Below are 48,884 nucleotides of genomic sequence, written 5' to 3' on the forward strand. Positions count from 1 at the left end.
GACCTTATCGGTGAAGAAGTTGCCAGCGTTCCAGCTAAGGACATCATTGGATTCTCGGCTCCGGTTGTTGAAGGTCACGTTGCCTCCATTCGTTCCATCAAGTTGCCTAGTGGCAAGTACGCCTTGGTTCTTGGAGCAAGAACTCACTTCTATGAAGGTCACGGTGTTCGAAGAGTCGTGCACGGAGTAAGAACCGCAGCTGCTACAGGTGCCAAGACAATGATTTTGACTAACGGTTGCGGCGGAATCAAGGAAACCTGGAAGCCAGGAACACCGGTATTGATTAGCGATCACATCAACCTAACTGCCTCAAGCCCACTCGAGGGGCCAACATTTATTGACCTAACCGATCTTTACTCCAAGAGATTGCGCGAACTAGCAAGAACAGTTGATGCGAGCTTGGACGAGGGTGTTTACGCGCAGTTCACAGGACCGCACTATGAAACACCCGCTGAAGTTCAAATGGTAAAACACATGGGTGGTCACTTAGTTGGTATGTCCACAGCCCTCGAAGCAATTGCAGCTCGTCAAGCTGGAATGGAAATTCTGGGATTCTCACTAATGACCAATCTTGCAGCTGGAATTCAGAAGACTCCCCTATCTCACGCAGAAGTTCTTGAAGCCGGAAGAGAAGCAGAGCCAAGAATTAGCGCTCTGCTTGCAGCAATAATCAAAAAGATATGACCCAGCTAGAAACCCTGATCCAACAAGCACGCAGCTGGATTGCTCAAGATCCCGATGCGGAAACTGTTGCCGAGCTAGAAAAGCTGATATCCGAATCTGATGAGGCTGGGCTATTAGACCGCTTTGGCCAGCGAATTGGCTTTGGAACTGCGGGGCTTAGAGGTTTACTGGGTGCTGGCCCAAACCGGATGAACAGAGTTTTAGTGGCTCAAGCCGCCGCTGGTATCTCGAAGTACCTCAAAGAAAACTTCGATGACCCGAGCGTAGTAATCGGTTACGACGCAAGAAAAAACTCAGACGTTTTTGCCAAGGATTCCGCTCAGATTTTTGCAGGATTTGGAATTCGGGCTTTCTTGTTCCCAGAACTTGCCGCAACCCCACTGGTCGCCTACGCGGTAAGAAATCTAGGGGCATCGGCTGGGGTAATGGTCACCGCCTCACACAACCCGCCGGGTGATAACGGATACAAGGTCTACGACTTCAGCGGATCACAGATTATCTCTCCGGTGGATTTGGAAATTGCAAAACACATCGATGAATTTGCCAAGTCTGGCTCTGTTGCAGCCCTTACGCGTTCTGAATCATTTGTCAAAGTGCCAACAAGCGTTAGATCCGGCTACTTACAGTCCGTAAGCGGACTTTTGAATAAGCACTCAACAAGAAAAGACATCAAGATTGTTTACTCAGCTATGCATGGCGTTGGAGCTAGCTTTATACAGGAGATTTTTAAGCTTTCGGGTTTAGCCGAGCCAGCACAGGTTCTTTCGCAGCAGCAGCCTGATGGCAAGTTTCCAACTGTTTCGTTTCCCAACCCAGAAGAGCCTGGCGCGATGGATCAATCCTTAGCTACGGCAGAAAAACAGCAAGCTGACCTAGTTTTAGTAAATGATCCAGACGCCGATCGTTTAGCCGTTGCATTCAAAAAAGCTGATGGTGGCTACCAGCAGCTAACGGGAGATCAGCTCGGCTTAATTCTCGGCGAAGAAATGGCTTCACGTGCTTCTCGTGAGGGTAGAGCGGGCTCACTAGCTTGCTCGATTGTTTCTAGCTCCGCGTTGAGTAAAGTTGCGGAGCATTACGGTTTTGGTTTCGAGCGGACCCTCACTGGATTCAAATGGGTAAGCCGGGTTCCTAACCTAATCTTTGGTTACGAAGAAGCACTTGGATACTGCGTTGACTGGGGTCAGGTTAGAGACAAAGACGGCCTATCAGCAGCGCTGATTGTTGCCGACATCACCTCCGCGCTGGCGAGTCAGGGCTACACCCTTGGAGACCAGCTGGAGAAACTGATGCAGCGCTACGGTTACTTCGCAACAGGACAGATATCCATGCGAGTAACTGACTTGAATGTGATCGCCGACCTGATGAAAAAACTTCGAACCAATCCCCCGGCGCAAATAGCTGGAGTAGATGCAGTTTTTGAGGATATGAACCAAGGCTCTGATTCGCTGCCTGCAACAGATGCGCTTAGGTTCACGCTGCAAGACGGCAGAACTGTGATTGTTAGACCGTCAGGCACTGAACCGAAGCTCAAGTGCTACTTGCAGGCAGTTTCAGATAACGAAGCGCAGTCCAATGTACTTCTTGCTGATTTAGAAGTAGCTATGAGGAAAGTACTGAACTAGCCCTTTGGGTTAGCTCTGAATTCCTTCACACTTTGTGGAATTGGAAGATTTTGTGATTCCTCGTCAGATGCAATGGGTTCACCCGCAACTAGATGAAGTGGAATAACACCAGACCAAACTCCGGTTCCACTTCCCTCATCGTCGTGAGGCATACCTGTTCGGATCTTCACCGAAGCCTCGGCAAGGGATATTGAGATCAGAGTGGTGGCTGCCAATTCCTTGGTGGTAGATTTTCTGACCTCAAGAGTTCTGCCTGGCACTAAGCCATCGCTTACTTTTTCAAGAAGTTCATTCTTGTCATCTCCGGTGACTTCCTCAGCGGTTCCAAGGATTACTACCGAGCGATAGTTCATGCTCGAATCAAAAGTTGTTCGCGCAAGAACTAGACCATCGAGTTTTGTAACCGTGATGCAAGTTGGTGCACCTTTAGCCAGCTCTCGCATGAACCTGGCTCCAGAAGAACCATGGATGAGGATTCGGTCACCTTCGCGGACGAATGCGTAAGGCAAAACAAAGGGCTGCCCGCTTTCCACATAACCGATGTGGCACAAAATAGTCGAGTCCAAAATCTCATACATCGCATCGCGATCTGAAACAGAGCGCTGCTTGAGACGGTTTATCTCAGTTCTTTGGCTTTCACCGGGATTTGGAAGTGACATTCAACGAGCCTATACCTCTAGTGCATTGCCAAAAAAGTCCCGCTAAGCCTTAGCGAAACCCTCGCTAATCATGTCGATAAGTTCTTCGCGGTCATCAAGTGCTTGGAATGATGCCTCGGCAGCATTTAGCTGGAACTGCTCCAGATCAGCCAAAGAGTAACCAAAAGTACTCATCAGAAGCTCAAGCTCACGAGTGAGTGTGGTTCTAGACATAAGGCGGTTATCGGTGTTGACCGTGACCTTGAAGCCAAGTTCATACAAAATATCGAACGGGTGATCTGACATCGTTTCTCCAAGCATCGAGATAGCGCCGGTTTGCAGGTTCGATGAAGGTGAAAGCTCCAATGCAATTCCTCGATCGTGCACCCATTCGGCAACCTCTCCAAGCACAACTACATCGGTGTCACCTTCTGCGCGAGAGAACATAACATCCTCAATCAGCCTGACACCGTGACCTAGTCGAAGCGCCCTGCCGGAAACAATCGCATCCCGGATACTTGCAACTCCATCGCCTTCTCCAGCGTGAACGGTGATTGGAAATAGTTGCTCCGCAAGGTATTCGAATGCGGCTTTGTGATTTACCGGAAGGAATCCTTTTTCGGGTCCCGCGATGTCAAATCCAACAACGCCGTTGTCGCGGTGACGAACAGCTAACTCCGCAATTTCCATACCGCGATTGTTTTGGCGCATGGCGGTTACAAGCTGTCCGGTTCTAATGAATCCTCCGGCTGCTTCAACTTCAGACATGCCCTGCTCAAGACCATCTTGAACGGCCTCGACTGTTTCATCTAGAGTTAGGCCCTTTGATAGGTGCTGCTCTGGAGCCCAGCGAACTTCACCGTAAATCACACCATCGTCATGCAAATCAAGAACAAACTCTTTTGCCACACGCGAAAGACCTTCGGCGGTTTGCATGACAGCGGTTGTGTGATCAAAAGTTTCTAGGTAGCGCTCTAGTGAACCCGAGTCAGCGGATTCGAAGAACCAATTTCCAAGTTCAGTTGCATCCGTTGCTGGAAGTTTGTGGCCAATCGTGTCTGCCAAATCAATCATGGTCTGTGGTCTTAGGCCACCATCTAGGTGATCATGTAAAGAGATTTTAGGCAGCGCCTTGATGTTTGTGGCCATTGTGGTTATTCCTTGTCAAAGCAACTAGTTAGATATTCGATCAAGTATCAGCTTGCGCGTCACTTGAGCTTGAGCCTCAATTTTATAAGCTTTCGCGATGGTGTCGGCGGCCCGGGCAAAGCGGCCCGGTTCATCGGTATGCAGGGTGTATAGCGGAGCGCCTTTTTTGACTGTGTCGCCAAGTTGAGCATGCAAGGTAACTCCGGCTCCAAACTGAACCGGGTCTTCCTTTCTGGCCCTACCGGCGCCAAGCCTCCAGGAAGCAAGACCAACAGCTAGTGCATCTAGCTCGGAAATAACTCCGTCAGATTCAGCCACCACGGTTTGAGTTTCTTTGGCTACTGGCAACTTGGCGTCTGGATCTCCGCCTTGTGCGCTAATCATCGCGCGCCACTTATCCATCGCGCGACCATCTTTCAAAGCGGCTGCAACATCAACACCTTTTACTCCCGCAAGACTAAGCATCTCGGTAGCCAGAGCAACTGTTATTTCGATAACGTCGGCTGGTCCCCCGCCAGCCAGCACATCAACAGACTCTTCAACTTCAAGTGCGTTGCCTACTTTTAGGCCAAGCGGTGTTGACATGTCAGTTAGTAGCGCTGAGGTTTTCACACCAGCATCTTTTCCGAGCTGAACTAGAACCTCTGCGAGCTCCCTTGCTCTCGCAAAATCTTTCATGAATGCGCCGGAGCCAACCTTCACATCCAAAACAAGAGACCCTGTTCCTTCGGCGATTTTTTTACTCATGATTGAAGAAGCGATAAGTGGAATTGCCTCCACTGTTCCGGTCACATCGCGAAGCGCATAAAGCTTTTTATCTGCAGGAGCTAAGCCCGATCCGGCGGCGCAGATAACTGCACCGACTTCGGCTAACTGCTTCGTCATTTCCTCATTGGATAAGTTTGCTCTCCAGCCAGGGATTGATTCGAGCTTGTCTAGAGTTCCGCCGGTGTGACCTAGTCCTCGACCGGATAGTTGTGGAACTGCAACGCCGAATACCGCAACTAGTGGCGCAAGCGGCAAAGTGATCTTGTCACCAACTCCACCGGTTGAGTGCTTATCGGTTGTTGGAACACCAAGGGATTCAAAATTTAGCCTTTCACCGGATGCAATCATGGCCATCGTTAGATCTTTGATCTCACGACCGTTCATGCCATTTAGCAAGATGGCCATAGCCATAGCTGACATTTGCTCGTCGGCGACAACGCCTGCGGTGTAATTCTCGATTAGCCAATCAATAGCTTCTTTAGAAAGTTCCTGCTTTTCTCGTTTGGAAATAATCAGGTCAACAGCATCAAAAGTGCTCAAGCTCTAGCGTCCAGATCTCTAGGACCAAAGGCGTCTGGAATGACTTCGTCAATTGTCTTGATACCGGAAACAGTTTCTAGCAACATTCCTGGTGCCGAGTGTTCGTAAAGCAGCTGACGACATCTGCCACATGGCATCAAGATGTTGTTGTGCTTGTCGACGCAGTAGAAGGCAACTAGCCTGCCTCCGCCAGTTCTGAAAAGATCGCTAACCATGGAGCACTCCGCACATAAGGTCACACCATACGAAGCGTTCTCGATATTGCAGCCCGAAACGATTCGACCGTCTTCGGTTAGCGCTGCAACTCCAACAGCAAACTTTGAATAAGGCACGTAGGCATTCTGCATGGCTGCAATGGCTTCTTTGCGAAGTAGCTCCCAGTCGATTTGCATCTTCTAACCCTTCACATAAGGAATACCGTCAGCGGCGGGAGGTCTAGATCGACCAACGAATCCGACTACGGCAATCAGTGTTACAAGATAAGGAACCATGGTGATGAAGTTAGTCGGAATTCCTGGGCTAACTTGGTTAGCCCAGATTCTCAAAATAATAGAGAAGCCAAATAGGAGCGCTGCTGCTGTGGCATATCCTGGGTGCCAGCGTCCCAAGATAACAACGGCCAAAGCGATAAATCCTAATCCGCCGGACATTTCACGCCCGAATGATCCTGAGCTACCAACGGTTAGCGCTGCTCCTCCAAGACCGGCCAAAAGCCCGCCAAGGGTTACCCACCAAAATCTAGTCCGAGAGACGTTAATGCCAACTGTGTCTGCAGCTAAAGGGTTCTCTCCCACGGCTCTGGCGCGCAGACCCAATTTGGTCTTGAAAAGCACAAACCACAAAACGATAACTATCGCGATTGCAAGAAACACTGTGATTCGGTTCTGAAACAGAACTGGTCCGATAACGGGAATATCTCCGAGAAACGGAACGTGAATAATCGGAAGAGTACCTGGGCTATTGGTCGCGGACTCATCCTCAGTTACCCACTGCTGGTAAAGGAAGTTTGTTATTCCAATCGCCAGAACGTTTAGAACCACACCGACAATGATTTGCTGGGCCAAAAAGCGCACTGCAAATACTGCCAGCACTGCTGAAAAGAGGGCTGCCGTAACCATAGCGGAGACAATGCCGATTATTTGATTTTCAGTCAGGGTGCTGACCACGGATGCAACAAAAGCCCCAGTTAGCAGCTGACCCTCAATTGCAATGTTCACAACTCCGACTCGCTCACTCATCACTCCGGCCATTGCGCCAAGAATGATTGGGACTGCCAAGACCAAGGCTGATCCCAATATGAAAGCCACTGGAACCACAGAACCTGCGGCAAGCCAGCCCAGAAGTGCTACCAGCGCAATAGCGCCATAGAGCAGTGAAAACCAAATCGATGCTCGTATGTTTCTAGTAACCTGCCATGCAACGAATGCTGTTATGGCAAGCAGGATAATTCCTGCCGCAGTTCCCAAGAGACTGGAAGAGATATCGATGTAAGGCAGCTGAACTGCCTCTCTTACTCCAGTCAGTTCAAATGAAACAATTTCAGATTTACCGAGGATTCCAAAGAAAATAAAAATCACTGCGGCTATGGAGCCCATGACAGTTGGTGTCTTCCAAGATTCGCGAACTTCTTTTTTAGTCTCAGTGGCCATTATTTTCCTCCTCGACTAAAAAACTTAGATCGTAAGGCACTCAGAATCGTCGTAGTCTGCGGTGGCGGAAGACGGAAGATTGCCCTAATCAAAGGCGGGGCAGCAATAAACAAAACAATTGCTCCTTGGACAATGCCGAGCACGTCAGGAGAAATTCCTTCGATCTGAATAGCCGATGATCCGGCTTTGAAGGCACCGAACAATAATCCGGCCAGTAACACACCGGACGCTGTTGATCCACCAAGGAGCGCAACAGTTATGGCATCAAAACCAATACCTGCGTGGGTAGTTGGTGTAACACCACCGGTTGAAGATAAAGCTTGATTAGCGGCGGCTATTCCAACAAAGGCAGCCGATAGACCGAGGGCAAGAATATAAGTTCCCTCGACGTTGATGCCTGAGGTTTTTGCAGCCGATGCATTGAATCCAACTGCTCGGAGCCTAAACCCAATTGTTGATCGCTCCATCAGCCACCAGTAAACAACTACGGCCACAATGGACAAGACAAATCCTAGGTTGAGCGCAAAATTCTCGCCGAGTAGTCCAGGAAGTTTTGCAGTTTCGAAAGCAGGATCAGACTTGGTGTGCCCACCAGCTGTGGCACCTTGCAGCAAGTTGTTATCCAACAGTAAAAAGTTGAAAAAGCTAATGATTATGTAGTTCAACATAATCGTGGTGATTACTTCATTAGCCCCTGTGCGCGCTCTAAGAAAACCTACAAACGCACCCACTATCGCCGAACCAACTATCGCAGCAGCTATTGCAACGATGAAGTGAATAACCGGCGGGAGCTCTAGTCGAGTTGCAACGAAGGTTGCCCAGATTAGACCAGAAACTAGCTGACCGGTACCACCAATGTTGAATAGTCCCACTCGGAAACCAAGACCGATACCAAGTCCAGCCGCGATCAGTGGACCGGCGAGCCTTAGCGTTTCGGTTAGCGGTCTAATGGCACCGTCAAAAGTTGCAGCGCTGGCGTTGTAAATTGAACCCTTAAATAACGCCCCGTAACCTGCGCCAACAACGTCTCCTGCTGCACGCAAGCTAGCTAATGGGTCTGCGAAGAAATAGCCAATGCTCTGGAGAAATTCTTTATTGGAAATAATCATGAAGAACGCGCCAACGGCAAACCCGAGAATCACAGACAGTACGGTTCGCGTAATCCCGCCAGAAAGAATCTCTTTTAGTGCAGCATTCCAGTTGATTGGTTCTTTTTTCACAGTCGTACTCATGCCGCTACACCCGCCATCATTTGGCCAAGCTTTGTTCTATCGGTATTGGCGGCAACAATGCCCACAATTTTGCCTCGATACATCACTGCAATTCGATCGGCAAGCGCCAAAACTTCATCCAGTTCGGTAGAGATAAGAAGCACAGCTTTACCGCTATTTCTTTCTTCAACCAGGCGTTCGTGAATGAATTCTACAGAGCCAACATCAACTCCGCGAGTTGGCTGAGAAACAACCAGCAACTCCACTTCCCTAGAAAGCTCCCTGGCAAGAACAACCTTTTGTTGGTTTCCTCCGGAAAGTTTTCCGGCAGCGCTCTGTGCAGATGTTGTCCTAACATCAAATTCTTTGACTAGTTCATCAGCTATCCGATTTCTGGTAGCGAATGCAATTCCCAATCCCTTTGCAAATGGCTTAGTGAATGAGCCATTTAGCATTAGGTTTTCCGCGATGGAAAACTCTGAGATGAGTCCGTTTTTTTGACGATCTTCTGGGACGTAGCCGACACCTTTTTCAAGAATTGTTCTAACCGACTTTCCGCGAACGCTTGATCCTGAAATTGAAATATCACCAGTGTCAGAGTGCAGAGTTCTAAGGCCCAATATCGCCTCGGCGAGTTCTGTTTGGCCGTTTCCCTGGACGCCCGCGATAGCGAGTATCTCGCCAGCCCGAACTTCAAAACTTACGTGATCGACCGCCCGCTGTTCGCGATCATCCAGAACTGACAGGTCTTGAACATTCAGCACCACTTTGCCAGGCGCGGCAGACTTTTTTTCGACAGTAAGTCCAACATCGCGCCCAACCATCATGCTGGCAAGCTCTTTTGTTTCAGCGGTTGGTTTGGCCTCGCCAACAACCCGGCCCTGGCGAATAACGGTTATCTTGTCGGCCACCGCTTTTACTTCTCGAAGTTTGTGAGTGATGAAGACTATAGACGTTCCCGATTTGGCAAGGCCGCGCATGATTTCCATAAGCTCGTCAGTTTCCTGCGGAGTCAAAACGGCTGTCGGTTCATCAAGCACTAATACTTTTGCGTCGCGAGCCAAAGACTTAATGATTTCAACTCTCTGCTGAACACCTACGGGCAAATCTTCAACCAAAGCGTCAGGGTCAACATCAAATCCAAAGCGGTCTGATATTTTCCGAACCAGCGCCCTTGCGGCGTCAAGGTCTAGAACCCCAAGCTTGTTGGTTGGCTCGTGACCTAGTGCAACATTTTCAGCCACAGTGAAAACTGGGATGAGCATAAAGTGTTGGTGGACCATGCCGATTCCCGCCGCCATTGCGTCTCCGGGGCCTGAGAATTTTGCGACCTTGCCATCCAGGAGGATCTGACCTTCATCTGCTTGATACAGGCCATAGAGCACATTCATAAGGGTTGATTTGCCAGCTCCGTTTTCACCGAGCAAGCTGTGAATTTCTCCAGACTCAACCACCAAGTCAATTGAGTCGTTAGCTACGAGGGCACCAAAGCGCTTGGTGATTCCCTTTAGCTCTAGTCTCATCCAGCACTCCTATGTGCAAATTGTTTTGGTCAGACTTTATTCTGCCACATAAAAAATTGAAGACCGGATGCCCCAAAAGGAGCATCCGGTCTTCAATAGTTATTTAGCTACTAGCCCTTTGGCTTGTAGGTGCCGTCAATGATTCCAGCCTCTAGTTCGACTAGCTTGGCTGCTAGGCCCGAGCTAACCTTTGAAGCGAAGTCACTGAATGCAGTGATTGCAACACCCTTGTTAGCAAGAGTTCCAACGTATGGAGTTGCATCGAATGCAGCACCCTCAACAAGGCTCTTGATTACGTCGAATGTGGCAATTGCCATTCTCTTCTCAATAGATGTGAAGATGTATGGCGCTAGATCTGGGTTACCAGCAGCGATGTCAACGTCAACACCCAACATAACTGCGTCTGGGTTCAACTCATCAATTGCGGACTGAGCAGCAGTGAACTGGTTTCCACCAACTGGCAATAGAACATCTGCACCAGCCTGTAGCTGAGTCTTAGCAATTGCTAGACCTTCTGGGTTGTTTGGAGCGAATCCACCCATGAAGTCTCCGCCGTCTGGGTTAGCTGGATCCCAACCAAGAACAGTAACTTCGGTGTCGTTGTCGGTACCCCACTGCATTGCACCGTAGTAGTAACCGGTCATGAAGTCAGTAACTGAAGGGAAAGGAAGTCCTCCGTAGGTACCAATTGTCTTGGATGTTGAGTAGTCAGCCGAAGCGTAACCTGCTAGGAAGCCTGCCTCAGCAGTTTCGAATAGCAATGGCTTTACGTTGGTGCTCTCAGAACCTGAGTCAACCAAAGCAAAGTTTAGGTCTGGGTTTTCAGCAGAGATCTTGGTGATTGCATCTCCAAGAGCAAATCCAACACCAATGATGATGTCGCAACCTGCGTCAACGCTTGCCTGTAGGTTTGGCTCGAAGTCTTCAGGTGTTGCAGACTCAAGAGCATTGATTGTTACTCCTAGGTCAGCTTCTGCCTGGAGTAGACCTGTGTAAACAGCTTCGTTGAAGGACTTGTCATTCCAGTTTCCTTCGTCAGAAACTGCACATGCAAGAAAATCAACTGCTGCTGCATCTGTAGTTTCTTCTGGTGCAGCTGCGCAACCAGAAAGTACTAGTGCTGAAACAGCAGCTAGCGTAAGTGCCTTAGCAGCACTTGAGCGTGAAAATAGCTTCACTTAGTTCCTCCTATTTGGGTACGAGCCGTGGCGTTCACAACTCGCGGTATGGGACAAGAATAACTGGCAAACAGGCGGTAAATATCCGCAACGCCGAGGCTATATCGTTTCGAGATGAAATTGATACAAATAGAGAGCTTTTAGAGAATCTCGTCATGGCCGGTTGCCTTTAAAGAGTCAACCAAAGCTTTAACCTTTTGGGCGTTTGCCTTATTGGTAACCAAAAGCGCATCCGGGGTGTCCACAATAATTACGTCCTCGAGCCCAATGATCGCAATCATGCGATTGGTCTCGCTGACCAAAATTCCACTCGAGTCATCAGATAAAACCCTCGCTGCGCCCAAGACGGCAAGGTTGTTTTTCCTGCCCTGAGATTGCAATTCGGCGATAGCCGCAAAGTCCCCAACATCATGCCAACTGAACTTTCCAGGGATCAAACCAACGAGTCCTGCCTCGGCGGCTGGTTCGGCAATCGAGTAATCGATTGCGACCTTTTTGAGTCCCGGCCATAGCTTGGCAATAGTGGCATCTTTTTTGTCGGTGTCCCAGGCAGCAGCTAGTTCCAGAATTGCGGCATGAAGCTCAGGCTCGCTCTTGGCAAGCTGACGCAACAATAATGCGGCTGGGGCAATGAACATTCCAGCGTTCCAGAGATACTTGCCTGACTCTACGTATTTTTTGGCTCTTTCAAACTTTGGCTTCTCGACGAATTTTTCGACCTCTAGTGCCGAAGGTGCACCAGCCATCTTGATTGGGTCACCTGATTTGATGTATCCAAAGCCAACCGATGGTTCTGTTGGGGTTATACCTATTACTACGATTCGATCGTGGGCAGCAAGCTCAATGGCCTGGTTCACGGCATCTTGGAATGCCTTGCTGTCTGTGATTACGTGATCAGCGGCGAAGGCTCCGATGATTACATCCGGCTCTCTTTTGGCCAAAATAGCTGCCGCGAGCGCGATGGCTACTGTTGAGTCCTTGGGGCTGGCTTCAATCACTAGGTTCTTAGGGTCAAGCTCTGGAATCTGAGTCATCACGGCCTGCTCGTGAGCCTCGCCTGTGACAATCATGGTTCTGGCAGCTGAGGCTAAAGGTGCTATTCGGTCCCAAGTGTCTTGCAAGAGAGTCTGGCCTGAGCCGGTTAGGTCGTGAAGGAATTTAGGAGCGGAAGCTCTGGAAAGTGGCCAAAGTCTAGATCCAACTCCCCCGGCAGGAATAACTGCGTGGAAGCGATCTTTAGGCTTTCTTGGATTTGCCATAACAAGAAAAACCCTAGCCCACCTTGGGCGCATGAGCATAGCCAAGAATGTTTCGGGGTTAGAATTTAACCCAAAGCCAATCTCGTCTCCAAGGAGCAATACTTGCCAACAATGCCTGCAGGCACTCTATACCGCGGAAAAGTGGGTATGTGGTCCTGGGTGCTGCACCGTATTACCGGTGTTGCCATCTTCTTCTTCCTTTTGGTGCACGTTCTAGATACCGCTTTGGTAAGAGTGGCCCCGGAGGCCTACAACGTAGTAATCGCCACATATCAGACACCTCTTATTGGGGTCGCTGAGCTTGGTTTGGTAGCGGCGATTTTGTACCACGGCTTCAACGGAATTCGAATTGCTCTCATTGACTTCTGGAGCAAGGGTGCCAAGTACCAGAACGTGATGTTCTGGGTTGTCGTTGGCGTCGCGTTTGTCTTGTTTGCAGCTTTTGCCCCCCGTCACTTGATGCACGTATTCGGTTAGGAGGAGATTATGTCAGTAGTTATCGAGATTCCGAATTCTCCTAGGTCCAAAAAACAAGCCAACTGGGAAAAGTATGGCTGGATTTACATGCGTGTTTCTGGCGTTGCCCTAATTGTTCTTATCTTGGTTCACTTGATCTCGAACCTGGTTGTTCCAGAAGGTGGCATCAAAGCAATCAACTTTGCTTTCGTTGCTGGTAAATGGGCCGACCCGTTCTGGCAGTGGTGGGATCTATCAATGCTCTGGCTTGCCATGATCCACGGAACCAACGGCATGAGAACCATCGTCAACGATTACACCGAAAGAGAAGGTGTCCGAAAGACCCTGGTGTTTACTCTTTGGGGTGTTTGTGCCGCGTTAGTTACATTGGGCACTTTAGTTATCTTCACTTTCGACCCATGCCCTATCGGCGCTTCACTAGAGGCGCTGCCATCGTTCTGCCCAGCTCAGTAAGGATTTAGTAATTGCCCGCTAGCGAAACCGCAACAAAGACTCACTTTCACAAGCACGACGTAGTAATCGTTGGAGCTGGTGGCGCAGGAATGCGCGCTGCCATTGAAGCCGGTCCTCACGCTAGCACCGCGGTTATCTCAAAACTTTTCCCTACTCGCTCACACACCGGTGCAGCTCAAGGTGGAATGGCAGCAGCACTTGCCAACGTTGAAGAAGACAGCTGGGAGTGGCACACCTTTGACACCGTAAAAGGTGGCGACTACCTGGTCGATCAAGACGCAGCAGAGATTCTTGCCAAAGAATCGGTTCAGGCAGTTATTGATTTAGAGAACATGGGGCTGCCATTTAATAGAACCCCAGACGGCAAAATCGACCAGCGACGCTTTGGTGGTCACACCAGAGATCACGGAAAAGCCCCGGTTAGAAGATCTTGCTACGCAGCTGACCGCACCGGTCACATGATTTTGCAGACCCTGTACCAAAACTGCGTAAAGCTCGGCATTGAGTTTTTCAACGAGTTCTATGTTCTTGACCTAGTTATGAACGAGGTTGACGGCGTTGAGCGTCCAGCAGCTGTTGTGGCCTACGAGCTAGCTACTGGGGATCTGCACGTGTTCCAGGGTAAGTCGATTGTTTTTGCTACCGGTGGTTTCGGAAAGATCTTCAAGACAACTTCTAATGCTCACACCCTCACTGGTGACGGCGTTGGAATCATATGGCGTAAGGGTCTTCCACTAGAAGACATGGAGTTCTACCAGTTCCACCCAACCGGTCTCGCGGGTCTTGGTATTTTGCTTTCCGAGGCAGCTCGCGGTGAAGGTGCAATCTTGAGAAACGCTTCGGGTGAAAGATTCATGGAGCGTTACGCGCCGACTATTAAGGACCTTGCCCCTCGAGACATGGTCGCAAGAGCTATGGCTAACGAGGTTCGCGAGGGAAGAGGCGCGGGTCCCAACAAGGATTACGTGCTTTTGGACCTAACTCACTTGCCGCCAGAAGTTATCGACGCCAAGCTTCCAGACATTACTGAGTTTGCAAGAACTTATCTAGGTGTTGAGCCTTACACCGAACCGGTTCCAGTTTTCCCAACTGCGCATTACGCTATGGGTGGAATTCCAACCAACGTCAAAACCGAGGTGCTTCGCGACAACGACACTGTGGTGCCAGGTCTTTACGCCGCTGGTGAGTGTGCGTGCGTTTCGGTGCATGGAGCTAACCGACTTGGTACCAACTCGCTGCTGGACATTAACGTTTTCGGTAAGCGCGCTGGAATTTATGCGGTTGAGTACGCCAAGGATGCTGACTTTGTTCCAGTTCCTGAAAATGCGACAGCTCAGGTTGAGATCTTGCTTTCTGTAACAAGAAACTCAACCGGTACCGAGAAGATTGCGGTTCTGAGGAAAGAATTGCAGGAAACCATGGACAAAAACGCCCAGGTTTACCGCACTGAAGATTCTCTCAATGAGGCCCTAGACAAGATAACTGAGCTCAGAAAGCGCTACGAAAACATCGCAGTTCAAGACCGCGGACAGAGATTCAACACTGACCTGCTGGAAGCAATCGAACTAGGTTTCTTGTTCGATCTTGCTGAGGTATTGGTTATGACAGCTCGCGAGCGCCGGGAAAGCCGCGGGGGTCATTTCCGTGAGGATTACGAGACCAGAAACGATGAAGATTTCATGGTTCACTCCATGGCATACAAAACCAAGATTGTTCCAACCAAGCCTGGGGAAGACATCCGGGTTGACTGGAAACCTGTTGTTGTTACCAACTACCCAGCTATGGAGCGTAAGTACTAATGGTCGAGAGCGTTAAAGAAATTGCAGAGATTCCGTCATTCACGGTAACTCTCATGGTTCGCCGCTTTGACCCGGAGACCAGCGAAGAAGCTAAGTGGGTTGACTACGACGTACTTATGTATGGAACCGATCGTGTTCTAGACGCCCTGCACAAGATCAAATGGGAAATAGATGGCTCATTGACTTTCCGTAGATCTTGTGCCCACGGTGTTTGTGGCTCGGATGCCATGCGAATCAACGGTAGAAACCGCTTGGCTTGCAAGACGCTAATCAAGGATCTAGACATTTCTCAGCCGATTTACATTGAGCCAATCAAGGGTCTTGCAGTTGAGAAGGACTTGATTGTCAACATGGAGCCTTTCTACAAGGCCTACCGTGACATCAATCCATTCTTGATTGCTGGAGCCAATCCAGAAAAAGAAAGACTGCAGTCTCCTGAGCAGCGCGCACGCTACGACGACACCACCAAGTGCATTTTGTGTGCCGCCTGTACAACCAGTTGCCCGGTTTTCTGGACCGACGGTCAGTACTTTGGTCCGGCGGCTATCGTCAACGCCCACCGATTCATCTTTGATTCCCGCGATGAAGGTGCCGAGCTAAGGCTCGACATCTTGAACGATAAAGAAGGTGTCTGGCGCTGCCGCACTACTTTTAATTGCACCGAAGCTTGCCCCCGAGGAATTCAGGTGACAAAAGCTATTGCCGAGGTTAAGCAGGCAATTCTGAAGGGTAGACCGTAATGGTTTCCCGTCGCGCAGTGATCGCCTCCGCCGTTGGAGTATCTGCGGTAACTGCTTTGGCGGCTTGCGCTCCGCAGACAACCCGAGAGCCAGGCGCAACTGAATCTGAGTCTCCGGCTGAAAATGCAACGGCTGCGGTAGAGGTCTGCAAGACAACAGATATTCCTGTGGGATCTGGAAAGAAGTTTGATGTTTCTGGAACACCTATTTTGATTACTCACCCCTCGCAGGATGTCTTCCGCGGCTTTAGCGCAGTTTGCTCACACGCAGGATTTGTAATGAGTAGTGTTTCAAATTCGGAGATTGTCTGCGACAACCACGGCGCCGTTTATAACGCGGATGATGGATCCGTCATCAAAGGCCCTGCCCAGCGAGCCTTAGGAAAGATAACTGTCGAAGTTCAAGGTGACGCAGTCTTAGTGAGCTTTTAGTGCCCACCAAGAAACCATTTGAAGTTGCAACAATCAATGTAAACGGTGTGCGCGCAGCATTTCGTAACGGCATGGTTGATTGGCTCAAAAAATCTACCGCCGATGTTCTAGCACTTCAGGAAGTTAGAGCAAGCAGAGCTGATCTTGATGAGCTTTTCGATGAGCACGGTGGCCTTGCTATTAATGGCGGTAAGTGGCACATCCTGCATGATGAAGCTTCTGCCAAGGGAAGAGCCGGTGTCGCTTTAGTCAGCAAAGTGCCAGCAATTGAATCCAAAGTGACTCTTGGCGCTAAGGACTTTGATTCAGCAGGGCGTTGGCTAGAAGGTGTTTTCAAAGTTGGTAGCAAGCAGGTCACGGTTGTAAGTTGTTACGTTCACTCCGGTGAAGTTGATACGCCTAAGCAAGTTGAAAAATACAAGTTTCTAGAAGCAATGCAAGCTCGCATGGCCAAGCTCACCAAAGAGCAAGCATTGGCTTTGGTAGTTGGAGATCTAAACGTTGGTCACACTGAGTTGGATATCAAGAACTGGAAAGGCAACATTAAAAACGCTGGCTTCTTGCCTCAAGAGCGTGCCTACTTCGACACCTTGATGGGCAAGCAGGGCTGGGTTGATATAGGTCGAGCTACCCACCCAAACAAACCTGGCCCATACACCTGGTGGTCCTATCGGGGAAAGGCATTTGACACCGATGCCGGCTGGAGAATTGACTACCACCTAGCAACACCAGCTCTAGCGAAGATGTCTGGAAAGTACAAAGTACACAGGGCTCCAAGTTATGACGCGCGTTGGACTGACCATTCTCCGGTAACTGTGGAATACGCTATCTAAGGTGAGCAAAGCTAATCTTCTAAGCGGCATGCAGCCTTCTGCCGATTCTCTGCACCTAGGAAACTATCTGGGGGCGCTCAATAACTGGGTTGCGATGCAGGAAGAATTCAACGCGTATTACATGATCGCGGACCTGCACGCCATCACGGTCCCCCAAGACCCGAAGCAGCTTCTTGCAAACACCCGGCGAACTGCTGCGCAATATATTGCAGCCGGAATTGACCCTAATAAGTCAACGTTGTTTATTCAGTCACAGGTCCCAGCACACGCACAACTTGCCTGGGTGCTAAATTGCATCACTGGATTTGGCGAGGCTAGCCGCATGACGCAGTTCAAAGACAAGTCTCAAAAAACAGATAGTGACTCGGCCTCAGTTGGCTTGTTCACTTACCCAGTCTTGCAGGCAGCGGACATTTTGCTTTATCAACCAAAAAAGGTTCCTGTTGGTGAGGATCAAAGGCAACACCTTGAGCTAACCAGGGATCTTGCGATGCGATTCAACTCCAGATTCGGCGAGACCTTTACGGTTCCCGAAGCTCACATCCTGAAAGAAACTGCCAAGATTTATGATCTTCAGAACCCAACAGCAAAAATGTCTAAATCCAACGAACCAAAAGGAACCATCAACATCATGGATGAATCCAGCGTGACGGTGAAAAAGATTAAAGGTTCCGTAACCGATGCCGATAGCGAAATTAGATTCGACGCCGAAAACAAAGCAGGGGTTTCAAACCTGCTTGGAATCTATTCAGCCGTATCGGGTAAATCAATCAAGGATTTGGAAGCATCTTTTGCGGGCAAAGGCTATGGGGATCTGAAGTCGGAAGTTGCCGACGCGGTCACCTCTGTAATCGAACCCATTAGGTCTCGAGCTACCGAACTACTTGAAAACACCGACGAGCTAGATCGCCTGTTGACCTCGGGCTCCGCGCGTGCCAACGAACTAGCCGAGGCTACTTTGGCGAGCGTTTACGACAAAATTGGGTTTATTCCTAGGAGTTAGCTGGGAGCCCTAAACATTTTGGGCACGATTCCTAGTTACGTGTAAGGATAGGGACGTAACAACGTTCTTCGGGGTCAGTGAAAATCTGAGCCGGCGGTATAGCCCGCGACCCGAATCAGATCTTGAAAAAGCTCTAATTCGGTTGATTTGGTGAAATTCCAGAGCCGACGGTTAAAGTCCGGATGGGAGAAGAACCTAGGGTTAGTCGTTGGCGTTTTAAAGCCAATTCGGCTGACTCTACTTTCCCATTCCGCTACCCCGAGGTTCTAAATTCGAACAAGGGTAGAAACATGTCCAAGCTAAGCCTCGATGACGCGATGACTCGCGCGCTTGAGCTTGCCCTAAAGGGACCAGTAACGGGAGTAAATCCCCAAGTTGGTGCAGTGATTCTAAATGCTGATGGCGAGCTAATCGGTGAGGGATACCACAAGGGATCTGGAACAGACCATGCCGAAGTTGTTGCCATCAATGCTGCACTCAAGGGCGCCTCAAAACTTCCCCAAGGCTCAACTGCAATTGTGACTTTGGAACCATGCAATCACACCGGTAAAACCGGTCCGTGCGCCAAGGCCTTGATTGAGGCGGGAGTAAGCAAAGTTGTATTTGCTTCTTCCGATCCTGGCGATCAGTCAAGCGGTGGTGCAGAAACTTTGCGCAGCGCAGGCATTGAAGTTGTAGCTGGTTTTCATGCCGATAAAGCGGACCAGCAGTCAAGAGTTTGGCTCAGCGCTGCAAAAAACAAGAGACCGTTTGTTACTTTGAAGTGGGCAAGTAGTGTCGATGGTCGCGCTGCCGCGCAAGATGGATCTAGCAAGTGGATCAGCGGTGAATCCTCTAGGCAAGATGCGCACCAGAGACGATCAGAAGTCGATGCCATTTTGGTTGGAACCGGAACCGCACTAATTGATGACCCTGAACTCACTGCAAGAAAATTAGATGGTTCGCTATTTGAGCAGCAGCCACTGAGAGTTGTCTTAGGTGAACGAGACTTACCTGCAGGGCTTCGAATATTTAACGACGATGCAGAGACGCTTATCCTGAAAACTCAATCAATCCACGGTGCCCTCAGCGAGCTTTACGAAAAAGGTATCAAACACGTTTTTGTTGAAGGTGGGCCAACTCTTGCAAGTCGCTTTGTTCAAATGGATCTGGTGGATGAATTTGTAATTTACCTGGCTCCAAAATTGATTGGCGGCGACAAGCTTGCAATTGGCTCCATAGACGTTCCTTCCATCCAAGACGCGAAAGAGCTTGAGTTTTTGGAGATTAATCCTCTCGGTTCAGATATTCAGATCATCGCTAAACCAGTAGGGAGTGTCTGATGTTTACGGGCATAGTCGAAGAACTTGGAACTATTTCAGGCGTAAGAGATCTAGGCGACAGCATTCGCTTGCAAGTTAGCGGAAACCTAGTGCGATCAGATCTAGCCCAAGGAGAATCTATCTCGGTCAATGGAGCCTGCCTGACCGCCGCCGAATTGACAGCTGATGGCTTTGTTGCCGATGTGATGCTCGAGACATTGAATAGAACCAGCCTTCGCGGTATCACTGTTGGCGACAAGGTGAATCTCGAGCGGGCCATGTCTGGAGCTGGAAGATTCGGAGGTCACGTGGTGCAAGGTCACGTGGATGGAGTTGGAGAGATTATTTCTAGAGAACCAAGTGATAACTGGGAAGTAGTAAAGGTAAGAATTCCAAGTGAGCTAGCTAAGTATGTGGTTCACAAGGGTTCAATTACTTTTGATGGAGTATCGCTAACCGTGAATGACATCTCTGATGACGTTGTTTCACTAAGCCTGATCCCCGAAACTTTGCGCCTAACCACTCTTGGTCAAAAGGGTGTTGGAGCAAAGCTGAACGTCGAGGCAGATATCTTGGCAAAGCACATTGAGAAACTAATAGAGGCAAGGAGTCAGAAATGAATCTGGCAACCATAGAACAAGCACTAGAAACACTCAAGGCTGGAAAGCCAGTGCTGGTAGTAGATCACCGCAATCGTGAGAACGAAGGTGACGCGATCATGGCCGCGCAGTTTGCCTCGCCCGAATGGATCTCCTGGATGGTGAATCACACCTCAGGTTTCCTTTGCGCACCGATGTCAGAGTCCCTCGCTAACAGCTTGGACCTTCCACTGATGACTAACAACAATCAAGATCGCTATCGCACCCAGTACACAGTTTCTGTTGACGCGGCCTCTGGTGTAACAACCGGAATCAGCGCGGCAGATCGGGCGCACACCCTTCGAGTTCTTGCTGATGTCAACTCTCAGCCAGCGCATCTGATTCGTCCAGGTCACGTTATCCCCCTTCGTGCTCACCCAGATGGTGTGTTTGGAAGACCTGGGCACACTGAAGCAACCGTGGACCTTCTAAAACTTGCTGGCCTTACCCCAGTTGGCGTAATTGCCGAGATGGTTTCTGCAGATGGAACCATGATGCGTCTGCCAGAGCTTCAGGAAGTTGGAGCCAAAGAAGGCTTACCCGTTATCAGCATCGAACAGATATTTAGCTACCGCGAACTTGCTAAGCCAATCCCTAGTGATGATTCAGTAAGTCGAATCAGGTTCGAGGCCGAGGCCAAGATGCCAAGCACTCACGGGGCATTCAAGGTCCGTGGCTACTACGACACCAAGACAACCGCTGAGCACGTAGCGATTATTGCGGGTGAGCCAATGCACGAAGACGTGCTGGTGAGAATGCACAGCGAGTGCATTACTGGAGAAGCCTTCGGTTCCAAAAAGTGTGAATGTGGCCCGCAGCTAGATTTCGCTCTGGACAAGATTGCAACCGACCCAAAGGGAGGCGTAGTTATCTACCTTCGTGGTCAAGAAGGTCGCGGAATTGGGCTCTTGAATAAGCTCAAGGCCTACGCCTTGCAAGATGAGGGAATGGACACAGTTGAAGCCAACCTTGCTCTGGGTCTTCCAAGTGAGGCAAGAGAGTACGGCGCAGCGGTTTCGATCCTGGGAGACCTGGGTATAAGAAGCGTGCGACTAATGAGCAATAACCCTGCCAAGATTGAAGCACTCGAGGCTGCTGGAATTGTTGTCAACGAGTTTGTGCCCATTGTTGTGGGTCAGCAAGACGAAAACGTTGAATACATGGAAACCAAGCGCGAAAAGATGGGTCACATGATTCCGGAATTGGATCGAAATGAGCAGTAACGGCGCACCAAAAATCGCCATTGATGCAGCGGGAATAAAGGTTGCAATTGTAGTCACGAGCTGGCACAAAGAAGTTACCTACGGATTACTTTCTGGAGCCCGGCGTGCGCTCCACGCTGCTGGAAACTCAGATTACAAAGTGATTCGAGTGCCGGGTGCATTTGAGCTTCCGCTTGGAGCCCAGATGGCAATCAAAAACGGTGCTGAAGTTGTAATTGCGCTAGGTGTTGTAATTCAGGGTGACACACCACACTTTGACTACGTGTGCGATGCGGCAACTAGTGGTCTTACCCGGGTTCAGTTAGACAGCTCGGTTCCGATTGGTTTTGGGCTGTTGACTGTAGCAAATGAGCAACAGGCTCTTGATAGAGCTGGTCTTCCAGGTTCAAAAGAAGACAAGGGCGCAGAAGCAGTTGAGGCCGCAATCACGATGAAGCGGTTATCCTTTAACTAACGAAGGGTAAATCATGCTTGAGCTTGCTGGAATCATAAAGAGTTTTCTTGTTGTGCTACACCTAGTTGGTCTATCGGCCTTATTTGGTGGATTCTTAGTCCAAGTAAAAGCGCTTCGAGCCAAGACAGCAGTAATTCTTCCAGCCATGGTGCATGGTGCTTGGACTGCTTTAATAACAGGTCTATTGCTGGTCGGGGTCCGCGAGTGGGAACTAGCTCTTGGTGGAGGCCACGATCTTGATAACAGCAAGATTGCAATCAAATCTGTTGTCGCCCTTATCGTGCTAGTTCTTGTGATGCTAAATCGCAAGAAGACGCCGGTAGCTGGAAGCACCCTTGGAACTATTGGTGGGCTAACATTTTTGAACGTGGTCCTGGCTGTCTTCTGGTAACTAGACCCAGATAGTCGGTTTTGGGCAGCTGGTAAGTCTTCAAATGCTTGTTAGCCTTGAGTAATGCCTACCGAAACCCTGCCTGCAGCCAAATTAGGGAACACTCGGGTTACCGGGAAAGAGCAGTACTACACGCCAAAACCTTTAGCTCTAGAGCTAGTTGCTCAAATTGAAAAGGTTCTGGGCTCACTGGCGGGAAAGACCATTTTGGAACCAGCCGGTGGCACTGGAGCTTTTATCGAAGCCGTCCAAGCCGTTGGAGTAAGCGAAGTCATCAGCTTCGACATTGAGCCACTTCATGAACTTGTAACAGTAGGTGATTTCCTGGCGCAGGAAATCAAAGAAAGCAATTTGATTACTATTTCCAATCCCCCGTTTGGCAGAAACAACTCTTTGAGTATTCCGTTTTTTAATCACGCAGCCAAAGTCAGCGATGCGATCTGTTTTATTGTCCCAAGGTCTTGGCGCAAATGGTCAGTAACAAACCGGCTCGACTTGGGGTTTGAGCTCGCTCTCGATTTAGATATAGAAATTGACTATGTCGACGCAGATGGCACGCCACTATCTAACAAAAATCACCTAGCGACCTGTTTTCAGATTTGGAAGAAAGCAAATGTATCTAGAAGTTTGGTTCGTGTTACCGATAAGGGAATCATCGAAAAAGTATCCCCAGAACAGGCTGATGTCTCACTTACCATCTTTGGTTATGGGTGTGGGAAGGTAAAAACTGAGTTCGAACCAATTGCCAACACCACGCAGATGTTTTTGAAACTGAAGCACCCGCAGGCCCTAGCCGCACTCGAGAGCGTTGATTACTCTAAGTTTTTCAAGAACACTGCATACACAGAGGCTCTCTCACTGCCAGAAATCAACTATCTTTTGAACGAAGAAATTTACGGCGATCCGATGATTGAAGGTATCTAACGCATGAGCATGGCAGGCAGAGGAAGAAATCTAGGCCCCAAAGACACTGGACCGAAAGCTAAGTTCAGCCAGCTAACTCCCTACCTTTTTGAACATAAGGCCGCCTTGGGTGTGGCGGTGATGCTCTCTCTAATTGGGGCAGTGGTGAGCTTGGCTCAGCCACTGGTCGTGGGGCAGGTAATTACCGCTGTGCAAAACGGCGAAGATGTTGGCCAGCTAGCTCTGATCTTGGTTCTTGTGATTCTTGGAGCCGGAATCGCCAGCGGATTTATGTATTACGTGCTGGCAAAAGCAGGCGAGGGTGTGGTTCTATCAGCTCGGAACAAGCTTGCCGTCAGACTTTTGAAGCTACCGATCTTGGAGTATGACCTTAGAAGAACCGGAGACTTAGTTTCTCGGGTCGGTTCCGACACCACTTTATTGCGTGCGGTTCTAACTCAAGGCCTAATTGATGCAGCCGGTGGTGTGCTCATTTTCGTTGGAGCAATCATTGCCATGGCCTTTATTGACCCATTCTTGTTACTCCTGACCCTTGGAATGATCTCAGTTGCTGTTGCTTCCATTGTGGTTTCTGCCAGGCAGATTAGATCGGCAACCACAAAAGCACAGCAACGAGTTGGCGACATGGCCGCATCGGTGGAGCGGGCACTTTCTGCGGTAAGAACAATTCGCGCCGCTAGAGCCGAGTCGAGAGAAACCGCAGGCATTAGTAACGACGCCAATGAGGCCTACATTCAAGGTGTCAAGATTGCAAAAATCAACGCGTTGATATCGCCGATTGCGGGTGTGGCATCAAATGCTGCATTTATCGTCGTACTTGGTGTTGGTGGCTACCGCGTTGCAGCTGGAGAAACATCGGTTGCAAATCTAGTTACATTTATTCTTTTGATGTTCTTGATGATCAGGCCACTTGGTCAAGCTTTTGGTGCCTATAGCTCGGTGATGAGCGCTCTGGGAGCTCTGGCTCGAATTGAAGAAATCCTGCAGCTGCCTCTCGAGGAAACTGCTTTGGAGTCAGCCCAGACAACGAAGCCGAGGAAAACCCAGAATGCTATCGAGTTCAAGAAAGTCAGTTTTGCCTACCCCGCTGCCGAGGCGCATCGCGACGGAAGACCAGTTTTAGACTCTGTAAGTTTCAAGATCAAGACAGGTGACCGAGTCGCGCTGGTTGGGCCATCTGGGGCCGGAAAATCGACTGTCTTTTCACTAATTGAAAGATTTTACGAACCAACATCTGGCGAGATTTTGCTAGATGGGATTCCGGTCCGCGAACTATCTCGAGATACCCTGCGCTCTCAGATCGGCTATGTAGAGCAAGATGCACCCGTGCTAGCCGGTTCTCTAAGAGATAACTTGTTGATTGGTTCACCCAATGCCACCGATAAAGAGTTGAAGTTCGTTTTAGGTGAAGTGAATCTAACGGCAGTTCTCAAGCGGGACAAGCGAGGCTTAGACGCCGAAGTTGGCGAGGCTGGAATCATGCTCTCCGGCGGAGAGCGGCAGCGCCTCGCGATAGCCAGGACACTCTTGGCAGCTCCACCGATTCTCATTCTTGACGAAGCAACTTCTGCCCTCGATGGACTAAACGAGCAGCACATGAGGGAAGCAATCGATGCTGTTGCCCAAGGTAGAACCATGATTGTTATCGCTCACCGGCTATCAACTGTTGTCGATAGCGACCTGATCATCGTGCTTGACCAAGGCAAAGTTGTGGGCTCGGGAACTCACTCTGAGCTTGTAAAGTCCACGCCGCTTTACAAGCAGCTGGCTAAGCATCAGCTGTTGGTGTAAGTCGAGCTCCTTGTTCGGGCTAGGCTGAAACTCATGAACTACCCACTGCTTGCAGGAATTGGTGATCTACTCTCCAGGAAAACTGCAGAACTTCTAGATCAGGCCGACGAACTCAAAGAGTTCCGTAAAGAGTTTTTCATAAAAGATGAATCCCTTTGCTACCTAGATGGAAACTCACTTGGCCGCTTACCACTTGCAACTATCGATAGAGTTTCTGATTTTCTCACCAAGGAGTGGGGAACAGAACTTGTCGATGGTTGGAGTCATTGGATTGATGAAGCTCAGCCGGCCGGCGATCTTCTAGGAAGAGCTACCTTGGGTGCAGCTAGCGGTCAGGTGCTGGTTTGCGACACTACAAGTGTTAACTTCTATCAACTTTGTGTTGCTGCAATCAACTCTCGTTCAGGACGAAAAACAATCATTATCGACTCAGCAAATTTTCCTACCGACCGATTTGTAATTCAGGGAATTGCCGAGCAATTCAATTTGAAGCTAATCACACTTGATACCGACGGTACCGGTGGTCCAGGTTCTGTCCCAATCGCATCCGAGAATGAGCTAGTGACAGCTGAATTACTAGCGCCATATTTGAGCACCGATGTTGCACTGGTGACACTGCAGGCGGTCAACTACCGATCTGGTGCTAGGGCAAACCTCAAAGCAATAACTGATTTGGTTCGCTCATACGGTGGGCTTGTTGTTTGGGATGCATCTCACGCAGGCGGATCGGTTGAACTTAATTTTGACGCCAATGGAGTCGACTTGGCTGTTGGTTGCACGTATAAATATGGCAACAGTGGCCCAGGGTCTCCAGCTTGGTTATATGTTCGCAAGGAGCTTCAGTCCAGCTTGAAAGTGCCAATCCAGGGCTGGTTCGCTCAGGAGGATCAGTTTGCAATGGGACCTGTTTTCGACAAGAACCTAGGGGTTCGCGGTTTCCAGATAGCTAGTCCATCAATTGTTGGCATCAGAGCTGTCCAGGCTAGCTACGAAATGATTGAACGTGCAGGGATTTCCCGCATTGCCAAAAAAGCTGCCATTGGCACTGAGCTAATGATTGCGCTATTTGATGCCTGGCTGGTTCCTCTGGGCTTTAAGCTTTTGACCCCAAGAGATCACAGGCTTCGCGGCGGTCACATCACAATCGGTCATCCCGAAGCCAAGAGAATTGCGGCAGCCTTGAGGCAGTTTGCTCAAGTAGTGCCTGACTACCGGATGCCAAATTCCATAAGACTGGCGATTTCTCCACTACCGACCAGCTTCGTTGAAGTCTTCGATGGGTTCGAAAGAATTAGAGATTCTGTTGCACGCAAGGACTACGAGAAAATTCAAGAGAGCGGAAACCGAGTTACCTAAATGAGCGAACAGCACGACAAAGCAGTCACTTACACAAGCTATCTAAAAGTAGATGAGTTACTTGATTTACAACAGCCACTATCTGATGGACCAGAACACGATGAGCTTCTGTTCATTACCATTCATCAGGTCTATGAGCTTTGGTTCAAACAGCTCCTGCATGAAAGTGCGGCAGTGCAAGTTGCCTTAGAGCAGTCCAAAACACACCGTGCACTCTCTGTCCTTGGTCGGATGAGAACCATTATGAAAACTTGTGTAGCGCAGCTTGACATTCTTGAAACAATGACCCCGCTGCAGTTCAACTCTTTCCGTGGTCGACTCAGTTCAGCATCTGGATTTCAATCGGCCCAATTTCGTGAGCTAGAAGCGGTTCTTGGAAGACGCGATCAAGCAGGATCAGATGCCAAGGCTGGAACCGGCATGTCAATGGCCTCTCACCTTGTTCCTGGATCTGTCGCTCGAAACAAAGTTGAGGCTGCGATGAGTAGAGCGAGCCTCTACGACAGCGCGCTAAAGTTTTTTGACTCTCGAGGTCACAAAATGCCAAAAGATGTTCTTGAGCGCGATGTGTCACTTCCTTACGAAGCAAACGAAGAAGTCCAGGAAGCGTTGTTAGCAGCTCACCGAAATGATCCGGAAGCCAACATGGTCGGCGAAGCTCTGATGGATCTAGACGAAGGCTTCCAGGAGTGGCGTTACCGTCATGTGAAAATGGTCGAGCGCACCATTGGAGCAAAGATGGGAACCGGTGGTTCCGCAGGGGTTGGCTATCTGGCAAGCACCCTGTTTAGGCCCGTATTTGCTGACCTCTGGGCTATTAGGTCTAAGTTCTAGAAGCTAGCTGAACTACGTTTTGTAGCAGCATCGCGCGGGTCATTGGCCCCACTCCACCTGGGTTTGGCGATAGGTAGCCAGCAACCCCTGACACCTTTGGGTCAACATCCCCAACGAGGGCTCCAGATGCGATTCTGCTGATGCCAACATCCAATACCACTGCGCCAGCTTTGACCCACTCTGGCTTCACAAAATGAGGAACACCAATAGCGGCAACAATCACGTCTGCGTTTTGCAGGGCCTCAGGAATATTCTTACTTGCCGAATGCAACAGGGTCACCGTTGCGTTAATTCCTTTTCTTGTGAGGAGCAAACCTAGGGGTCTACCAACAGTTACTCCCCTACCTAGAACCGCTACCTTTTTACCGCCTAGTGACACATCGTATCTCCGAAGCAGTTCAACTATTCCAGCTGGTGTGCAAGGAACTGGGGATCTCATTTCACCTGAAACATTTAGAACCAGTCGTCCAAGATTCACCGGGTGCAATCCATCAGCATCTTTTGCTGGATCAATGAGTTCAAGAAGTTCTAGAGCATCAATTCCCACCGGAAGCGGTAGTTGAATTATGTAGCCGGTGACATCCTTGGATGAGTTCAACTCGTTGACGGCTTTCAAGATATCTGACTTCGAAGCACTTGCTGGCAGATCAATTCGAATGGACTTGATTCCTACCTCAGCACAGTCACGATGCTTACCCGAAACGTAGGTATGTGACCCTGGGTCGTCTCCAACCAGCAAAGTTCCAAGTCCAGGAGTGATGCCGCGCTTTTTTAGGTCCGCAACTTGGGTTGTAAGTTCCTTCTTTATGGCTTTAGCCGCAGCTAGACCATCAAGAATTATGGCACTCAAGTGCTACCAGTTCTCTAGGCCGGAATAAAGTGGGAACTTCTCGGTCAAGACTCGAACCCGAGCTTTTAGTACCTGAGTGTCAGGGTTTGGAAGCAATACCTGAGCAATTATCTCCGCAACCTCGGTGAACTCGGTTGCCCCGAATCCTCGAGTGGCCAGAGCTGGTGTTCCGATTCGAACACCAGAAGTCACCATTGGTGGCCTTGGGTCATTCGGGACAGAGTTTCGGTTCACAGTGATACCCGCATCGTGGAGTAAGTTTTCAGTTTCTTTTCCATCGATAGGGGCATTTCTAAGATCAACCAAAACCAAGTGAACATCGGTTCCGCCAGTCAAGATAGAAACTCCGTTTGCCATTACGTCTGGCTGCACCAAACGTTCGGCGATGATTCTTGCACCTTCAATGGTGCGCTGTTGGCGCTCCTTGAACTCAGGGCTCATTGCCGCCTTGAAAGCAACCGCTTTGGCAGCAATAACGTGCATCAAAGGTCCACCCTGCTGACCTGGGAAAACTCCCATGTCAATCTTCTTGGCATACTCTTCCTTGCAAAGAATCAAACCAGATCTTGGTCCACCAAGGGTTTTGTGAACTGTGGTTGAAACAACATCAGCGTATGGAACAGGTGATGGGTGCAGTCCTGCAGCAACCAGGCCGGCAAAGTGAGCCATATCCACCCAGAGCTTTGCTCCAACTTCATCAGCGATCGAGCGGAAAGCTGCGAAATCGAGATGCCTTGAGTAAGCAGACCAACCCGCGATTAGAACCTTTGGTTTGGTTTCAAGCGCACGAGCTCGGACAATTTCCATGTCAATCAAATTTGTGTCTGGGTTTAGTCCGTAGGCGTGTGGCTCGTAGGTCTGACCAGAAAAGTTCAACTTCATTCCATGAGTTAGATGTCCACCGTGAGCAAGCTCAAGACCCAAAATTCGATCCCCTGGTTTTGCAAGAGCCATCATCAATGCTGCGTTCGCGGTAGCTCCTGAGTGTGGCTGCACGTTGGCGTGCTCTGCCCCAAAAAGCGCTTTAGCTCGGGTGCGAGCTAGCTCTTCTGCAACGTCAACAACTTCGCAGCCCCCGTAGTACCTCTTGCCTGGATAGCCTTCGGCGTACTTGTTGGTAAGCACCGAGCCTTGGGCTTCGAGAATTCCTCTCGAGACAAAGTTCTCGCTAGCAATCATTTCCAATGTATGCCTTTGGCGATCAAGCTCCTGCTGCAATACAGCAGCAATTTCTGGATCGGTCTCAGAAAGCGGCTTGGAAAAATTCGATGGTTGGCTACTTGTAGTCAATTGGGGCTCCTCGTTTTTAGTAGCTTACCAGAGCTGATGTTTGAGGCCGTTGGGGGTGGTCAAAGCTTCGACCAGCTAACCAACTACCAGATCGGAAATACCTTTTCGCCTCAAGGTCAATCCAGCGGCAAGAAGTAAGACCCCTGCGATTGCCAGACCAACGGTCCAGCCCAGACTCGAATTCACTGGGTCGGCGGTTGCCGAAGCGGTGATAACAGATTGAGCTGCTTGCCGTCTTTGAGTCGGGGGTTGAGTAACTTCAGAATCCTCACTGGGCAAAGTGTCCAACGTTACTTCGGGCAATCGTTCTCGAGCTGGGACCCCCAAGACACTTGGCGGTTTTGGCGAACTGGAAATAGCTGGCGCCAAAGCTGAAACAGCTGGCTCTGGAACCGTAACTGTAAAGGAGGTGTCAGCTTCGGGACCCGTGTTCCCAGCTAAATCCGCAACCGAACTGGCAAGAATCGTAAACGTGAAACTCGAACCCTCACAGCCGATAAGTGTTGCAAGCCATACTTGATCACTGCTAGCAGCAACAGAGTCAACCTGACAAGCGCTGTTAGTGCTTGTGAAGCTATAGCTATCGACTTCAGGTTGCAACGCGGGCTCAGTAATTGGAATTATCAATTCTGAATCTTCTTGTGTGATTGCTAGTACTTCTGGCGCAGTTCGATCTACAGCCACCATTGCTGAGCTCTGAGTTACCTCGGGACCGGAATACCCTTGTTCGGCTATTGAGTTTGCGGGTATTGAGATACCCACTTGACCATCTACACAATCTGTCACTGTGTAAAGAAGAGATGTTCCGCTGCCACTAAGGGTTCCAGGCTGACAGGTGCCAGGATCGCCAATGAGCTCAATATTGCTTGCGGAAAAGCTTGGGAATGGATCACTCAACTGAATTTGAAATTCAATTGAGGAGGCGTTGGTTAGTGGCGTTTGGGTACCAATCGATTGAAATAGTGGAACCAGTTGGTACTCAATCATCACCATTCCATGGCCACTTTTTACTCCGGTGAAGTGGGTGATGTTTGATGTGTAGAGCGGATCAGCGAAAGAAGATCCGCCACCTCCGGCTCCAGCGTCGTTGCCGGAACTATCGGTATCAGAACCGCCACCGCCACCTCCGAAGTAGCCACCGCCACCGCCACCGCCTCCATAAAGATTGCTAGAACCACCGGTTCCACCGGTAAGTAGTGAGCCAGCTGAACCTGAGGTTCCTGTTCCGTTTGCAAGCCCACCGGTTCCACCTGAAGTTTGTGAACCTCCACCGCCGCCTTTTGCCTGGCCATCCTTTCCAGCCGCTGCAATTAGACCACCGCCTGGACTAGGTGTGAGTGTTATTCCAGCACCGCGGCCTCCACCGCCGCCTGCGACCACGATTCTAGATTCGACGTTGGACCCTAAGCGGATATCACTAGAGCCACCGCCGGATCCTTCATTGTTTGAACCCGATCCAGCTTGGCCACCGCCGTTGAAACCACCGGCCGCCGATTGCCCAGTCATTCCAGCTCCCGCTACCGCGATGTACAAAGTGGATGGGATCTGGGTCAAGGTTCCACTAACCCGACCACCCTGACCACCACTTTTTCCGCCCTGCCCACCAGAAACCTGAAATGTCATGTTGCGCGCGTTTATCGGAGGATGCCACTGCTGAAGACCACCAGTGTGAGAGAACCAAATTGTGCAATTTTGCTCGTAGCAACTTTCTACATAGCTTGCACTCGCTGGTATCGCACCGAGTGTTCCTGTTGTAATTCCAATTGCCATTAGGCCTGCAGTTATCGAAGAGTATTTGAATTTTTTCATCCCGCAAATGTAAAACCCCTGACCGATTTCGGTCAGGGGTTTTACACAATGTGGATTACTTCAGACGCTGTTGCAGGTTTTCTGCTAGCGACTGCATGAATTCTTCTGTGGTTTGGTACGCCTGGTTTGGACCAACCAGTGCTGCAAGATCCTTTGTCATTTTTCCAGACTCTACAGTCTTGATAACAACATCTTCTAGGGTCTCGGCAAATTTCTGAACCTCTGGAGTTCCATCCAACGTTGCACGGTGCATTAGACCTCTGGTCCAGGCGTAGATGGATGCAATCGGGTTAGTTGATGTCTTCTGACCGGCCTGGTGCTGGCGGTAGTGACGAGTTACCGTTCCGTGAGCTGCTTCAGCAAGGGCTGTCTTGGCATCTGGGGTTGTAAGAACAGAGGTCATAAGACCAAGAGAACCAAAGCCCTGAGCTACGGTGTCAGACTGAACGTCGCCGTCGTAGTTCTTGCAGGCCCAGACGTAGCCACCTTCCCACTTCAAAGAAGCGGCCACCATGTCATCGATTAGACGGTGCTCGTAGGTAATGCCTGCTGCCTTGAACCTGTCTGCATACTCGGCGTCAAATACTTCTTGAAAAGCGTCTTTGAAGGCGCCATCGTAGGCTTTCAAAATTGTGTTCTTGGTGGATAGGTAAACCGGGTAAGTCCTTGCCAAACCGTAGTTAAACGAGGCTCTCGCGAAGTCACGAATTGAGTCCATGTAGTTATACATACCCATCGCAACACCACCGGTTGCTGGGTAGTCTGCGATAGTCCAGGTCTGGGCTTCACCGGATTCAGGGGTGTAAGTCATGGTGACAGTTCCCTTGCCTGGGATCTTTACATCGGTTGCTTTGTACTGATCACCGTGGGCGTGACGACCAATGATAATCGGCTTGGTCCAACCAGGAACCAGCCTTGGCACGTTGGAGATAATAATTGGCTCTCTGAAGACAACGCCATCGAGAATGTTTCGGATAGTTCCATTCGGGGACTTCCACATCTTTTTGAGACCAAACTCTTTTACTCTGGCCTCATCGGGTGTTATCGTTGCACACTTAACCCCAACACCGTGCTTCTTAATTGCGTGAGCAGCATCAACTGTGACTTGGTCATCGGTTGCGTCGCGGTTTTCAATGGAAAGATCGAAGTAGTCAAGCTCGACATCCAAGAAGGGAAGGATAAGTGAATCTTTGATGTTTTGCCAAATGATACGAGTCATCTCGTCGCCATCTAAATCGACTACCTTGCCAACAACCTTGATTTTTTCCATTTATTGCTCTTTCCATTTGTGAGCCCTAAAGCTCTTCTAGACTATCGAAATCTCAAAAATCTTTTCCTTGCTAAACCAGAGAATCCCGCCATGCTTTGTGCATTTTGGAGAATTTTCCTGAACCGGAAATCAAATTCTTTGGAGAGTCGTCTTCAATGACTTTCCCCTTCTCCATAACCAAGACTCGATCCGCAATCGAAACTGTCGATAGGCGGTGCGCGATGATGATTGCGGTTCGATCTGCCAGCAGGGTCTTGAGTCCATGCTGAACCAGTCGTTCGGAAGGAATATCTAGCGAGCTCGTCGCTTCATCCAGAATCAAGACAGCGGGGTTTGCGATAAATGCTCTTGCAAAGGAAATCAGCTGCCTTTGGCCAGCACTTACGCGACCACCACGCTTATTGACATCGGTGGAATACCCTTCTGGCAAAGCAAGGATGAATTCGTGCGCTCCAACAGCCTTGGCTGCCTGCTCAATTTCATCGGGGGTCGCATCTGGCTTACCAAGGGCGATGTTGTCGGCTACCGATCCAGAGAACAGGTATGCCTCCTGGGTAACCATTACTACCGATCGCCTCAGGTCCTTGGCTGACAAATCGCGGACGTCTATGCCATCTAGGGTTAGCTTTCCAGAAGTTGGATCATAGAATCTCGAAATCAATTTCGCGATTGTGGACTTTCCAGCGCCGGTAGTTCCAACCAGGGCAATAGTTTGACCGGCTGGAACAGTTAATGAAAACTCAGGTATGACTTCAACACCGTTTGAGTAGTGGAAACCTACCTTGTCAAAGACAATCTCACCCTTGGCGTTTGCTAGCGCTACTGGTTTCTGGGCCTCAGGAACAGATGCTTGCTCTTCTAGGACACCTGAGATTTTTTCCAGCGCAGAGTTAGCGGATTGGTAAGAGTTATAGAACATCGCAAGATCTTCCATCGGGTCGTAGAACCTTCTTGCATACAAGATTGCTGCAATCAAAACTCCTAGACCCAACGAGCCCTCTAGAACTCGAACACCACCCCACAGCAAAATAATTGCAACAGAGATGTTTCCAATCATGATTAGCGCCGGGTCAAAGATTCCAAAGAGTTGAATTACCTTGGCGTTGATGTGCCGGTACTTCTCGACCAAAGTTTCATACTCACCCTGGTTTCTTTTCTCCTTACGGAAGGCCTTCACAGCACGAATGCCCGTCATTGTCTCAACAAAGTAGACAATTAGCTTTGCCGACGAAACCCTGGACTCGCGGAACATCAATTTGGAGTTGACTTGGAACCATCTGGTCAGAAAATATAGCGGAACCCAGCTAATTGCGAGAATTGCAAAACTTGGGAGATCTAGAAACACCAACGCGGTTGCGGTGAATAACATGTACAGGATTCCAACAATCATTTCATTGCCACCGGTATCCAACAGCTCACTAATGGCATCAAGGTCGCTGGTTTGACGCGAAATGACCCTGCCCGATGTGTACTTCTCATGGAACTCTAGAGAGAGCTTCTGGGTATGAACAAATATTCGCTTCCTAAGGTCCAAAAGCACATCTTGGCTCAGCTTTGCGGCGAATCTTAGGAACCAGCCAATAAGGGAAGCCGTAGCAACTGCTGCAAATAGATAGCCGCCGACCACTAAAAATAGCGGTGTAGTGTCTGCCTTCAGTGCAGCGGGTAGGGCCCAGTCGATACTGAGTGCGATTAGAGCGGGTCCTGCGACTCGAAGAGCCTGAGACAAGATGACAATCAAAAGACTTAGAAGCAGTCTCCCGCGAACTGGATAAATCAGTGAGAGCAGAAGCTTTCTGGAACGAACCTTGACCTGCTGCGATTCTTCTTTGCTTAGCTCAATCTTGTCTTCGCCAGCAACTCCTTGCATGCTCATTCGCTCACCTCGATTTGCTTACCGGCAGCATCGAGTGAAGAAATCACATATCGGTAGTGATCGTTTGTTGCCAAAAGCTCACTGTGCTTACCAACCGCAACAATCTTTCCATCTTGCATAAGTGCGACGCGATCGGCTAGCTGAACAGTAGAAGGTCTGTGAGCCACAATCAAAGCCGTCGTCTTCTTTAGAACTTTTCTAAGCGCTGACTCAACAAGTGCTTCGGTGTCAACATCCAAAGCTGACAGCGGATCATCCAAAACTAACACCGCGGGCTTTGCCGCAACCGCTCTTGCTAGCGCAAGGCGCTGACGCTGCCCTCCAGAAAGAGAAAGTCCTTCTTCTCCGATTTTGGTGTCAAGACCTTCGGGCAGCTCATACACAAAATCAGCTTGCGCAATCGAAAGTGCTTCTTTCAATTCTTCTTCTGTGGAATCAGGTCTTCCAAGCAACACGTTGTCTCGTACCGATGCGGAGAACAAGGTAGCGTCCTCAAAGGCCATGGCGATGTGTGAACGTAACTCCACTCGCGTTAGTGACCTGATGTCAACACCATCGAGCTCTATTGAACCTGAAGACACTTCATAGAGCCTGGTAGTTAGGGCAGTTAGGGTGCTCTTGCCGCATCCGGTGATTCCAATTAGGGCAACAGACTCCCCTGGCTCTAAAACGAGGTCAATCCCGCGCAATAGATCTTGCTGCTCTGACTTGCTGTCTGGGTAGCGGAAATGGACGTTCTTGAATTCCAAGCGACCCTCTGGTGAACTAATGGTCTTTGCCACCTCTGGGTCCTTGATCAGTACTGGCTCGTCAATGACCTCAAAAAAGCGCTGGATAGCGGTTTTGGCATCGAGCGTCATAGAAAGTAAGAATCCAATTGATTCGGTTGGCCAACGCAAGACAGTGGCGGTGGCAAAAAATGCTACTAAACCACCAATGGTGAAGCTTCCTTCGGCAACTAGGAAAACTCCGACCAGCATCGAGGCTGCGACTGCAGTTTCTGGAATCAGCAGCAAGTAGACCCAGATGTTGGCAATCAGCCCGGCTTTTTTGAGTTCAGTGGATCTAAGACCTTTCGCTTCTGCCGCAAACTTGCGAGCGGCGTGATCACCTCGACCGAAGGCTTTTAGCACTCGAATACCGTGCACTGACTCTTCAACCGAGGTTGCTAGGTCACCGGCTTGATCCTGCGAGAGCCTTGCAATCTGTCCATACTTTGCCTCAAAGCGGTATCCCTGAATCCAGATTGGAATCGAGATCACAAAGAAGATTAGACCTAACAGCCAATGGAAAGTAAACAAGATTGCAAGCCCAACAACAATTGTTAGTGCGTTAACAAACAATAAGACAACACCAAAAGAGAGCCAGCGACGAATCAAGCTCAGATCTTGGGTAGCTCTTGAAAGCAGCTGGCCGGAAGGCCAGCGATCGTGGAAGCTAACTGGTAGATCCTGAAGTTTTTGATAAAGAGTTGAACGCAGCCCAGCCTCAACAAAAGTTCCTGGAGTAAGTACCAGCCAGCGGCGAAGTAGCACCATGGCAGCTTCCAAAGCACCCATGAGAAAAACTAGAAAAACAAAGAAGTAAAGGGTTTCCAGGGTGCCCGAGTTATCAAGACTGTCAAACAATGACCGAAGTAATTGAGGAATTGCGAGAGCGAACAAACTAGCGGCAACTGCTGCGAAGATACCTAGGACGATTCGAGGGAGGGCTTTTTTCGCGTAGGGGAAAATTCGCAATAAGGTCGCGATGGTTTTGTCTTGCTTCATAAATCCTCGGTAATAACATGCCTTCTTGAGGCAGCCTTCTAGGATACCACCCCTCTAGGAACTTCGGGCCTTGAGCTAGTGGAAGAAGTGACGTTCCCCGGTTAGATACATCGTTATTCCAGCTTCAGTGGCAGCCTGGATTACTTCTTCGTCTTTAATCGATCCACCCGGTTGCACGACAGCTTTCACTCCCCCTCTGATCAGAATTGCCAATCCGTCTGCAAAGGGGAAGAAAGCGTCGCTTGCTGCGACCGAGCCCTTCACTCGGCTTCCGGCTCTAGTAACCGCCAATTCACACGAATCCAGCCTGTTTACTTGACCCATACCGATACCAACCGATGCTCCGTCTCGGGCAAGAAGTATGGCATTTGATTTAACTGATCTAACAGCGCGCCATGCGAACTCTAGATCGGCACGGGTTTGGGGATCCGCCTTATTCCCCGAAACCAATTTCCATTTTTTATCAGAGAAATTCTTAAAGCTATCCGACTCTTGAACTAGAAAGCCACCGGATATTTGCTTAAGTTCTTTTGCGGATGCACTATAGCTTGGCGGAAGCTGCAGAACTCTTAAGTTCCTTTTTGTTAGCAACAAAGCTAGAGCTTCCGACTCGTATCCAGGAGCAATGATAACTTCTGTAAAAATCTCAGCTACCTGGCTAGCCATCTTCAAAGTCACAATTCGGTTTGCCGCAATCACGCCACCGAAGGCAGAAATAGAATCACAGAAGTGAGCTTTAGCGTGGGCGTCAGCGATAGCGTCATCAGAATCAGGTGAGCCAATCGCAATTCCACATGGATTAGCGTGTTTGATGATTGCAACTGCTGGGTCGTTAAAGTCATAAGCGGCTCGCACGGCGGCATCAGCATCAACGTAGTTGTTGTAAGACATTTCTTTGCCACCGAATTGATTGGCTTGGGCAATACCCCACGACTTTTCTAAGCCATCAATTTTGTAAAGTGCAGCTGCCTGGTGTGAATTTTCTCCGTATCTCAGAACATTCGCCAAGGAGGCCTCTATTGCCAAATGAGGTTCAAAGCCCGGGTTCTTACCTGCGTCACTAGACGGCGAGCTGGAATCCGCTTTCCAACTATCAGCAAGCGCTCCAGCCATCCAGTTAGAGACCGCGGTGTCGTATTTTGCGGTGTGTGTGAATGCCTGCAACGCTAGTTGCTGTCGCTGCGCCAAAGTGGTGCCGCCAGAAGTGGTTGCCTCGATGATTTCTTTGTAGTTGGCAGGATCCACAACAACCGCGACATTGGCGTGGTTCTTCGCCGCAGCACGAACCATCGCTGGGCCACCGATGTCGATCTGGTCAATTGCTGACTCCCCGCTGGCGCCACTGGCTATTGCTTCTACAAATGGATATAGGTTCACAACCAAGAGCTGAAAGGCGCTCACACCAAGTTTTTCAAGCTCAGCTCTATGGCCGGTTAGCCTCAGATCGGCAAGTAATCCAGCGTGAATAGCTGGATGTAGGGTCTTGACTCGGCCATCGAGAGTTTCTTGGAAGCCGGTAACCGCAGAAACTTCAGTAACTGCAATCTTGGCCGCCGAAATGGTTTTTGCAGTTGAGCCGGTTGAAACAATCTCAACGCCAGCGGCAGCCAGTGCCTTAGCAAGCTCTAGCAAACCTGTTTTGTCCGAAACCGAAATCAAAGCCCGTTTGATTGGAACCTTATCGAAATGAAGGTAATCGGCCGCGGTGTATTTGCTATCCATGAATACCCTTAGCCGACTTTGCTTGGCTCAAGTTGCTTGCTCGCTAAAAACTTAACTGTGTCTATCAATAGCTTGTGCTCGACTAACTTGATTCGCTCATGCAAAGTATTCTCGTCATCAGACGGAAAAACTGTTACTGCCTCTTGGGCAAGAATTTCTCCAGTGTCCACTCCCTCGTCGACAATATGAACTGTCGCTCCGGTTTCTTTTGCTCCAGAAGCTAACGCGTCTCTTACGGCATGGGCGCCAGGAAAATTTGGCAGCAGTGCTGGATGAATGTTTATGATTCGCGGGGAAAACTTGGCAACAAAGGATTTAGGCAGAACTTTCATGAATCCCGCAAGAATAATCAGGTCAGGATCAAGATGCGATATGTTCTCTCCGAGTTTCTTGGCCCAGCTGTCACGGTTAGCAAAATGTTTTTCTTCAACGACAAAGGTTGGAACACCATAAAGGTCTGCATGCTCGAGACCTGGTGCTGGTTTATCGGATCCAACGGCCAACACTTTGGCTGGAAATAGTGGGTTCTTTGTTGCCTGCAACAGCGCTAGCAGGTTTGATCCTGAACCAGAGATCAAAACAACAACTGAAAGCATGGGGTTAGCCTACCTTTTTAGAGATACCCGGCTTGTCCGCTACTGGCCTAGCGCTGAAGAAAGCAGCCAGAGTGGAAACCACTCCGACCTCCACGAAGACAACTATTGCCAATACCAAAGGAGAGACACCCACTTGAGATAGCCTTCCTGGCCCAGCGCTTCCCGAGGCCATCAAGGCAAGTAGGCCCATTTGAGACGCTGTAACCAAAGCAATCGAGAGACCTAGCGAGAGTGCTGCGGTCCAGGATTTTGCGAACTCGAATCTAATCTCCTCGACTGATTTTCTAATGGAGAGTGTTGCTATAAATGCTGCGAGCAAGACAACGGCTATCGAAACCATTCCAAATTCCAACTGCCCAACCGGTAGCGCACCGAGAATTGGAATCGCCGGAAGTGGTCCAACTTGAGATCCAAGAGGAGAGATAAGTGAACCCGCACCAATTGAAAAACCAACTCCGGTAAGCCAGGCAGCCCCGTAAATTACCAAGTTTGGTATCAGAGCTAGTTGACCAAGAGTTATTACCACTGCGCCCAAGACGCTAACTTGAACACTCTCGTAGAGCCTTGTGATGTCAATCCAGCTAATTGCAATTAGCACGGCGATGGTGAATGCCGAGATCATCAACAGTATTACCGTAATTGCGGATCCTGCTCTAAACGCTGGTCCCAGTATTGATCGAACACTCCAGTGAAGTTTCAAGCGAAAAGAATTTAGTGCCTGACGGATTCGATCGCGCTCGGGGGCTTGATCCAAAATGTCACCCTCGAAGATTTCATCCGGCTGGCCAAACAGAGACCCGAGCACTTGAAAACTCAAAAAGAGTATTGTCGGGAAGAAAACACCTTGCCAAGCAATTGGATAAATGGCGATGTCATAGGCTGCTGTGCTGATACCTAACGCCGCAGCTACGTAAACCAATCCGCCACCAAGCCAGCCTGGCCAAAGAGATCTCGCCGCAATAAATCTCTTACCGGCGTTGTAAAAAGAACGAGCTAACCAAATTGTCATTCCTAGTGGAACTAGTGTCACCAAAAATGCCGGCACCAATAGACCGAGTAGTTCTCCTTCGGGAACCACAAGTCCCGTGCCGTGAGAAAGTAACCAGAAATCGGCAGCGGCCCTAAAAGCCACCAGCCATTCAACATCGGGGTTGTTTTCTAAAAACCAAACCAGAGTTAGCGGAACAAGCAAAAGACTCAAGCTAATTGCCACCAGTATTGCGGCTTCTAGAGCTGCGATAAAGAAGGTCTGTCTTTTATTCACGGCTTACAAGATCTCTAAAGAGAACCGATTACCTCGCGCATTAGCGCGGCAGTCTCGCTAGGAGTTTTTCCAACTTTGACACCAACTGCTTCGAAGGCTTCTTTCTTGGCCTGAGCAGTTCCTGCACTTCCCGAAACAATCGCTCCGGCATGACCCATGGTTTTGCCTTCAGGTGCTGTGAAACCAGCAACGTAAGCGACCACTGGCTTGGTGACATTGTGCTTGATGTATTCGGCAGCTTTTTCCTCCGAGTCGCCCCCGATTTCACCAATAAGAACAATCGCCTTAGTTTCTGGATCATTCTGGAATGCTTCCAGGGCGTCGATATGGGTGGTTCCAACTATTGGATCGCCACCAATTCCAATCGCGGTTGACATACCGATATCTCTTAGCTCAAACATCATTTGGTAAGTCAGAGTTCCTGACTTGGAGACCAAACCAATTGGTCCGCTTCCTGTGATATCCGATGGTGTGATTCCAGCGTTTGATTTTCCAGGGCTAATGATTCCTGGGCAGTTTGGGCCAATCATGCGAGTTTTTAGACCCTTGGAGACATTGTGTGCCCAGGCCTCAGCGGAGTCGTGAACTGGAATTCCCTCAGTGATAACAACCGCGAGTCCAATTTGCGCGTCGATAGCTTCAAACATCGCAGCCTTTGCAAAAGCTGGTGGAACGAAGATAACACTTACGTTGGCTCCGGTTTGCTTCACGGCTTCCGAAACTGTTCCAAAAACAGGAAGTGACTTGCCATCTACGTCTACAGATTCGCCAGCTTTGCGCGGGTTAACCCCACCGACGATGTTTGAGCCACCAGCTAGCATTCTGCGGGTGTGCTTCATACCCTCAGATCCAGTCATACCCTGGACGATGATTTTTGAGTTTTCGTTTAGAAAAATTGCCATCTAAATTCTTACTTTCCCTTACTAGCTAGCTCGGCTGCTTTATCGGCTGCCTCGTCCATGGTTTCAACTACTGTGACAAGCGGGTGATTCGCATCCGCCAGAATTTTTCTACCCTCGTTTACGTTGTTGCCATCAAGGCGAACAACCAGAGGCTTGGAAGCCTTGGAGCCTAGTTTTTCTAGGGCTCCAACGATTCCGTTAGCAACCGCATCACAAGCCGTGATGCCACCAAAGACGTTCACAAAGACACTTTTTACCTGTGGGTCGTTCAAGATAACATCCAGTCCGGCAGCCATAACTTCAGCTGAGGCACCTCCACCGATGTCCAGGAAGTTAGCTGGCTTTACCCCGCCGTGGCGAGCTCCCGCGTAAGCAACCACATCCAAAGTCGACATAACTAGTCCGGCACCGTTTCCAATGATTCCCACTTCACCGTCTAATTTGACGTAGTTCAGATCCATCTGCTTTGCCTTGGCTTCTAGAGGGTCTAATTCGTCGCGCTCCATTTGCTCGCGCTCGTGCCTAAATTCCGCATTGTCATCCAATGTGACCTTGCCGTCTAGGGCAATAATCTGACCATCTTCAGACAAAACCAGAGGATTCACTTCAACCAAAGTGGTGTCTTCTTTTTTGAACACTTCGTAAAGCTTTACAAACACCGGAGCAACTTTTGCCGCAAGTTCATCATCGAAGCCACCTAGCTTGGCAATTTCTAGGGCCTTAGCTAAATCGATTCCCTTGACTGCGTCAATTGGGACTTTGGCAAGCGCCTCCGGTCTTTCCTCAGCAAGCTGTTCGATATCCATTCCGCCCTCGACCGAGCAAAGTGCAAGGAAGGTTCGGTTGGATCTATCAAGTAACACTGAGAAATAGAATTCCTTGGCGATTTTCGCACCCTCGGCGATCATTACTCTCTTTACAACATGGCCTTTGATATCAAGTCCAAGAATCTTTTCGGCAGCTTGTTTAGCTTCTTCGGGTGAGTGAGCAACCTTGACGCCGCCGGCCTTGCCTCGACCTCCAACTTTTACCTGAGCCTTGACAACTACAGTTCCACCGATTTGTTCAGCGGCTTTCTGGGCTTGCTCTGGGGTATCGGCGATAAGTCCCTTTAGAACCGGAACATTGTATTTCTCGAAAATATCGCGAGCTTGATACTCAAATAAATCCAACTTAGAACTCTTTTCAGATTGATCAAATGGCCAATGGCCCAAACCCCAAGTTTAGAGCTTTTCGATGGGAGCTATCTTTACCACGAGTGATTTAGTGGCACCGGAATCAAAATTCACCTGAGCTACCTGCCTAGCTCCTTCACCTCTTAGTTCAGTGACCACACCTTGGCCATAATCCTGGTGCTGGATTCGATCTCCAATTTCTAGCTGAAGCGAGCCGTTATCGCGCACCTGCGTTATGGCTCCGGCAATCTCAGTTCTGGCCTTGGGTGGTGTCGCACTTGGCGCCATACCGCGATAACCTCCGGTTATCGTCCCCGCCGAAGCTCTTGTAGCCCCTTCCGATTGGATGAGCTCGATAGGAATGTCTCCCAAGAAACTACTTGGCAAGAAGGCAGTAGTTGAACCAAACAGAGTGCGCTGCAAAGCAGAGCTTAGGTAAAGCTTCTGCTTGGCACGAGTCATACCCACATATAGAAGTCTTCTTTCCTCTGCGACTCCCCCCGGCTCATCAAAGGATCGAACATGCGGCAAAGTTCCTTGCTCAAGACCTACCAAGAAAATCACGTCATACTCCAAGCCCTTAGCGGTGTGAAGAGTCATCAAAGAAATGCTTCCCGAGTCATCGTCAATCTCATCGGCGGCAGCAGCAAGAGCAATGTCCGCGAGATACTCAGCGATTGTTGCCTCTGGATACTGTCTTTGATATTCAGATACCTGTCCAATCAGAGCGTCTAGGTTATCGACCCTGGCTTCGTCTTGCGGGTCACGACTGTCTTCCAGATTCGCACGGTAGCCAGAAAGATTTAGCACTGCCGATAAAACATCGGCAATCTTTGCCTCGACGCTCATGGCATCCAGATCATTCAGTAGCTTTGAAAAACTGTTGAGTGCCGCTGTTAGCTTTGGCCCCAGACCGAGTGAATCAGTTTTCAAAAGTGCTTGTCGAAATGAGCTTTCATCTCTTCTGGCAAGCTCAGCAATTTTCAATTCGGTTTTTTCACCGATCCCCCTGGAAGGCTCGTTTAGAATTCTTCTTACCGCTTCATCGTTTCGAGGGTTTGCAATTGCGGTCAAATAAGCAAGCGCGTCTTTGATCTCCTTGCGCTCGTAGAACTTGAGTCCACCGATAACCATGTATGGAACCCTCTGGCTTTTGAGCTCAGCTTCCAAAGACGGCGAGAGTGCGTTAGTTCGGTACAGCACAGCCATATCTCGATATGCAGTTCCTTGTTTGCGTAAGTCTTGAATCTGATCGACGATGTAAGCGGCTTCGCCTCTTTCATCTAGCCCAGTAAATGAAACGATCTTTTCGCCATCCCCCGCATCGCTCCAGAGATTCTTTTCTGGTCGATCAAAGTTCTTGGAAATGACGGCGTTCGCGGCAGAAAGAATATTCTGGGTGGAACGATAGTTTTGCTCCAGCAGAATCGTTTTCGAACCAGGAAAGTCCTTGGCAAACTCAGCGATGTTTCGCATATCTGCGCCCCGGAAGGCATAGATCGACTGGTCCGAGTCGCCCACCACGGTGATAGCCGATGGTCCGGCAAGCTCGCCGGTATTGGGGTCGGGCTCGTTGTGTAGGTCAGCTATTGGCTTGGTGAGCTCTCGAATCAGCGAGTACTGGGCGTGGTTGGTGTCTTGGTATTCGTCAATCAGGACGTGCCTAAAGCGCCTTTGGTACTGAGCCGCGATATCTGGAAAGGATCGAAACAGATACACGGTCTCGGCAATTAGATCATCAAAATCAAAGGCGTTGTTTTTGCGAAGGGCTGCCTGGTACTGAGAGAAGATTTCAGCAATCGCGCGATCTTTGGGGTTTGAAGAGTCAATCAACGAATAGAAATCGTCGGCGTCTTTGAGTTCATTCTTGGCGTTAGATATTCTGGCTGCAACTGTTTGTGGCTTGAGTCCTTCGATGTCACTTCCTGATTCGCGAATCAGCCGCTTGATGAGGGCTTTGGTGTCTCCGGTGTCATAGACAGAGAAATTGGAGTCGTGACCGAGCCTGCTGGCCTCTCTTCGAAGAATCTGCAGACAAGCGGAGTGAAACGTTTTGATCCACATTCCATCTGCCACGTTGCCAAGAAGTGAGTGAACTCGCTCCTTCATTTCATTGGCAGCTTTATTGGTAAAGGTGATGGCAAGAATTTGCGAAGGCCAAGCTTCTTTATTGGCAAGAAGATGCGCTATCCGGTGTGTTAAAACTTTGGTTTTTCCAGAGCCTGCTCCGGCAACAATCAGCAGTGCTGGTCCACGGTCTGTGACAGCCGCCACCTGCTGAGCATTGAGACCCTCGAGCAGATTTAGATTCATGACCGCCTAAGCCTAAGCCAGACCATCGACAATTTGACGAAGCAGGTCAGGCTGATCAACGAATATGCCTTCCAGACCGGTTTCAGCTACCTTGCCAAAATACTCATCGACACTTGCGGTTGCGTCCTCGGCTCGAAGGGTCCAGCCGTAAATCATCAAACCGGCAGCTTTCGCCTCATCAATTAGGCCGTTGTCAATTGTGTGATTACCAGTTGCATCAAGGTCCAATGCCAGCGCTAGATCTACGCTGATGCCATCAAAGCGCGCAGCAAGTGATTGCATAAACTCACGAGATATGCGAGGTGACCCCTTTGGGAGCCTGTCCAGCTCAGTCAAAAAGACATACTTCTTATCTGGCCCACAGGCATCTTTGAGATGCTCCAGCATCTTTTCATCGAAGGTTTCGATAACAATCGAGATTCCGCGCTCTTTCCAGTCTGAGCTAGCTAGCTTGCTGGCCAGGATTGTGGCCATGTTGACGCCATTTTTCATAAAGTACATGCCGTGCTTGATTTCAATAACCAGTGTCTTTTTATTCATAAATGAGCAGGCCAAAAGATCATCAATAGTTGGAATCAAGAACTGACCGTCAAATTTGGCGCTGCCTGGCCGAGTCTCTGGCAAGCGTTCAATGGCTCGAAGTTCCGAAAGCTGCGCAAGATTGTAATCCTCGCTGAACCAGCCAGTTTCAGTCAGACCATCTGAGTAACCAGTTGACTGGGTTCCCTGAAACTTTGCTACCGAAGCTACGTTGGTTGTTCCGTTTAGCCAGTTCTCGTGACGAAGTATTAGCTCACCGTCTTTGGTTGGAACTAGATCGCACTCCACTCCGTCAGAGCCCTGTTGGATGGCAAGTTCAAAAGCCTCAATTGTGTTTTCAGGTCTATAACCGCTGGCACCACGATGACCAAAAACTAGCGGCTTCAAGAAACTACTCCCACTCGATGGTGCCAGGAGGTTTTGAAGTCACATCGAGAACCACGCGGTTAACACCTTCAACCTCGTTGGTGATTCGATTCGAAATTCTTGCCAACAGGTCGTAGGGAACCCGGGTCCAGTCTGCAGTCATCGCATCTTCACTCGAAACTGGTCGCAAAACTATCGGATGACCATAACTTCTGCCATCGCCTTGCACTCCAACCGATCGAACATCGGCGAGCAAAACAACTGGGCACTGCCAAATCTCATTGTCTAACCCAGCAGCAGTTAGCTCGCTTCGAACAATCGCATCGGCTTTGCGAAGTAGGTCAAGGCGTTCGCGTGTGACCTCGCCAACAATTCGAATGCCAAGGCCAGGTCCTGGGAAAGGCTGTCTTTGAACAATTGGCTCTGGAAGTCCTAGCTGCCTACCTATTTCACGCACTTCGTCTTTAAACAATGTTCTAAGTGGTTCAACGAGTTCAAACTTCAAATCCTCTGGAAGACCGCCCACGTTGTGGTGGGATTTGATACCGGCGGTAGCACCGCCGCCAGATTCAACCACATCTGGATACAAAGTCCCTTGAACCAAGAACTTGATCTCTTCGTTGGCACTACTTGCCTCTTTCATCAGGTCTACTTGAGCTTCTTCAAAAGCTCGAATGAACTCGCGGCCAATGATCTTTCTCTTGGTCTCTGGGTCAGTTACTCCGCTTAGAGCTGCTAGGAATCTCTGCTCGGCATTTACGGTCACAAGTCTGATACCTGTTGCTGCAACGTAGTCGCGCTCGACCTGTTCGGCTTCACCATCGCGAAGTAGACCGTGATCGACGAACACCGCTACCAACTGATCGCCTACTGCCTTATGAACTAGGGCCGCTGCAACCGCAGAATCTACTCCACCAGATAGCCCACAAATTACTTGACCGGAGCCGACCTGTTTTTTGATCTTCTCCACTTGCTCGGCTATAACGTTGCCTGAATTCCAGTCCGGTGTGATGCCAGCTGCTTTGTGTAAGAAGTTTTCTACAACGTTCTGACCAAAATCCGAGTGCTTCACTTCTGGGTGCCACTGCACTCCATAAATCTTCTTGGCTGATGAAGCAAAGGCGGCCACCGGCGTGGTGTCTGTCGATGCCAGCACCTCAAAGCCGGTTGGGGCTTTAACAACCTGATCGCCGTGGCTCATCCAGCAAATTTGCGAATCAGGTTGACCGGCAAGTATTTCTCCAGCTGAAGAAACTTTCAAGTTTGTGGCGCCATACTCGCGCTTGCCGGTTTTATCTACTTGGCCGCCAAGCAATTGCGCCAATTTTTGAAAGCCATAGCAAATGCCCAAAATAGGAATTCCAAGTTCAAGAATCTTGGCGTCAAGATTCGGCGACCCTGGTTCGTAGACACTTGAAGGACCACCAGACAAAATAATTGCCAATGGGTTTTTGGCTTGAATCTCGGCGGCAGTTACGTTGTGGTGAACTATCTCGGAATACACACCGGCTTCACGAACTCGCCTGGCTATTAGCTGGGCATATTGGGCACCAAAATCAACAACCAGAACCGGGCGACTAATTTTTTGCTCCCAAGAGTGAATCAGCAATTTCCTTTTCGGCTAGTTTCGCGTAGTACTTCTCGGTGTAGAAGGAAAGAAATGGAACCACGCCACCTGCGGCAATAATCAAAAAGCGAATGAAACTCCAACGCATGAGAGTCCACACTCTGAAATCGGCAAATAGGTACAACACATACAACCAGCCGTGGACTACCAAGATGCCAACCGTGAGGCTAAGGCCAGTTTCTGGCATACCTTCACCCTCGTTGAGATATGGCTCGGCCGTTAGCAATCCATTTGGTCCCAAGATCCAAAGGTCATAGCCAATCAAGCTGCCAAACGAGACTACCTCTAGTCTTCGAAGGGCCCAGGTGGCCATAAGAAGAAGTAAGAAGAAGCCGGTGATAAAGGACGAAACCTTATAAAGCTTTAGAGCAGACCGAATTGCTGGCACCTGAAGGTGGTGGATTGGTCTAGACATACCCCAAGTTTACTTGCTTGGGAGCACCACTACTTTGATGGCTTCTCCGCTTAGGACCGCCTCAATTCCTTTGACCACATCACTAAGACCCACTCGTGTGGTGATTAGATCAGCCACCTTCACTTTGCCGGAAGCAATTAGTTCAAGGGCCTGTCGGTTGTGTGAAGGGCTAGAACCATTAGCGCCCATGAGCATTAGCTCTTTGTAGTGAACTAGGTTCGAGTCAACTTGAATCATCGGCTTATCTTTTGGTAGTCCTCCGAAAAAGCTAATTCTTCCACCGGGCCTGGCCATTTCAATGGCCTGCTCTTGAGCTTGACCAGAAGGGGCAGCGGTGATTATTACGCTTGGTCCCTTGCCATCAGTTTCAGCCTTGATGATTTCAGCTAAGTCTTCGGTGGACATGTCGATTGCACGATCTGGCTTTACAACATCAGCCGAAAGCTTGAGTCTTGATCCGTTGATGTCAGCCAAGAAAACTTTCTTGGCACCGAGTGCTCTAGCGAGTCGAACATGCAGGCAGCCAATTGGTCCAGCACCCATGACTAAAACTTCATCACCTGGGCCAACTCGAACAAGTTCCTGAGCATTCAATACGCAGGCCAGAGGTTCAACTACCGATGCTTCTTCGTAGGTAACGCTGTCAGGAATATGGTTTAGGCCATCAACCCGAATGACCTCATCAGGAACAATCATAAATTCAGCAAATCCGCCCGGAAACTGATACCCCATGGAAAGTTGATTGGGGCAAATTGTCATCTTGTCTGCTAGACAGGCCCAGCACTTGCCACAAGGAATTGCGGCAATCACTTGAACACGGTCGCCAACCTTCACGGAAGTTACTTCACTACCAACTTCAACAACTTCACCAGCAATTTCGTGGCCGATGATTTGTGGTGGTTCTAGGCGCGGATGCCCATGATTAAAAATTTTGGCGTCAGTGCCACAGGTGGCACAGGCGTGAATGCGAAGCTTTACTTCCTTGGATCCAGCAGTTGGCTCTTCTACCTGCTCAACCTTGAGATCCTGCGGTCCCCGGTAAATTGCTGCCTTCACTTCAATTGCCTTTCTAAGCGTTTATTAAATCCAGTATTTCTTGCTCGGAAGCGGAGTTCATGAGTGTGCTGTATGAGCTCTCATCGAGCAGTTTGTCTGCAAGGTTTCCAAGCAGCTCACCGTGTTCATCCCCTTTGGCAGCTATGCCGATACAGAGCTTTACCTTCTCGCCTTCCCAGTCCACAGGATTTGCAAATCTCACAAATACCAACTGGGTAAAGTTCACATACTTTCTTGAGTCATCCGTGCCATGGGGCAGAGCAACTGCTTCTCCCATGTAGGAAGAAATGATCTTTTCTCTGGCTACCATCGCGTCCAGATACTCAGGGCCAACGGCACCGAGTTCTTGTAAGACCGATCCGCACAGGCGCACGGCCTCCTCTTGCGAGGAGGCCGTGGCGTCTATACGGATTCCGGCCAAAGCAAGAAGGCTACTCATCTGAAATGAGTTCGCCCTCCATTATTGCGTTGACTACACTCTGGATCCTTGGGTCACCCAGGAACATGTCGAACACCACAACAGGGGTGTTTGGCATTGCCTGTTTGGCCCGCTGACCCAATCCTCGATGACACAAAACCAAATCTGGGTTTTCGTCTTCGAGTTGATTTACGGGTGAGTGAGTCACGACTACGTCATGTTCTTTAAGTGCCTTGGCCAATTGCTTGGCAATCATGACACTCGAGCCCATGCCGGCTTCGCAAGCGATTACTAATCGCTTGACTTTAGCTCCGGAAATTGAAGTCATGGCTAATTAGCCGTTCTTCATCTTCTTGGACTTAGCCTGTGCTCCAGCTAGGTCTGCGTAGTCATCCTGCTTGCCAGTTTTTAGCAATACCCAACCAACAGCAAATGATGCTGCTGTTGCAAGGGTGATTCCCAAAATTACTCCCAGGTGGTTTCCCGGAGGGGTAACTGCTAGCCAAGCGAAGATTGAACCTGGTGATGGTGTTGCTACCAGTCCAGCTCCAGTAACCATGAATGTTCCCACTCCAGTAGCACCACCAGCGATAGCTGCCAAAATCATCTTTGGCTTTAGTAGTACGTAAGGGAAGTAGATCTCGTGGATTCCACCAAGGAAGTGGATAACGATTGAACCAGGAACTGATCCGCGAAGAACCTGAGGACCTGCAAGCCAGAAAGCTAGCAAGATTCCAAGTCCAGGACCAGGGTT

The 48,884-nt window shown here is 49.5% G+C and carries 45 protein-coding genes, 1 pseudogene and 1 riboswitch; of the genes and pseudogenes, 18 read left to right on the forward strand and 28 right to left on the reverse strand.

The window, feature by feature from the left end; genetic code table 11:
• Nucleotides 1-684, forward strand: a 684-nt coding sequence (locus AC9UES_RS01810; RefSeq protein ID WP_509526173.1) for a purine-nucleoside phosphorylase, incomplete at its 5' end; no start/stop codon positions are given.
• Nucleotides 681-2,309, forward strand: a complete 1,629-nt coding sequence (locus AC9UES_RS01815) for a phospho-sugar mutase (protein ID WP_509526174.1) — start codon at nt 681-683, stop codon at nt 2,307-2,309. The genes AC9UES_RS01810 and AC9UES_RS01815, both read left to right, overlap by 4 nt.
• Here the strand turns inward: AC9UES_RS01815 and AC9UES_RS01820 are convergent.
• The 9 genes from AC9UES_RS01820 to AC9UES_RS01860 form a co-directional block, all read right to left on the reverse strand.
• Nucleotides 2,306-2,968, reverse strand: a complete 663-nt coding sequence (locus tag AC9UES_RS01820; RefSeq protein WP_509526175.1) for a pyridoxamine 5'-phosphate oxidase family protein — start codon at nt 2,966-2,968, stop codon at nt 2,306-2,308. The two genes, AC9UES_RS01815 and AC9UES_RS01820, sit on opposite strands and share 4 nt — an antisense overlap.
• Nucleotides 2,969-3,010: 42 nt before the next feature.
• Complete coding sequence (locus AC9UES_RS01825) at nt 3,011-4,096, reverse strand: adenosine deaminase (RefSeq protein WP_509526176.1); 1,086 nt, start codon at nt 4,094-4,096, stop codon at nt 3,011-3,013.
• A 24-nt stretch (nt 4,097-4,120) separates the two neighbouring features.
• Nucleotides 4,121-5,404, reverse strand: a complete 1,284-nt coding sequence (locus AC9UES_RS01830; RefSeq protein WP_509526178.1) for a thymidine phosphorylase — start codon at nt 5,402-5,404, stop codon at nt 4,121-4,123.
• Nucleotides 5,401-5,796 (reverse strand): cytidine deaminase, encoded by a 396-nt coding sequence (locus AC9UES_RS01835; protein ID WP_509526181.1) that lies wholly within the window; start codon nt 5,794-5,796, stop codon nt 5,401-5,403. The genes AC9UES_RS01830 and AC9UES_RS01835 overlap by 4 nt, the downstream gene beginning before the upstream one ends.
• A 3-nt stretch (nt 5,797-5,799) precedes the next feature.
• On the reverse strand, nt 5,800-7,053 hold the full coding sequence (locus AC9UES_RS01840) for an ABC transporter permease (protein ID WP_509526182.1): 1,254 nt from the start codon (nt 7,051-7,053) through the stop codon (nt 5,800-5,802).
• Nucleotides 7,053-8,285 (reverse strand): ABC transporter permease, encoded by a 1,233-nt coding sequence (locus AC9UES_RS01845; RefSeq protein WP_509526184.1) that lies wholly within the window; start codon nt 8,283-8,285, stop codon nt 7,053-7,055. The genes AC9UES_RS01840 and AC9UES_RS01845 overlap by 1 nt, the downstream gene beginning before the upstream one ends.
• The gene (locus tag AC9UES_RS01850) at nt 8,282-9,787 is read right to left on the reverse strand and encodes an ABC transporter ATP-binding protein (RefSeq protein ID WP_509526186.1); all 1,506 of its coding nucleotides are present in this window, start codon (nt 9,785-9,787) and stop codon (nt 8,282-8,284) included. The genes AC9UES_RS01845 and AC9UES_RS01850 overlap by 4 nt, the downstream gene beginning before the upstream one ends.
• Before the next feature lie 110 nt (nt 9,788-9,897).
• Complete coding sequence (locus AC9UES_RS01855) at nt 9,898-10,965, reverse strand: BMP family lipoprotein (protein ID WP_509526188.1); 1,068 nt, start codon at nt 10,963-10,965, stop codon at nt 9,898-9,900.
• A gap of 140 nt (nt 10,966-11,105) precedes the next feature.
• Nucleotides 11,106-12,224, reverse strand: a complete 1,119-nt coding sequence (locus AC9UES_RS01860) for a mannose-1-phosphate guanylyltransferase (RefSeq protein ID WP_509526190.1) — start codon at nt 12,222-12,224, stop codon at nt 11,106-11,108.
• 111 nt (nt 12,225-12,335) lie between these two features.
• Between AC9UES_RS01860 and sdhC the strand changes: the two genes are divergently transcribed.
• The 16 genes from sdhC (at nt 12,336) to AC9UES_RS01940 (ending at nt 26,872) form a co-directional block, all read left to right on the forward strand.
• On the forward strand, nt 12,336-12,701 hold the full coding sequence (gene sdhC, locus AC9UES_RS01865) for a succinate dehydrogenase, cytochrome b556 subunit (RefSeq protein ID WP_509526193.1): 366 nt from the start codon (nt 12,336-12,338) through the stop codon (nt 12,699-12,701).
• A 9-nt stretch (nt 12,702-12,710) separates the two neighbouring features.
• Complete coding sequence (locus AC9UES_RS01870) at nt 12,711-13,154, forward strand: succinate dehydrogenase hydrophobic membrane anchor subunit (protein WP_509526195.1); 444 nt, start codon at nt 12,711-12,713, stop codon at nt 13,152-13,154.
• 11 nt (nt 13,155-13,165) lie between these two features.
• Nucleotides 13,166-14,953 carry a succinate dehydrogenase flavoprotein subunit gene (gene sdhA / locus AC9UES_RS01875; RefSeq protein WP_509526197.1) on the forward strand — a complete coding sequence of 596 codons (1,788 nt, stop codon included), beginning with the start codon at nt 13,166-13,168 and terminating at the stop codon, nt 14,951-14,953.
• Nucleotides 14,953-15,693 carry a succinate dehydrogenase iron-sulfur subunit gene (locus tag AC9UES_RS01880; protein ID WP_509526200.1) on the forward strand — a complete coding sequence of 247 codons (741 nt, stop codon included), beginning with the start codon at nt 14,953-14,955 and terminating at the stop codon, nt 15,691-15,693. The genes sdhA and AC9UES_RS01880 overlap by 1 nt, the downstream gene beginning before the upstream one ends.
• On the forward strand, nt 15,693-16,124 hold the full coding sequence (locus AC9UES_RS01885) for a Rieske (2Fe-2S) protein (protein ID WP_509526203.1): 432 nt from the start codon (nt 15,693-15,695) through the stop codon (nt 16,122-16,124). The genes AC9UES_RS01880 and AC9UES_RS01885 overlap by 1 nt, the downstream gene beginning before the upstream one ends.
• Entirely contained in the window at nt 16,124-16,957 is an 834-nt protein-coding gene (locus tag AC9UES_RS01890) for an exodeoxyribonuclease III (protein ID WP_509526204.1), read from the forward strand. The genes AC9UES_RS01885 and AC9UES_RS01890 overlap by 1 nt, the downstream gene beginning before the upstream one ends.
• A gap of 1 nt (nt 16,958) precedes the next feature.
• Nucleotides 16,959-17,960 (forward strand): tryptophan--tRNA ligase, encoded by a 1,002-nt coding sequence (gene trpS, locus AC9UES_RS01895; RefSeq protein WP_509526206.1) that lies wholly within the window; start codon nt 16,959-16,961, stop codon nt 17,958-17,960.
• 60 nt (nt 17,961-18,020) lie between these two features.
• A riboswitch (FMN riboswitch) is annotated at nt 18,021-18,158 on the forward strand.
• 92 nt (nt 18,159-18,250) lie between these two features.
• Entirely contained in the window at nt 18,251-19,282 is a 1,032-nt protein-coding gene (gene ribD / locus AC9UES_RS01900) for a bifunctional diaminohydroxyphosphoribosylaminopyrimidine deaminase/5-amino-6-(5-phosphoribosylamino)uracil reductase RibD (RefSeq protein ID WP_509526208.1), read from the forward strand.
• Complete coding sequence (locus AC9UES_RS01905; RefSeq protein WP_509526210.1) at nt 19,282-19,881, forward strand: riboflavin synthase; 600 nt, start codon at nt 19,282-19,284, stop codon at nt 19,879-19,881. The genes ribD and AC9UES_RS01905 overlap by 1 nt, the downstream gene beginning before the upstream one ends.
• Complete coding sequence (ribA, locus tag AC9UES_RS01910) at nt 19,878-21,122, forward strand: GTP cyclohydrolase II (RefSeq protein WP_509526212.1); 1,245 nt, start codon at nt 19,878-19,880, stop codon at nt 21,120-21,122. Before AC9UES_RS01905 ends, ribA begins: the two co-directional genes overlap by 4 nt.
• Complete coding sequence (gene ribH, locus AC9UES_RS01915) at nt 21,112-21,576, forward strand: 6,7-dimethyl-8-ribityllumazine synthase (RefSeq protein ID WP_509526215.1); 465 nt, start codon at nt 21,112-21,114, stop codon at nt 21,574-21,576. Before ribA ends, ribH begins: the two co-directional genes overlap by 11 nt.
• A gap of 13 nt (nt 21,577-21,589) precedes the next feature.
• Nucleotides 21,590-21,967, forward strand: coding sequence for a hypothetical protein (locus AC9UES_RS01920; RefSeq protein ID WP_509526218.1), 378 nt, complete (start codon nt 21,590-21,592; stop codon nt 21,965-21,967).
• 63 nt (nt 21,968-22,030) lie between these two features.
• Nucleotides 22,031-22,891 (forward strand): hypothetical protein, encoded by an 861-nt coding sequence (locus tag AC9UES_RS01925; protein WP_509526220.1) that lies wholly within the window; start codon nt 22,031-22,033, stop codon nt 22,889-22,891.
• Between the two features lie 3 nt (nt 22,892-22,894).
• Complete coding sequence (locus tag AC9UES_RS01930; protein WP_509526223.1) at nt 22,895-24,682, forward strand: ABC transporter ATP-binding protein; 1,788 nt, start codon at nt 22,895-22,897, stop codon at nt 24,680-24,682.
• A gap of 33 nt (nt 24,683-24,715) precedes the next feature.
• Nucleotides 24,716-26,038 carry a kynureninase gene (locus tag AC9UES_RS01935; protein ID WP_509526227.1) on the forward strand — a complete coding sequence of 441 codons (1,323 nt, stop codon included), beginning with the start codon at nt 24,716-24,718 and terminating at the stop codon, nt 26,036-26,038.
• On the forward strand, nt 26,039-26,872 hold the full coding sequence (locus AC9UES_RS01940; RefSeq protein WP_509526229.1) for a tryptophan 2,3-dioxygenase: 834 nt from the start codon (nt 26,039-26,041) through the stop codon (nt 26,870-26,872).
• Here AC9UES_RS01940 and AC9UES_RS01945 read toward each other — a convergent pair.
• From AC9UES_RS01945 to AC9UES_RS02035, 19 genes and pseudogenes are all read right to left on the reverse strand, one after another.
• Entirely contained in the window at nt 26,862-27,722 is an 861-nt protein-coding gene (locus tag AC9UES_RS01945) for a bifunctional methylenetetrahydrofolate dehydrogenase/methenyltetrahydrofolate cyclohydrolase (RefSeq protein WP_509526231.1), read from the reverse strand. The genes AC9UES_RS01940 and AC9UES_RS01945 overlap by 11 nt on opposite strands.
• Nucleotides 27,723-27,725: 3 nt before the next feature.
• Nucleotides 27,726-29,012 carry a serine hydroxymethyltransferase gene (glyA, locus tag AC9UES_RS01950; protein ID WP_509526233.1) on the reverse strand — a complete coding sequence of 429 codons (1,287 nt, stop codon included), beginning with the start codon at nt 29,010-29,012 and terminating at the stop codon, nt 27,726-27,728.
• A 75-nt stretch (nt 29,013-29,087) separates the two neighbouring features.
• Nucleotides 29,088-30,821, reverse strand: coding sequence for a glycine-rich protein (locus AC9UES_RS01955; RefSeq protein ID WP_509526234.1), 1,734 nt, complete (start codon nt 30,819-30,821; stop codon nt 29,088-29,090).
• 55 nt (nt 30,822-30,876) lie between these two features.
• Nucleotides 30,877-32,091, reverse strand: a complete 1,215-nt coding sequence (locus tag AC9UES_RS01960) for an NADP-dependent isocitrate dehydrogenase (protein WP_509526236.1) — start codon at nt 32,089-32,091, stop codon at nt 30,877-30,879.
• Between the two features lie 70 nt (nt 32,092-32,161).
• A complete protein-coding gene (locus AC9UES_RS01965; protein WP_509526238.1) occupies nt 32,162-33,967 on the reverse strand; it encodes an ABC transporter ATP-binding protein in 1,806 nt (601 codons plus the stop codon).
• Nucleotides 33,964-35,736 carry an ABC transporter ATP-binding protein gene (locus AC9UES_RS01970; RefSeq protein ID WP_509526241.1) on the reverse strand — a complete coding sequence of 591 codons (1,773 nt, stop codon included), beginning with the start codon at nt 35,734-35,736 and terminating at the stop codon, nt 33,964-33,966. The genes AC9UES_RS01965 and AC9UES_RS01970 overlap by 4 nt, the downstream gene beginning before the upstream one ends.
• Before the next feature lie 75 nt (nt 35,737-35,811).
• The gene (gene purH, locus AC9UES_RS01975; protein ID WP_509526244.1) at nt 35,812-37,458 is read right to left on the reverse strand and encodes a bifunctional phosphoribosylaminoimidazolecarboxamide formyltransferase/IMP cyclohydrolase; all 1,647 of its coding nucleotides are present in this window, start codon (nt 37,456-37,458) and stop codon (nt 35,812-35,814) included.
• 8 nt (nt 37,459-37,466) lie between these two features.
• A complete protein-coding gene (gene purN, locus AC9UES_RS01980; protein WP_509526247.1) occupies nt 37,467-38,054 on the reverse strand; it encodes a phosphoribosylglycinamide formyltransferase in 588 nt (195 codons plus the stop codon).
• A gap of 4 nt (nt 38,055-38,058) precedes the next feature.
• The gene (locus AC9UES_RS01985; protein WP_509526249.1) at nt 38,059-39,318 is read right to left on the reverse strand and encodes a cell division protein PerM; all 1,260 of its coding nucleotides are present in this window, start codon (nt 39,316-39,318) and stop codon (nt 38,059-38,061) included.
• A 14-nt stretch (nt 39,319-39,332) separates the two neighbouring features.
• Nucleotides 39,333-40,220 carry a succinate--CoA ligase subunit alpha gene (gene sucD, locus AC9UES_RS01990; protein ID WP_509526251.1) on the reverse strand — a complete coding sequence of 296 codons (888 nt, stop codon included), beginning with the start codon at nt 40,218-40,220 and terminating at the stop codon, nt 39,333-39,335.
• A gap of 8 nt (nt 40,221-40,228) precedes the next feature.
• Nucleotides 40,229-41,392, reverse strand: coding sequence for an ADP-forming succinate--CoA ligase subunit beta (gene sucC, locus AC9UES_RS01995; protein WP_509526266.1), 1,164 nt, complete (start codon nt 41,390-41,392; stop codon nt 40,229-40,231).
• Between the two features lie 51 nt (nt 41,393-41,443).
• Nucleotides 41,444-43,708, reverse strand: coding sequence for an ATP-dependent helicase (locus tag AC9UES_RS02000; protein WP_509526253.1), 2,265 nt, complete (start codon nt 43,706-43,708; stop codon nt 41,444-41,446).
• Between the two features lie 12 nt (nt 43,709-43,720).
• Complete coding sequence (locus AC9UES_RS02005) at nt 43,721-44,635, reverse strand: glycerophosphodiester phosphodiesterase family protein (protein ID WP_509526256.1); 915 nt, start codon at nt 44,633-44,635, stop codon at nt 43,721-43,723.
• A 4-nt stretch (nt 44,636-44,639) separates the two neighbouring features.
• Entirely contained in the window at nt 44,640-46,217 is a 1,578-nt protein-coding gene (guaA, locus tag AC9UES_RS02010; RefSeq protein WP_509526269.1) for a glutamine-hydrolyzing GMP synthase, read from the reverse strand.
• A complete protein-coding gene (locus AC9UES_RS02015; protein WP_509526259.1) occupies nt 46,192-46,656 on the reverse strand; it encodes a DUF3817 domain-containing protein in 465 nt (154 codons plus the stop codon). The genes guaA and AC9UES_RS02015 overlap by 26 nt, the downstream gene beginning before the upstream one ends.
• Nucleotides 46,657-46,665: 9 nt before the next feature.
• Nucleotides 46,666-47,712, reverse strand: a complete 1,047-nt coding sequence (locus AC9UES_RS02020; protein ID WP_509526262.1) for a zinc-dependent dehydrogenase — start codon at nt 47,710-47,712, stop codon at nt 46,666-46,668.
• A gap of 13 nt (nt 47,713-47,725) precedes the next feature.
• Nucleotides 47,726-48,133 (reverse strand): PTS mannitol transporter subunit IIA, encoded by a 408-nt coding sequence (locus AC9UES_RS02025; RefSeq protein ID WP_509526264.1) that lies wholly within the window; start codon nt 48,131-48,133, stop codon nt 47,726-47,728.
• Nucleotides 48,134-48,143: 10 nt separating this feature from the next.
• Nucleotides 48,144-48,458 (reverse strand): PTS lactose transporter subunit IIB, encoded by a 315-nt coding sequence (locus tag AC9UES_RS02030; protein ID WP_509523219.1) that lies wholly within the window; start codon nt 48,456-48,458, stop codon nt 48,144-48,146.
• Nucleotides 48,459-48,464: 6 nt separating this feature from the next.
• Nucleotides 48,465-48,884 (reverse strand): annotated as a pseudogene (locus tag AC9UES_RS02035) (PTS mannose transporter subunit IIA); the annotation flags it as partial.

Source organism: Rhodoluna sp., from assembly GCF_044232805.1.
Taxonomy (GTDB): Bacteria; Actinomycetota; Actinomycetes; order Actinomycetales; family Microbacteriaceae; genus Rhodoluna.

What these genes read in the sequence shown, in the direction of transcription:
- AC9UES_RS01815 (WP_509526174.1), top strand. Translation starts at nt 681, where the DNA reads ATGACCCAGCTAGAAACCCTGATCCAACAAGCACGCAGCTGGATTGCT.
- AC9UES_RS01820 (WP_509526175.1), bottom strand. Translation starts at nt 2,968, where the DNA reads ATGTCACTTCCAAATCCCGGTGAAAGCCAAAGAACTGAGATAAACCGT.
- AC9UES_RS01825 (WP_509526176.1), bottom strand. Translation starts at nt 4,096, where the DNA reads ATGGCCACAAACATCAAGGCGCTGCCTAAAATCTCTTTACATGATCAC.
- AC9UES_RS01835 (WP_509526181.1), bottom strand. Translation starts at nt 5,796, where the DNA reads ATGCAAATCGACTGGGAGCTACTTCGCAAAGAAGCCATTGCAGCCATG.
- AC9UES_RS01840 (WP_509526182.1), bottom strand. Translation starts at nt 7,053, where the DNA reads ATGGCCACTGAGACTAAAAAAGAAGTTCGCGAATCTTGGAAGACACCA.
- AC9UES_RS01845 (WP_509526184.1), bottom strand. Translation starts at nt 8,285, where the DNA reads ATGAGTACGACTGTGAAAAAAGAACCAATCAACTGGAATGCTGCACTA.
- AC9UES_RS01850 (WP_509526186.1), bottom strand. Translation starts at nt 9,787, where the DNA reads ATGAGACTAGAGCTAAAGGGAATCACCAAGCGCTTTGGTGCCCTCGTA.
- AC9UES_RS01860 (WP_509526190.1), bottom strand. Translation starts at nt 12,224, where the DNA reads ATGGCAAATCCAAGAAAGCCTAAAGATCGCTTCCACGCAGTTATTCCT.
- sdhC (WP_509526193.1), top strand. Translation starts at nt 12,336, where the DNA reads ATGCCTGCAGGCACTCTATACCGCGGAAAAGTGGGTATGTGGTCCTGG.
- AC9UES_RS01870 (WP_509526195.1), top strand. Translation starts at nt 12,711, where the DNA reads ATGTCAGTAGTTATCGAGATTCCGAATTCTCCTAGGTCCAAAAAACAA.
- AC9UES_RS01880 (WP_509526200.1), top strand. Translation starts at nt 14,953, where the DNA reads ATGGTCGAGAGCGTTAAAGAAATTGCAGAGATTCCGTCATTCACGGTA.
- AC9UES_RS01885 (WP_509526203.1), top strand. Translation starts at nt 15,693, where the DNA reads ATGGTTTCCCGTCGCGCAGTGATCGCCTCCGCCGTTGGAGTATCTGCG.
- ribD (WP_509526208.1), top strand. Translation starts at nt 18,251, where the DNA reads ATGTCCAAGCTAAGCCTCGATGACGCGATGACTCGCGCGCTTGAGCTT.
- AC9UES_RS01905 (WP_509526210.1), top strand. Translation starts at nt 19,282, where the DNA reads ATGTTTACGGGCATAGTCGAAGAACTTGGAACTATTTCAGGCGTAAGA.
- ribA (WP_509526212.1), top strand. Translation starts at nt 19,878, where the DNA reads ATGAATCTGGCAACCATAGAACAAGCACTAGAAACACTCAAGGCTGGA.
- ribH (WP_509526215.1), top strand. Translation starts at nt 21,112, where the DNA reads ATGAGCAGTAACGGCGCACCAAAAATCGCCATTGATGCAGCGGGAATA.
- AC9UES_RS01920 (WP_509526218.1), top strand. Translation starts at nt 21,590, where the DNA reads ATGCTTGAGCTTGCTGGAATCATAAAGAGTTTTCTTGTTGTGCTACAC.
- AC9UES_RS01925 (WP_509526220.1), top strand. Translation starts at nt 22,031, where the DNA reads ATGCCTACCGAAACCCTGCCTGCAGCCAAATTAGGGAACACTCGGGTT.
- AC9UES_RS01930 (WP_509526223.1), top strand. Translation starts at nt 22,895, where the DNA reads ATGAGCATGGCAGGCAGAGGAAGAAATCTAGGCCCCAAAGACACTGGA.
- AC9UES_RS01935 (WP_509526227.1), top strand. Translation starts at nt 24,716, where the DNA reads ATGAACTACCCACTGCTTGCAGGAATTGGTGATCTACTCTCCAGGAAA.
- AC9UES_RS01940 (WP_509526229.1), top strand. Translation starts at nt 26,039, where the DNA reads ATGAGCGAACAGCACGACAAAGCAGTCACTTACACAAGCTATCTAAAA.
- AC9UES_RS01955 (WP_509526234.1), bottom strand. Translation starts at nt 30,821, where the DNA reads ATGAAAAAATTCAAATACTCTTCGATAACTGCAGGCCTAATGGCAATT.
- AC9UES_RS01960 (WP_509526236.1), bottom strand. Translation starts at nt 32,091, where the DNA reads ATGGAAAAAATCAAGGTTGTTGGCAAGGTAGTCGATTTAGATGGCGAC.
- AC9UES_RS01965 (WP_509526238.1), bottom strand. Translation starts at nt 33,967, where the DNA reads ATGAGCATGCAAGGAGTTGCTGGCGAAGACAAGATTGAGCTAAGCAAA.
- AC9UES_RS01970 (WP_509526241.1), bottom strand. Translation starts at nt 35,736, where the DNA reads ATGAAGCAAGACAAAACCATCGCGACCTTATTGCGAATTTTCCCCTAC.
- purH (WP_509526244.1), bottom strand. Translation starts at nt 37,458, where the DNA reads ATGGATAGCAAATACACCGCGGCCGATTACCTTCATTTCGATAAGGTT.
- purN (WP_509526247.1), bottom strand. Translation starts at nt 38,054, where the DNA reads ATGCTTTCAGTTGTTGTTTTGATCTCTGGTTCAGGATCAAACCTGCTA.
- sucD (WP_509526251.1), bottom strand. Translation starts at nt 40,220, where the DNA reads ATGGCAATTTTTCTAAACGAAAACTCAAAAATCATCGTCCAGGGTATG.
- AC9UES_RS02000 (WP_509526253.1), bottom strand. Translation starts at nt 43,708, where the DNA reads ATGAATCTAAATCTGCTCGAGGGTCTCAATGCTCAGCAGGTGGCGGCT.
- AC9UES_RS02015 (WP_509526259.1), bottom strand. Translation starts at nt 46,656, where the DNA reads ATGTCTAGACCAATCCACCACCTTCAGGTGCCAGCAATTCGGTCTGCT.
- AC9UES_RS02030 (WP_509523219.1), bottom strand. Translation starts at nt 48,458, where the DNA reads ATGACTTCAATTTCCGGAGCTAAAGTCAAGCGATTAGTAATCGCTTGC.